Annotated in this window: 52 protein-coding genes, 3 tRNA genes and 1 pseudogene (1 of these 56 running past the window's edge); 29 read left to right on the forward strand and 27 right to left on the reverse strand. The window is 41.4% G+C overall.

Annotation, left to right across the window (positions count from 1 at the left end; genetic code table 11):
• Positions 1 to 129: 129 nt before the first annotated feature.
• The 7 genes and pseudogenes from FTU80_RS13440 to FTU80_RS13470 form a co-directional block, all read left to right on the forward strand.
• Positions 130 to 585 (forward strand): annotated as a pseudogene (locus tag FTU80_RS13440) (UDP-N-acetyl glucosamine 2-epimerase); the annotation flags it as partial.
• Between the two features lie 97 nt (positions 586 to 682).
• Positions 683 to 1,753: a non-hydrolyzing UDP-N-acetylglucosamine 2-epimerase gene (wecB, locus tag FTU80_RS13445; RefSeq protein WP_180085600.1), complete on the forward strand. Its 1,071-nt coding sequence runs from the start codon at positions 683 to 685 to the stop codon at positions 1,751 to 1,753.
• Positions 1,754 to 1,759: 6 nt separating this feature from the next.
• A complete protein-coding gene (locus FTU80_RS13450; protein ID WP_180085602.1) occupies positions 1,760 to 2,992 on the forward strand; it encodes a glycosyltransferase family 4 protein in 1,233 nt (410 codons plus the stop codon).
• A 28-nt stretch (positions 2,993 to 3,020) separates the two neighbouring features.
• Positions 3,021 to 3,965, forward strand: coding sequence for an NAD-dependent epimerase/dehydratase family protein (locus tag FTU80_RS13455; RefSeq protein ID WP_180085605.1), 945 nt, complete (start codon positions 3,021 to 3,023; stop codon positions 3,963 to 3,965).
• A gap of 7 nt (positions 3,966 to 3,972) precedes the next feature.
• Entirely contained in the window at positions 3,973 to 4,986 is a 1,014-nt protein-coding gene (locus FTU80_RS13460; protein WP_180085607.1) for a glycosyltransferase family 4 protein, read from the forward strand.
• Positions 4,979 to 5,503 carry an acetyltransferase gene (locus FTU80_RS13465; RefSeq protein WP_180085609.1) on the forward strand — a complete coding sequence of 175 codons (525 nt, stop codon included), beginning with the start codon at positions 4,979 to 4,981 and terminating at the stop codon, positions 5,501 to 5,503. Before FTU80_RS13460 ends, FTU80_RS13465 begins: the two co-directional genes overlap by 8 nt.
• 26 nt (positions 5,504 to 5,529) lie before the next feature.
• Positions 5,530 to 7,404, forward strand: a complete 1,875-nt coding sequence (locus tag FTU80_RS13470; protein WP_180085611.1) for a nucleoside-diphosphate sugar epimerase/dehydratase — start codon at positions 5,530 to 5,532, stop codon at positions 7,402 to 7,404.
• A 69-nt stretch (positions 7,405 to 7,473) separates the two neighbouring features.
• On the opposite strand, the gene glmS is transcribed toward FTU80_RS13470, so the two are convergent.
• The 8 genes from glmS to FTU80_RS13510 all read right to left on the reverse strand — a co-directional run bounded on the left by glmS (position 7,474) and on the right by FTU80_RS13510 (position 15,091).
• Positions 7,474 to 9,312, reverse strand: a complete 1,839-nt coding sequence (gene glmS, locus FTU80_RS13475) for a glutamine--fructose-6-phosphate transaminase (isomerizing) (protein ID WP_180085613.1) — start codon at positions 9,310 to 9,312, stop codon at positions 7,474 to 7,476.
• A gap of 12 nt (positions 9,313 to 9,324) precedes the next feature.
• Entirely contained in the window at positions 9,325 to 10,689 is a 1,365-nt protein-coding gene (gene glmU, locus FTU80_RS13480; RefSeq protein WP_180085615.1) for a bifunctional UDP-N-acetylglucosamine diphosphorylase/glucosamine-1-phosphate N-acetyltransferase GlmU, read from the reverse strand.
• 21 nt (positions 10,690 to 10,710) lie between these two features.
• The gene (locus tag FTU80_RS13485) at positions 10,711 to 11,187 is read right to left on the reverse strand and encodes a phosphatidylglycerophosphatase A (protein ID WP_180085705.1); all 477 of its coding nucleotides are present in this window, start codon (positions 11,185 to 11,187) and stop codon (positions 10,711 to 10,713) included.
• Between the two features lie 22 nt (positions 11,188 to 11,209).
• Positions 11,210 to 12,127, reverse strand: a complete 918-nt coding sequence (gene thiL, locus FTU80_RS13490; protein WP_180024788.1) for a thiamine-phosphate kinase — start codon at positions 12,125 to 12,127, stop codon at positions 11,210 to 11,212.
• Positions 12,128 to 12,147: 20 nt separating this feature from the next.
• Positions 12,148 to 12,597, reverse strand: a complete 450-nt coding sequence (nusB, locus tag FTU80_RS13495; protein WP_180085617.1) for a transcription antitermination factor NusB — start codon at positions 12,595 to 12,597, stop codon at positions 12,148 to 12,150.
• 4 nt (positions 12,598 to 12,601) lie between these two features.
• Entirely contained in the window at positions 12,602 to 13,072 is a 471-nt protein-coding gene (gene ribE / locus FTU80_RS13500) for a 6,7-dimethyl-8-ribityllumazine synthase (RefSeq protein WP_111885509.1), read from the reverse strand.
• A gap of 11 nt (positions 13,073 to 13,083) precedes the next feature.
• Positions 13,084 to 14,205: a bifunctional 3,4-dihydroxy-2-butanone-4-phosphate synthase/GTP cyclohydrolase II gene (gene ribBA / locus FTU80_RS13505; protein ID WP_180085619.1), complete on the reverse strand. Its 1,122-nt coding sequence runs from the start codon at positions 14,203 to 14,205 to the stop codon at positions 13,084 to 13,086.
• Between the two features lie 307 nt (positions 14,206 to 14,512).
• Complete coding sequence (locus tag FTU80_RS13510; RefSeq protein WP_180085621.1) at positions 14,513 to 15,091, reverse strand: TetR/AcrR family transcriptional regulator; 579 nt, start codon at positions 15,089 to 15,091, stop codon at positions 14,513 to 14,515.
• 130 nt (positions 15,092 to 15,221) lie between these two features.
• Here FTU80_RS13510 and FTU80_RS13515 point away from each other — a divergent pair, with 130 nt between their 5' ends.
• Positions 15,222 to 15,971, forward strand: coding sequence for an SDR family oxidoreductase (locus FTU80_RS13515; protein WP_180085623.1), 750 nt, complete (start codon positions 15,222 to 15,224; stop codon positions 15,969 to 15,971).
• A 49-nt stretch (positions 15,972 to 16,020) separates the two neighbouring features.
• A complete protein-coding gene (locus tag FTU80_RS13520) occupies positions 16,021 to 16,614 on the forward strand; it encodes a 2-hydroxychromene-2-carboxylate isomerase (protein WP_180085625.1) in 594 nt (197 codons plus the stop codon).
• A gap of 88 nt (positions 16,615 to 16,702) precedes the next feature.
• Here FTU80_RS13520 and FTU80_RS13525 read toward each other — a convergent pair whose 3' ends face one another.
• Positions 16,703 to 18,214: an aldehyde dehydrogenase family protein gene (locus tag FTU80_RS13525; RefSeq protein WP_168378853.1), complete on the reverse strand. Its 1,512-nt coding sequence runs from the start codon at positions 18,212 to 18,214 to the stop codon at positions 16,703 to 16,705.
• 221 nt (positions 18,215 to 18,435) lie between these two features.
• On the opposite strand from FTU80_RS13525, the gene FTU80_RS13530 reads away from it, so the two are divergent.
• Positions 18,436 to 19,617 carry a transcriptional regulator gene (locus FTU80_RS13530; protein ID WP_180085626.1) on the forward strand — a complete coding sequence of 394 codons (1,182 nt, stop codon included), beginning with the start codon at positions 18,436 to 18,438 and terminating at the stop codon, positions 19,615 to 19,617.
• Between the two features lie 21 nt (positions 19,618 to 19,638).
• Here FTU80_RS13530 and FTU80_RS13535 read toward each other — a convergent pair whose 3' ends face one another.
• Positions 19,639 to 20,601 carry an alpha/beta hydrolase gene (locus FTU80_RS13535; protein WP_180085628.1) on the reverse strand — a complete coding sequence of 321 codons (963 nt, stop codon included), beginning with the start codon at positions 20,599 to 20,601 and terminating at the stop codon, positions 19,639 to 19,641.
• A 246-nt stretch (positions 20,602 to 20,847) separates the two neighbouring features.
• A complete protein-coding gene (locus tag FTU80_RS13540) occupies positions 20,848 to 22,059 on the reverse strand; it encodes an iron-containing alcohol dehydrogenase (protein WP_180085630.1) in 1,212 nt (403 codons plus the stop codon).
• A 399-nt stretch (positions 22,060 to 22,458) separates the two neighbouring features.
• On the opposite strand from FTU80_RS13540, the gene FTU80_RS13545 reads away from it, so the two are divergent.
• Positions 22,459 to 24,159, forward strand: coding sequence for an NAD-dependent malic enzyme (locus tag FTU80_RS13545; protein ID WP_078194067.1), 1,701 nt, complete (start codon positions 22,459 to 22,461; stop codon positions 24,157 to 24,159).
• A gap of 144 nt (positions 24,160 to 24,303) precedes the next feature.
• Here the strand turns inward: FTU80_RS13545 and FTU80_RS13550 are convergent, their stop codons facing one another.
• The 9 genes from FTU80_RS13550 to FTU80_RS13590 all read right to left on the reverse strand — a co-directional run bounded on the left by FTU80_RS13550 (position 24,304) and on the right by FTU80_RS13590 (position 31,532).
• Positions 24,304 to 24,963 carry a methionine ABC transporter permease gene (locus FTU80_RS13550; protein ID WP_078191524.1) on the reverse strand — a complete coding sequence of 220 codons (660 nt, stop codon included), beginning with the start codon at positions 24,961 to 24,963 and terminating at the stop codon, positions 24,304 to 24,306.
• On the reverse strand, positions 24,944 to 26,014 hold the full coding sequence (locus FTU80_RS13555; protein WP_180085632.1) for a methionine ABC transporter ATP-binding protein: 1,071 nt from the start codon (positions 26,012 to 26,014) through the stop codon (positions 24,944 to 24,946). The genes FTU80_RS13550 and FTU80_RS13555 overlap by 20 nt, the downstream gene beginning before the upstream one ends.
• 10 nt (positions 26,015 to 26,024) lie before the next feature.
• Complete coding sequence (locus FTU80_RS13560; RefSeq protein WP_078191522.1) at positions 26,025 to 26,855, reverse strand: MetQ/NlpA family ABC transporter substrate-binding protein; 831 nt, start codon at positions 26,853 to 26,855, stop codon at positions 26,025 to 26,027.
• A gap of 64 nt (positions 26,856 to 26,919) precedes the next feature.
• Positions 26,920 to 28,356: an LLM class flavin-dependent oxidoreductase gene (locus tag FTU80_RS13565; protein ID WP_180085634.1), complete on the reverse strand. Its 1,437-nt coding sequence runs from the start codon at positions 28,354 to 28,356 to the stop codon at positions 26,920 to 26,922.
• On the reverse strand, positions 28,356 to 29,579 hold the full coding sequence (locus FTU80_RS13570) for an SfnB family sulfur acquisition oxidoreductase (protein WP_180085636.1): 1,224 nt from the start codon (positions 29,577 to 29,579) through the stop codon (positions 28,356 to 28,358). Before FTU80_RS13570 ends, FTU80_RS13565 begins: the two co-directional genes overlap by 1 nt.
• Positions 29,580 to 29,590: 11 nt before the next feature.
• The gene (locus FTU80_RS13575) at positions 29,591 to 30,817 is read right to left on the reverse strand and encodes an SfnB family sulfur acquisition oxidoreductase (RefSeq protein WP_218949056.1); all 1,227 of its coding nucleotides are present in this window, start codon (positions 30,815 to 30,817) and stop codon (positions 29,591 to 29,593) included.
• A 398-nt stretch (positions 30,818 to 31,215) separates the two neighbouring features.
• Positions 31,216 to 31,291 (reverse strand) — tRNA-Gly (locus FTU80_RS13580).
• Between the two features lie 46 nt (positions 31,292 to 31,337).
• Positions 31,338 to 31,413: transfer RNA gene (locus FTU80_RS13585), tRNA-Gly, on the reverse strand.
• 46 nt (positions 31,414 to 31,459) lie between these two features.
• Positions 31,460 to 31,532, reverse strand: a tRNA-Gly gene (locus tag FTU80_RS13590).
• A 241-nt stretch (positions 31,533 to 31,773) separates the two neighbouring features.
• Here FTU80_RS13590 and FTU80_RS13595 point away from each other — a divergent pair.
• From FTU80_RS13595 to FTU80_RS13615, 5 genes are all read left to right on the forward strand, one after another.
• Positions 31,774 to 32,085, forward strand: coding sequence for a BolA family transcriptional regulator (locus FTU80_RS13595; protein ID WP_180085640.1), 312 nt, complete (start codon positions 31,774 to 31,776; stop codon positions 32,083 to 32,085).
• An 8-nt stretch (positions 32,086 to 32,093) separates the two neighbouring features.
• A complete protein-coding gene (locus tag FTU80_RS13600) occupies positions 32,094 to 32,486 on the forward strand; it encodes a SirB2 family protein (RefSeq protein ID WP_180085642.1) in 393 nt (130 codons plus the stop codon).
• Between the two features lie 63 nt (positions 32,487 to 32,549).
• Positions 32,550 to 33,386, forward strand: coding sequence for a ParA family protein (locus FTU80_RS13605; protein ID WP_180085644.1), 837 nt, complete (start codon positions 32,550 to 32,552; stop codon positions 33,384 to 33,386).
• A 13-nt stretch (positions 33,387 to 33,399) separates the two neighbouring features.
• The gene (locus FTU80_RS13610) at positions 33,400 to 33,804 is read left to right on the forward strand and encodes a hypothetical protein (RefSeq protein WP_078191516.1); all 405 of its coding nucleotides are present in this window, start codon (positions 33,400 to 33,402) and stop codon (positions 33,802 to 33,804) included.
• Between the two features lie 307 nt (positions 33,805 to 34,111).
• A complete protein-coding gene (locus FTU80_RS13615) occupies positions 34,112 to 34,705 on the forward strand; it encodes a LysE family translocator (protein WP_180035118.1) in 594 nt (197 codons plus the stop codon).
• A 19-nt stretch (positions 34,706 to 34,724) separates the two neighbouring features.
• Here FTU80_RS13615 and FTU80_RS13620 read toward each other — a convergent pair whose 3' ends face one another.
• Positions 34,725 to 35,351, reverse strand: a complete 627-nt coding sequence (locus tag FTU80_RS13620) for a DedA family protein (RefSeq protein ID WP_078191514.1) — start codon at positions 35,349 to 35,351, stop codon at positions 34,725 to 34,727.
• Between the two features lie 194 nt (positions 35,352 to 35,545).
• On the opposite strand from FTU80_RS13620, the gene FTU80_RS13625 reads away from it, so the two are divergent.
• Entirely contained in the window at positions 35,546 to 35,968 is a 423-nt protein-coding gene (locus tag FTU80_RS13625) for a DoxX family protein (RefSeq protein WP_180085646.1), read from the forward strand.
• Positions 35,969 to 36,180: 212 nt separating this feature from the next.
• On the forward strand, positions 36,181 to 37,749 hold the full coding sequence (gene guaA, locus FTU80_RS13630; protein ID WP_180085648.1) for a glutamine-hydrolyzing GMP synthase: 1,569 nt from the start codon (positions 36,181 to 36,183) through the stop codon (positions 37,747 to 37,749).
• A gap of 50 nt (positions 37,750 to 37,799) precedes the next feature.
• Here guaA and FTU80_RS13635 read toward each other — a convergent pair whose 3' ends face one another.
• The 3 genes from FTU80_RS13635 to FTU80_RS13645 all read right to left on the reverse strand — a co-directional run bounded on the left by FTU80_RS13635 (position 37,800) and on the right by FTU80_RS13645 (position 43,006).
• Complete coding sequence (locus FTU80_RS13635) at positions 37,800 to 40,235, reverse strand: AAA family ATPase (RefSeq protein WP_180085650.1); 2,436 nt, start codon at positions 40,233 to 40,235, stop codon at positions 37,800 to 37,802.
• A 116-nt stretch (positions 40,236 to 40,351) separates the two neighbouring features.
• The gene (locus FTU80_RS13640) at positions 40,352 to 41,686 is read right to left on the reverse strand and encodes a GGDEF domain-containing protein (RefSeq protein ID WP_180085707.1); all 1,335 of its coding nucleotides are present in this window, start codon (positions 41,684 to 41,686) and stop codon (positions 40,352 to 40,354) included.
• A gap of 144 nt (positions 41,687 to 41,830) precedes the next feature.
• Positions 41,831 to 43,006 (reverse strand): diguanylate cyclase, encoded by a 1,176-nt coding sequence (locus FTU80_RS13645; RefSeq protein ID WP_180085652.1) that lies wholly within the window; start codon positions 43,004 to 43,006, stop codon positions 41,831 to 41,833.
• 395 nt (positions 43,007 to 43,401) lie between these two features.
• Between FTU80_RS13645 and FTU80_RS13650 the strand changes: the two genes are divergently transcribed.
• The 3 genes from FTU80_RS13650 to FTU80_RS13660 all read left to right on the forward strand — a co-directional run bounded on the left by FTU80_RS13650 (position 43,402) and on the right by FTU80_RS13660 (position 45,645).
• Complete coding sequence (locus FTU80_RS13650; RefSeq protein WP_078194052.1) at positions 43,402 to 44,349, forward strand: pirin family protein; 948 nt, start codon at positions 43,402 to 43,404, stop codon at positions 44,347 to 44,349.
• Between the two features lie 68 nt (positions 44,350 to 44,417).
• On the forward strand, positions 44,418 to 44,816 hold the full coding sequence (locus FTU80_RS13655) for an OsmC family protein (protein ID WP_111885787.1): 399 nt from the start codon (positions 44,418 to 44,420) through the stop codon (positions 44,814 to 44,816).
• A gap of 151 nt (positions 44,817 to 44,967) precedes the next feature.
• A complete protein-coding gene (locus FTU80_RS13660) occupies positions 44,968 to 45,645 on the forward strand; it encodes a glutathione S-transferase family protein (protein ID WP_180035124.1) in 678 nt (225 codons plus the stop codon).
• On the opposite strand, the gene phoR is transcribed toward FTU80_RS13660, so the two are convergent.
• The 3 genes from phoR to FTU80_RS13675 form a co-directional block, all read right to left on the reverse strand.
• Positions 45,642 to 47,000, reverse strand: a complete 1,359-nt coding sequence (phoR, locus tag FTU80_RS13665; RefSeq protein ID WP_078191505.1) for a phosphate regulon sensor histidine kinase PhoR — start codon at positions 46,998 to 47,000, stop codon at positions 45,642 to 45,644. The two genes, FTU80_RS13660 and phoR, sit on opposite strands and share 4 nt — an antisense overlap.
• A 23-nt stretch (positions 47,001 to 47,023) precedes the next feature.
• The gene (gene phoB / locus FTU80_RS13670; RefSeq protein WP_078194048.1) at positions 47,024 to 47,734 is read right to left on the reverse strand and encodes a phosphate regulon transcriptional regulator PhoB; all 711 of its coding nucleotides are present in this window, start codon (positions 47,732 to 47,734) and stop codon (positions 47,024 to 47,026) included.
• 229 nt (positions 47,735 to 47,963) lie between these two features.
• Positions 47,964 to 48,647, reverse strand: coding sequence for a TetR/AcrR family transcriptional regulator (locus FTU80_RS13675; protein WP_078191503.1), 684 nt, complete (start codon positions 48,645 to 48,647; stop codon positions 47,964 to 47,966).
• A gap of 224 nt (positions 48,648 to 48,871) precedes the next feature.
• On the opposite strand from FTU80_RS13675, the gene FTU80_RS13680 reads away from it, so the two are divergent.
• The 8 genes from FTU80_RS13680 to FTU80_RS13715 all read left to right on the forward strand — a co-directional run.
• Positions 48,872 to 49,702, forward strand: a complete 831-nt coding sequence (locus FTU80_RS13680; RefSeq protein WP_180085654.1) for an SDR family oxidoreductase — start codon at positions 48,872 to 48,874, stop codon at positions 49,700 to 49,702.
• Between the two features lie 880 nt (positions 49,703 to 50,582).
• Positions 50,583 to 52,064 carry a carbohydrate porin gene (locus FTU80_RS13685; RefSeq protein WP_180085656.1) on the forward strand — a complete coding sequence of 494 codons (1,482 nt, stop codon included), beginning with the start codon at positions 50,583 to 50,585 and terminating at the stop codon, positions 52,062 to 52,064.
• A 33-nt stretch (positions 52,065 to 52,097) separates the two neighbouring features.
• On the forward strand, positions 52,098 to 53,153 hold the full coding sequence (locus tag FTU80_RS13690) for an ABC transporter substrate-binding protein (RefSeq protein WP_180049473.1): 1,056 nt from the start codon (positions 52,098 to 52,100) through the stop codon (positions 53,151 to 53,153).
• Between the two features lie 9 nt (positions 53,154 to 53,162).
• Positions 53,163 to 54,416, forward strand: a complete 1,254-nt coding sequence (locus FTU80_RS13695; RefSeq protein ID WP_180085658.1) for an MFS transporter — start codon at positions 53,163 to 53,165, stop codon at positions 54,414 to 54,416.
• Positions 54,413 to 55,261 (forward strand): ABC transporter permease, encoded by an 849-nt coding sequence (locus FTU80_RS13700; protein ID WP_180085660.1) that lies wholly within the window; start codon positions 54,413 to 54,415, stop codon positions 55,259 to 55,261. Before FTU80_RS13695 ends, FTU80_RS13700 begins: the two co-directional genes overlap by 4 nt.
• Entirely contained in the window at positions 55,258 to 56,052 is a 795-nt protein-coding gene (locus FTU80_RS13705) for an ABC transporter permease (RefSeq protein ID WP_180085662.1), read from the forward strand. The genes FTU80_RS13700 and FTU80_RS13705 overlap by 4 nt, the downstream gene beginning before the upstream one ends.
• Positions 56,053 to 56,064: 12 nt before the next feature.
• Positions 56,065 to 57,120 carry an ABC transporter substrate-binding protein gene (locus FTU80_RS13710; protein WP_180010787.1) on the forward strand — a complete coding sequence of 352 codons (1,056 nt, stop codon included), beginning with the start codon at positions 56,065 to 56,067 and terminating at the stop codon, positions 57,118 to 57,120.
• Between the two features lie 2 nt (positions 57,121 to 57,122).
• Positions 57,123 to 57,671 carry the 5' portion of an ABC transporter ATP-binding protein gene (locus tag FTU80_RS13715; protein WP_180010785.1) on the forward strand. Its footprint extends 285 nt past the window's final position, so 549 of the gene's 834 nt are visible here — the first part of the coding sequence; it begins with the start codon at positions 57,123 to 57,125; its stop codon lies beyond the right edge, outside the window.

The raw sequence follows: 57,671 nt of genomic DNA on the forward strand, positions 1-57,671 counted from the left end.
CGCGACTCATAAGTGCTCGGTTATATGCGGGCCAATTGGTTGTGCGGTAGATTTTGTGTGCAGGCTTCTTCATTTGAAAATTATATCGCTGAAAAAGCCTTTACAGATAGGTTTGTGCAACAAAGCCGTTCAGCATTAGTTAAAGTAGCGAAGAAATATCCTAATGTTCAAATTGTCTATCCAGTTCATTTAAATCCCAATGTACAGAAACCTGTAAATGAGTTGTTATCAGGGATTGAGAATATTTTTCTTATTCCTCCTCAAGATTATTTACCATTTATTTATTTAATGAATCGTAGTTATTTAATTCTAACGGATTCTGGTGGAGTTCAGGAAGAGGCTCCTTCTTTAGGTAAACCAGTACTTGTGATGCGTGACACGACTGAAAGACCAGAAGCAGTAGAAGCTGGTACAGTACGGTTGGTAGGTACAGATGTTGAGAGAATTGTAACTTATGTAGGTGAGTTACTAGAGGATCATCAAATTTATACTAAAATGGCAGAGGCACATAATCCTTATGGTGATGGTACTGCGTGTCAGAAAATAATTGATTTTTTAGAAAAAAATAGTTTTGCAAAAAAATAAATGTAGATATTTGTTTTTATTGAATTTAAGCTGATTTTTAGAGATGAAGTTTTTAATTTTTTTCAAATTGAAAATATATTGTGGTGAGATATAAGATATGAAAATCTTAACAGTTATTGGTGCGCGACCACAGTTTATTAAAGCGAGTGTTGTTTCAGCTGCAATCCAGAAAAGCTCAGGATTACAGGAAAAAATTATTCATACTGGCCAACATTTTGATGCCAATATGTCAGATATCTTTTTTAATCAATTAGGTATTCCTAAGCCAGATTATCAGCTAGATATTAATAGCGGTAGCCACGGTTCTATGACTGGTCGTATGCTAGAAGCGATTGAAAAAATTTGCTTAGAGTCAAAACCTGACCGTTTGATGGTATATGGTGATACGAATTCAACATTAGCAGGCGCATTAGCAGCATCTAAATTACATATTCCTGTTGCGCATATTGAAGCAGGTTTACGTAGTTTTAATATGCGTATGCCAGAGGAAATTAACCGAATTTTGACGGATCAAGTCAGTGATATTTTATTCTGCCCAACTGAAACTGCTGTTAAAAACTTGAAAAATGAAGGTTTTGAGTCTAAACCAGTTCAGGTTTTAAATGTGGGCGATGTTATGCAAGATTCATCAATGTTTTTTGCTGAGCGTGCAGTAAAAGGTGAAGCACTTAAAGCTGTACCTGAAAGTAATTTTATTGTTGCTACATTGCATCGCGCAGAAAATACCGATGATCCTGTACGCTTAAAAGCAATTGTGGATGCACTGAATTACATTCATAAAAATATTTTACCAGTTGTACTGCCTTTACATCCACGTACACAAAAAGTTGTGAAATCTTTAGGTTTAAAGCTTGAGATGTTAGTTTTGGAGCCTGTGGGTTATTTAGAGATGATCTGGTTGTTAAAGCATTGTAATGCTGTAGTTTCGGATAGTGGCGGTGTGCAAAAAGAAGCATTTTTCTTTAAAAAGCCATGTATTACCATGCGTGATCAAACCGAATGGGTCGAGTTAATTGAAAATGGTGTGAATGTGCTTGCGGGTGCAAATACTCAAAAAATTATTGATTTCACACAAGCCATGTTAAATAAAAATATTGAAGATCCTTCGAATTTATATGGTGGCGGTAAAGCATCGCAAAATATTGCCAATGTATTAGCGAGTATTTAAAGACTTATGAGCCAACAAAAAACAATTTGGATGATTAACCAGTACGCATCAACCCCAGAAACAGGTTTTATCGGTAGACATTATTATCTAGCTGAAGAATTATCAAAGTTAGGTTATCGTGTGTATGTTATTGCTGCATCTTATGCACATAGTCAAAGCAATCCAGTTACATTTGAAGGTGACTACCGTATTGATAAATTTAATGAAAATTTTAAGTTTGTTTGGCTCAAAGTTCCAGAGTATGAAAAATCTACAAGTAAACGTCGAGTGCTTAATTGGTTCGAATTTGCTTATAAAATTACAAAGCTAAATAAGATCATTCCTCATAAACCCGATGTCATTCTTTACTCATCATTAAGTCTAGTTGGTTTTTTAGGAGCGGAAAGACTAGCACTTAAAAACAAAGTACCACTATTTTTTGAAGTGCGTGATATTTGGCCTTTAAGCTTGATAGAAATAGGGAATGTTTCACCATCACATCCATTTGTGCGCTTTTTACAATGGGTTGAAGACAGAGCTTATAGAAAGTCAGATAAGGTGATTTCTAATTTAAAAAATTCTGTAGCACACATGGTATCGAGAGGATTAGATCCAAAGAAATTTCATTGGATTCCAAATGGGATTTCACGTAGTGAAGTCACACAAAGTGAAAATTTGAGTGAAGCTATATTACAAAAAATTCCAACTGATAAATTTATTATTGGTTACACGGGCAGTATTGGTATTGCCAATTGCCTACAAAACTTATTAGATGCTGCATCTACGTTAAATGATGATCCAAAATTTCTTTTTACTATTGTGGGTAAAGGTGAATATAAAGCTGTCTTGCAGCAGCGTATTCAGGATGAGGGTTTAACGAATGTAATCATTTTAGATCCTATTCCCAAAACACAAATTCAAACTATGCTGAATTTATTCGATGTTTGCTATATTGGTTTAAAAGACGACCCTCTATTTAAGTATGGTGTTTCTCCGAATAAGTTATTTGATTATTTTTATGCGGCTAAGCCGATCATTTATGCTATTGATTCAGGTGATTATAAGCCTGTATCAGATGCTGGGGCAGGTGTCGAAATTAGGCCTGAAGACTCCCAAGAATTGGTAAATGCTATTCAGTATTTAGCGTCATTGAGCCATGAACAACGTCAGCAAATAGGTGTTAATGGGCGACAATATGTAGACGAATGGCATGACTATGGTTCCTTAGCTAAAAAATTAGAACATGTAATGTTTAATTAAAATATTAAAATATAGTGAGCCAAGCGATATGAATATTCTAGTGACAGGAGTTTCAGGTTTTGTTGGTCAAGAATTGATACAGCACTTATATCAAATGGAAAATTTCAGCTTAACGGTATTGTCTAGACGTATTGTAAACACTTTGCCTCAGGAGATTAAACAACTGATTGGTGAAGACATATTTTCATTACAATGGTCTGATGAAATTGACGTTGTGATTCATTTGGCAGGACGTGCTCATATCCTAAATGAACAAACGACTGATCCATTGACTGAATTCCGTAAAGTCAATGTAGAAGGGACTTTACAACTTGCTCGTCAGGCTTTAGACAAAAAAGTAAAACGCTTTATTTTTATGAGTTCTATAGGTGTAAATGGTTCAGTAACAACACAAGAACCATTTACAGAAGATACTTCACCACAACCCCATGCAGATTATGCTGTCTCCAAGTTAGAGGCAGAACAAGAGCTGCAGAAACTATTTGCTGGATCAGAAACAGAGCTAGTCATTATTCGGCCACCCTTGGTTTATGCAGCCCATGCACCAGGTAACTTTGCTCGACTGCTTAAATTGGTTGCAACCAATCTGCCTTTACCTTTTGCTGGTACAAAAAATAAACGTAGCTTTGTCGCACTTGAAAACTTAGTCGATTTTATTCAAACCTGTATTGAACATCCGAACGCAGCCAATCAGACATTTTTAGTGGCAGATCAAACCAGTATTTCTACACGTGAGCTGGTGCAATATTTAAAGCAGGGTATGGGAAAACCTGCACGTTTTATTTATCTACCACAGCCTATAATGAAGTTAGGCGCAGCATGTATTGGTAAATCAAAACTCTATGAACAACTATTTGAGTCACTAGAAGTAGATACCTCCAAAGCTCAAAATTTATTGGGTTGGAAAGCACCCATAAGCACACAGCAGGCTATGTTAAAAGCTGGCCAAGATTATCTAAAGATGAAAGAGTAATTGATCCATGTCGATCATCATAATGAGTATAGTTTTTTTCTCACTGACGTTATTGCTAACAGGATATATGCGTCATTACGCCTTAAAGAAAAATATCATCGATAATCCGAATGAGCGTAGCTCACACAGTGTACCTACACCACGTGGGGGAGGCGTTGCAGTGGTCTGTAGCTATTTATTAGCTTTAGCTGTTCTCATGTATAGCCAGCAACTCGCCCTACATGCAGGTATGACCCTGATGGGATCTGGTTTTGTCATCGCATTGCTGGGTTTTCTGGATGATCATGGGCATATTAATGCGATGGTACGTCTGGCTATACATTTTCTGGTAGCGATTGGTGTCGTAATCGGCTTGGGCGGCTTTAGCGAAGTGTCCATTTTCAATGGTCTACAGCTGGGTTTTATTGGCAATATTATTGCAGTCCTGTTTCTAGTTTGGCTGCTAAACCTATATAACTTCATGGATGGTATTAACGGCATTGCCAGTTTTGAAGCCATTACGACTACAGTGAGCATGGCTGTACTTTATTTCTTACTTCATGTCTCTGTAAATTCAGATATTCTCTGGTTATTGGCAGCATGTGTATTCGGTTTTCTGTTGTGGAACTTTCCCAAAGCTAAAATTTTTATGGGCGATGCCTGTAGTGGATTCTTGGGCTTGATACTGGGAATTCTGGCTTTAATTGCCTTAAAAGAAAATCTGGTTCTATTTTGTGCATGGATCATTTGTTTAGGTGTATTTGTGGTCGATGCCACTTTTACACTGCTACGACGCATGTTAACAGGTTATAAGATGTATGATGCACATCGCAGTCATGCGTATCAGATTGCCTCTAGAAAACTTAATGGCCATACTTCAGTAACTTTAGCTGTTGTTTTAGTTAATTTGTTATGGTTGTTCCCGATTGCTTATTTCACTGCAACTCAAAATGTAAGCTACCCAGAAGTTGGTATTTTGATTGCTTATTTGCCGCTGATATTACTGGCTATAAAATTAAAAGCAGGAAATTCGGATGCCTAAAAAAAAGCTACTGATTTTAGGTGCTGGAGGTTTCGGTCAAGCTGTAGCAGAAGTTGCGACTTTATTAGAGAAGTGGTCAGATATTGATTTTGTGGATGACCGTTGGCCTGAGTTGACTCATGTAAAAACATATTCAGTTATTTCAAACTTAAAAAATTTAGATTTAATTGATCTGGAAAACTATGAGGCTATTGTCGCTGTTGGTAATAATCAATTACGTTATCAATGGTATACAAGATTAGAACAATTAAATGTTTCGCTTACAACTATTATCCATCCTTCAGTGATTAAAAGTATAACCTCTATAATTGATCTAGGAGTAATAATTATGGCGGGGTGTATTCTCGGCACCGCTACCCGGATAGAAAAGGGTGTTATTTTAAATATTGGCACACTATTAGATCATGATGTCATTATAAAATCATATTCGCATCTTAGTGTGGGAGTTGGCGTTGCAGCTGGACAGACTATTAAAGAGTTTTCCTTTTTAGATGTTGGAACAAAAGTAGGTCATTAAATTGGCTGGTAATCGAAAATATGTTTATGAAAGCAATAATAGTTGCACTGGCAACATGCCCACGATCAATCAAGCAGGGAATCTTAATTCTTTTAGATTTTTTAGTATTTCCAGTTCTCATTTGGTTTTGTTATGCGTTACGTGAATTTAATTTAGGTGCTGAAGTTGTTCCTAATATCGCATACGGCTCACTTTGGGTAAGTACTCTTGCTGTAGCTATGTCACTCATTTGTGGACTTTATCATTTTATTGTTCGTACATTTAACGAAGTTTTTTTTACGCGTTTAGCAATTGCTACAGGATTAACAATCTTAGGTTTATATGCTTTAGCGTATTGTAGTCATGCATTTATACCCACTTCAATTCCGTTGATGTTTGGTTTTTTAATGTTTGCTTGGGTGTGGTTTAGTCGTAGCGCAATTCGTTTTATCGTGAGAGCGAGTTTACAAACGAATATGCCCAAAAGAAAAATTGTGATTTATGGTGCAGGTTACGCAGGTCAACAAATTGCGGCGATGCTAAATCGTTCTGATGAGCATTTTCCATTATTTTTTATCGATGATGATGAGTCACTTACAGGGCAAATTATTGGTGGTTTAAAGGTTTATAATGCTGAACAAGCACTTAAGCATCTTGATCAAGAAAAAGTAGATGAAATCTTAATTGCATTACCCTCTGTAGGACGTACACGTAAAAGTGAAATTGTGAAGTTCTTAGAGCCAGCGCATATTAAAATTACTGAAATTCCTGGCTTAACTAAGCTTGTAGATGGTGATATCCATGTTTCCGATATTCGTGAAGTTGATATTATTGATTTATTAGGTCGAGATCCAGTACCACCAATTCCTGAGCTGCTCGCTAAAAATATTCATAATAAAGTGGTCATGGTGACTGGAGCAGGAGGTTCAATTGGGTCGGAGTTGTGTCGGCAAATTATTAAAAACCACCCGCAAAAATTAGTAATATTTGAACTCACTGAGTTTGCACTATATAGCATTGATAAAGAGCTGCGTACGAAGTCTAATGTGGAAATTATTCCAATTTTAGGAACAGTATTAGATGAAGCTAAACTTGAGCGAGTCATTGAACAATACCACGTGCAAACTGTTTATCATGCAGCAGCTTATAAACATGTCCCCTTAGTTGAATGTAATCCTTTAGCAGGATTAAAAAATAACTCTGTGGGTACAGCTTTTAGTGTAAATGCAGCTGTTAAAAAAGGCGTGGAAACCTTTGTATTGATTTCAACTGATAAAGCAGTCCGCCCAACCAATGTGATGGGTGCTTCGAAGCGAATGGCAGAGCTATATTGCCAAGCCATGGCTGAGGCGCAAAATCAAACACAAATTAGTATTGTGCGTTTTGGTAATGTTCTAGGTTCTTCAGGTTCGGTCGTACCTTTATTTAAACAGCAAATTGCCAAAGGTGGCCCGATTACCGTTACACATCCTGATGTCACGCGTTACTTCATGACAATACCCGAAGCATCACAATTGGTTATTCAGGCTGGAGCTCTCGGCACAGGTGGTGATGTATTTTTGTTAGATATGGGAGATCCTGTTCGAATTCAGGATTTAGCACGTCAAATGATCGCTTTAAGCGGTTTAAAAGTTCGTGAAGACGGAACGGATATCGGTGATATAGCAATTCATTATTCTGGATTACGGCCTGGTGAGAAATTGTATGAAGAGTTATTGATTGATCAGGAAGATACTCAAGTGACGGATCATAGTCGTATTCTTCGCTCATTTGAAAAGCATTATCCGCTTGAGGAATTACTGCCTATTTTTGAGCGAATTTATAACTTAACTGCAATTGAAGCCGATGTTAATTGGGCATTGGAGCAATTGGAGTTCTATGTTGATGGTTATATCCGTGGCAAAGAAATAAAAGTGAACTAATATCATTATTCTTTGAAAAATAAAACTGAATAAAAAGGGCGCTTAAGCGCCCTTTTTAATACCCTTAAATTATTCCACCGTCACAGACTTCGCCAAGTTACGTGGCTGATCGACATCTGTTCCACGCAGCACTGCAACATGATATGAGAGCAGTTGTACTGGAATGCTATACACAATTGGTGCCAAGATTTCATTCACACTTGGCACATAAACCACGTGTTGACGATCTTTCGCTTTGATCCCGCTATTTTCATCAGCGAAAACAAATAACTCACCACCACGTGCTTGCACTTCTTCCATGTTCGATTTGAGTTTGTCCAACATGTCATCTTGTGGAGCTAGAATCACCACAGGCATATCATTATCAACCAGTGCCAATGGACCATGTTTTAATTCACCAGCCGCATAGCCTTCTGCGTGGATATATGAAATCTCTTTAAGTTTCAAAGCACCTTCAAGAGCGATAGGGAACTCAGTTCCACGACCCAAGAATAGACAGTGATTTTTTTCAACAAACAGCTCAGATAAACGCAAAATTTCTGCATTGTTTTGCAGCGTATCTAAAATCACTTTCGGTGTATGCCAAAGCGCTGCAATAATTTCAGAGATACGGTCATTTGAAATGCTTTGCTTAATTTGACCAATTTTCAATACCAATAGCATCAATGCCGCAAGCTGTGTGGTAAAGGCTTTAGTCGACGCAACACCAATTTCAGGGCCTGCGAGTGTTAACAAACTGTAGTTGGTTTCACGTACCATTGACGAAGTTGCGACGTTGCAAATGGTCATGGTGGTGATATTCAAGCTTTTCGCTGCTGCACGTTTTTGCGTATCACGCAGTGCAGCTAAAGTATCGGCTGTTTCACCTGATTGAGAAATACAAACATACAGTGTGTTATTCACAATCACAGGCGAGCGGTAACGGAATTCACTGGCAATTTCGACTTGGCAAGGCACGTCAATCAGTTGTTCAAACCAATATTTGGCAATCATGCCGGCATGGTAGCTGGTACCACAAGCGATGATTTGCACTTGTTGAATTTGGCTGAAATCTTGAGCTGCATTGGCAAGGAAATCATCACGAAGTGCATTACCATTTAAGGCTTGAGAAATCGTTTGCTTAATCGCTTCAGGCTGCTCATAAATTTCTTTGAGCATATAGTGTTTATATTCACCTTTTGAAGCATTGCTTACAGTCGCGTCAAGCTCTTTGATTGGACGATTTACCAATTTACCATCGACGAATACTTCAATGGTATTACGTGTTAAACGTGCAATATCACCTTCTTCAAGGTAGATAAAACGGTTGGTAATCGGTAAAAGTGCCAATTGATCCGAACTAATAAAGTTTTCACCAATACCGACACCAATCACGAGAGGTGAACCTTCACGCACCGTGATTAATTCATCAGGATGGTCTGTATGTACGATACCCAGTGCATAAGCACCTTTGAGTTGAGGCACCACACTTTTAACCGCTTCTAAAAGACTCGGAGTGGTTTTTAAAGCGTCATTGACTAAATGCGCGACAACTTCTGTATCGGTTTGTGATGTAAAAACATAACCAAGCGCTTCAAGATCATCTTTAAGCTCTTGATAGTTTTCAATAATACCGTTATGAACAACAGCCACATTGCCTGAAATATGCGGATGGGCATTATTTTCAGTCGGTTTACCATGGGTTGCCCAGCGCGTATGTGCAATACCGACCGAACCTGCGATATCTGCTTCTTCAACGGCTTGTTCAAGATTTGCAACTTTACCTACGCGACGTTCACGTAGAACATGGCCTTTATTAATCAGCGCTAAACCTGCAGAGTCATAGCCACGATATTCAAGACGCTTTAAGCCTTCAATTAAAATATTGGTAATACTACGTTCTGCAACGCCACCGACAATACCGCACATAATTTAATCCTCTTATTTCTTCAATTTTTGGGGACGTTGATAGTTTTCTTTGGCAAATTGCTTCGAACGTTCTACCGCAAGGCTATTGTCTGCCACGTCACGTGTAATGGTTGAGCCAGCACCCACTGTTGCACCATGACCAATGGTGACAGGAGCGACTAATGAGCTATTTGAGCCGATAAAGGCTGAGTCACCGATAATGGTTTTAAATTTATTTGCGCCATCATAGTTGCAGGTAATGGTGCCTGCACCAATGTTTGAACCAGCACCGACATCTGCATCACCTAAATAGGTAAAGTGGTTGGCTTTTGAGCCGACGCCAATGCTTGAATTTTTAACTTCAACAAAGTTTCCAATATGCACTTCATTGGCTAATTTTGCGCCTGGGCGTAAACGTGCAAATGGACCGATTTGAGCTTCTTCACCAACAATGGCGCTGTCAAAAACGCTATATGGTTGAACTTTAGTGCCTGCTGCAATCTTGGTGTTTTTAATCACACAACCTGCACCAATTTCAACGTTATCACCGAGTTCAACATCACCCTCAATAATTACGTTGATATCGATACGGACATCTTGACCGACAGTCAGTGTGCCACGTAAATCAAAACGAGCAGGATCAATCAGGTGAACGCCTTGTTGCATCAGTTGTTTTGCTTGGAAACTTTGAAATTCACGTTCAAGGGCTGCCAATTGTACGCGGTCATTGACACCTTCCACTTCGAAAGCGCGTTCTGGTTCAACAGATGCCACTTCGAGACCGTCAGCAATTGCCATTGCCACGATATCGGTCAGGTAATATTCACCTTGTGCATTATTATTGCTTAATTTTGGCAGCCATTCATGCAATTTGGCATTGCTCACTGCATAAATACCGGTATTAAATTCTTTGATCTTACGTTGTTCTTCAGAAGCATCTTTGTGTTCAACAATGGCTTGAATCTTGCCATTTTCTCGAACAATACGCCCGTAACCTGTCGCATCATTAACCGTTAAAGTTACTAAGCCAATACCTGTTTGAGCAGATGCATCTAATAGTTTTTGTAATGTTGATTCAGTGATACAAGGCACATCACCTGAGAGAATCAAAGAAATCCCGGTTTTTGCTAGGACAGGCAGAGTCACTTTGACTGCATGGCCTGTACCCAATTGTTCTGCTTGTTCAACCCATTTGACATTTTCATGTGCAAACGCGTTTTGAACCAATTCGCCGCCATGCCCATAAATGGTAATTATTTCTTCTGCATTTAGTTTTTTCGCAGTGTTGATGACATGGCCAAGTAGGGGTTGTCCTGCGAGTGGTTGTAATACTTTGGGTAAACGAGAACGCATACGTGTCCCTTTACCTGCAGCAAGAATAATAACGCTAGTAGACATGTTTAATCCTAGGTGTTTCTATTACATAGACAAAATATAAAAATAAATACAGATGCAAAGCGCGGCCCAAAGACCTGCAATAATGTCGTCGAACATGATGCCAAAGCCACCACCGACTTGACGGTCAATGACACGAATAGGCCACGGTTTCCAGACATCAAATAAACGGAATAAAGCAAAACCAATCAATGCCCAAGTCCAGTTCATTTGCCCAAGATATAAAATCGGGAGGAAGGTAATGGACTGACCGGCAAATTCATCCCATACGATGCGGCCATCATCATGAACACCCATGACTTTGGCGGTTTGACCGCAAATATAGATCCCAATAATCGACATGATGAACATGACTATAATGGAGTTGAAAAAGCCGATTGCAAGCCAACCTGGAATAAACAACAAAGCAAAAGCAGAGCCAAAGGTGCCCGGTGCTTTGGGTGCAAGACCCGAGCCAAATCCCACGCCACAAAAGGCGATGACTCGGTTAAACCAAGACATGGATTTAAAGTTAATGGCTGGCTTATGCAAAATGCTGGTATCCCTTAAATTTTATGACTTGGTCCACACCGTGGTTGTTATAACGGATTCCCAAATTTGGGGTGATTTGACCGATTTTACTAATGTTTACATCTAATTTTAGTTGCAGAAGTTTTTGATAATTCTGCGGACTTATTGTAAAGCATAACTCATAGTCATCTCCACCCGCGAGGGCGTATTGCCACTGCTTTTCTTGTTGTAATTGTTTTACATCGTGATCGATAGGAAGTTGATCTAATTCAATTTCTGCACCGACGTGTGAAGCAGCGAGGATATGTCCTAAATCTTGTGCGAGCCCATCAGAGACATCAATCATACTGTTGGCTAAGCCTTTGAGCTGTTGGCCCAATAAGCAACGTGGTGTGGGATAATCTAAACGGCGTTGTAAGCGATGACCTAAATGGTTTAAGCCAAATGCAGCATCACCGACTTGTCCGCTGACGCAGATATAATCACCGACTTGGGCACCTGAACGTGGGACAGCTTGTCCTGATTCTACCCAGCCTAATGCTGTGACAGAAATCGTCAGATGTGGACTTTGAGTGGTATCCCCACCGATTAAACTCACACCAAATTGATCGCAACAATCATATAAACCCTGACTAAAGCCTTTGAGCCAGTCATGATCAATTTGGGGTAGGCTTAATGCCAGTAAAATACTATGCGGTTTGGCGCCCATTGCAGCAATGTCAGAAAGGTTGACGGCAACAGATTTCCAGCCAATGGCATGTGGGTTGGTGTCGAGAGGAAAATGACGTCCAGCAACGAGAGTATCGGCACAGATGACCAATTGTTGCTGTGGAGGAGGGGTGAGCAAGGCTGAGTCATCACCGACCCCTAAATCGACAGCACTACTGCTGTGACGATTAAAATAGGTATCAATGATAGAGAACTCAGCCATACAACGTACTACTTAATAAATTAATTAGCTTGTTGCTTTTCTGCTGCACGCAATGTAGTCGCTAAACGATCCAATACACCATTGATGTACTTATGGCTGTCTGCACCGCCAAAATGTTTAGCTAACTCGATCGCTTCATCGAGTACGACACGGTAAGGAATCTCAAGGTGTTCTTTGAGTTCATACGCGCCTAAACGAAGGGTTGCAAGTTCAACGCCATCTAAGGCTTCAATTTCGCGATCGAGTACAGGGATTAAAAGCGCATCCAATGCTTCATGATTGGCAACAACCTCGGTCAATAACTCGTGGTAATAGCCGAGGTCGACCTTGTGCATGGCATTATCCACACGTGTACGTGCTTCAATCTCATGGACAGGATTGCGGCTCATTTGCCATTCATAAATTCCTTGTACAGCAAAGCGACGTGCTTTACGTTTTGCTGCATAAGTTGCTTGAAGTGTTTGCGACATAGCGTTAAATAGCCTTTAACAAGTTAACCATTTCAATAGCAGTTAAGGCAGCTTCACTACCTTTATTGCCTGCTTTTGTACCTGAGCGTTCAATCGCTTGTTCAATACTATCCGTAGTCAATACACCATTAATTACTGGTAAGCCAGTGTCTAGACCAACAACGCCTAAACCTTTGGCACATTCGCCAGCAACAAAATCGAAGTGAGGCGTGCTACCACGAATCACTGCGCCAAGCGCGATGATGGCATCGAAACGATCTGAAGCTGCAAGTTTCTTTGCAACCACTGGAAGTTCCCAAGCACCCGGTGCATGAACAATAGTGATATTATCCTCTGATACGCCATGACGTTTCAATGTATCAACGGCACCTTCTAGCAAATGTTCAACAACAAAGCTATTAAAACGACCAACTAAAATCGCATAACGGTCTTCGTTCGCGAGATGTAACATACCTTCAATACGGCGAACTGCCATAGCAACCTCGATTATTTCTCTGATGTTTGATTTGCGGTGATGTATTCCACCACTTCTAAGTTAAAACCTGATAGTGCATTAAAGCGTAATGGCGAGCTAAGAAGCTTCATTTTTTCCACGCCTAAATCACGTAAAATTTGTGCGCCGACACCAATGGTTTGGTACTGCTGTGACAGTGCTGCATTGGATTTAACATTTTTCGGTGCAGTTAAATTTTCTAAAGCAGGGCCTAAGTCCTGTAAATGACGCTGACCAATCCACACTAAAACACCACGATCGCTGGATGCGATTTCTTTGAGTGCTTTATCGAGATTCCACGCCGGAGCGCCATCTTGTTTATTCAGTTTTAGTAAGTCGCGAACGGGATTGAAACCGTGTACGCGTACAGTGGTTACACCTTGTTTTGGTTCGCCTTTAACCAGTGCCAAATGAATGTCTGGATTACCAATTTCACGGTAACGGAACAATTCAAACGTACCATATTCAGTATCTAAAGTTTGTTGATCAATGCGCTCAACGGTTTGCTCATTGGTCATGCGGTAGTGAATCAGATCTGCAATGGTCCCCATTTTTAAGCCATGCTTTTCAGCAAAGACTTCAAGATCAGGGCGACGTGCCATGGTGCCGTCTTCATTGATGATTTCACAAATCACCGAAGCTGGCTCAAGACCTGCTAAACGCGATAAATCACAACCGGCTTCAGTATGACCGGCACGGTGAAGGACGCCACCAGGCTGTGCCATCAGCGGGAAAATATGGCCTGGCTGTACGATGTCAGTTGGTTTAGCATGTGCAGCTACCGCTGTTTGAATGGTGTGCGCACGTTCAGCAGGTGAGATGCCTGTTGAAATGCCATTTGCTGCTTCAATCGACAATGTGAAGTTTGTACCGTGCTGCGCACCATTGGCATCAACCATGAGTGGTAAATTTAACTGTTGGCAACGCTCTTTGCTGAGCGTTAAGCACACAAGACCACGCGCATGCGTAATCATGAAGTTGATATCTTCAGGGCGTACGTGGGTCGCAGCGATAACAAGGTCGCCTTCATTTTCACGATCTTCATCATCCATCAGGATGACCATTTTTCCTGCACGAATATCAGCTACGAGCTCTTCAACAGTATTGAGCGGCATCAATCTTCACCTTTTTTTGTCTCGAATGACATTTACTTGCATTGATTGTTGCATAGTCTAACGTTTTTTTGCGTTCTTTGCCTATGCTTATCATTTTCCTTTAATGGCTCATTGTTATACACAGTCGTCAGAACCTTGAAAAGAGGACTTTATTTGAATTGTGCCATTTATGCTGAATCTTTAAACACTTGAAAAGCATAAAAATGGGTAAGCTTATACAGATTTTAAATAATTCAAATGAAAGAGATGAACAGTTTGTCGGAAAACTGTCGGTCTTTAACTCCATGAACTGTCACATAAAAATCAATCACGTTGATGCAGCCACATGGCTCTCTAAATATTGCCGAATCATCATCTTATTGGCGTTTAAAATAGTTTTTTGCAAATGTGGATCATGCATTGCCCGTGCAATTAAAACCGCACCGACCAATTGGGACATCATGGCCCAAGCTTTTTCTTCACTCGCCAAATGTGCGCTAAATAAAGCATGACCGCGCAGTAATTCCTTTTCATAGGCCTGTTTAATCGTGTCATCTGCACGAGCTACTTCGGTCGCAAGTGTCGGCAAAACACAGCCTTGTTCAGGATGTTCAAGGTGGGAAGGGGTTAAGTAACGGTCTAATTCAAAATTAATCCAGTCGGCTGCATTGTGATGCGGGTTGCTTTGCCACATGTTAAAGCTTTGCTGCAATTCATATTCAACCAATGCTTTGAGTAAATCCTGTTTTGACGAAAAATGTGAATAGAATGCGCCACTAGTTACACCTGCAGCTTTCATTAAGCCGTCAACACCTGTTGCAGCAAAGCCATTTTTTTTCGCAATTTGTCCCGTAATGTTGAGTAGTTCTTGTCGTTTTTGTTGTTTGTATGCGGGTTTGTAACGCATCTGCAACCCCCTTGAAAATAATATTGACGATAAATTAACCATAACATAGTATTCGTTATAGTAACGATCGTTATTCAATAAAATTGATCGCACATGGAATATAAAAACTATCCAGCACGAGGGGATTGTTATGGAAAATAATCATATATCTAAGCCTGTCAAAGGTGTGGCATTGATCATTGGTGCAGGAGATGCCACCGGCGGTGAAATAGCCAAACGTTTTGCCCGGGAGGGTTATATTGCTTGTATGACACGACGAAATGCAGACAAATTAAAGCCTTTAATTGCTGAAATTCAAACACAGGGAGGGACTGCTTTTGGCTTTGGTTCGGATGCTCGAAAAGAAGAGCAAGTGATTGAACTCATCGAGCACATTGAATCAAACATTGGCCCGATTGATGTCATGGTTTTTAATATCGGTGCCAATGTGCCATGTAGTATTTTGGAAGAAACAGCACGTAAATATTTCAAAATATGGGAGATGGCATGTTTCTCGGCTTTTTTAACTGGTCGGGAAGTGGCAAAACGCATGGTGACACGTGAACGAGGCACGATTATTTTTACGGGGGCGACGGCAGGGATTCGTGGTGCCACTGGTTTTGCAGCATTTGCAGGGGCAAAACATGCGCTGCGGGCATTGGCACAAAGTATGGCACGGGAACTAGGTCCACGTAATATTCATGTTGCGCATGTGGTGGTTGATGGTGCAATTGATACCGATTTTATCAAAGATACATTCCCTGATCTTTATGCTAAAAAAGAGCAAGATGGTATTTTAAATCCAGTACATATTGCGGAAAATTATTGGCATCTCTCACAGCAACCACGGGATGCATGGACGCATGAATTAGATCTGCGACCATGGATGGAACATTGGTAAGCACTGATTTAAAAATATTAGGAAAATAAGCAAAAAAAGGACGAAAAAAATGAAAGTCATTGAATTTTATTTTGATGTCGGCAGCCCATATAGCTATATCGGTTTTCATCGCATTCAACAGATTGCGCAGCAGTATCAAGCCGAGCTGATTTGGAAGCCGATGCTACTCGGTGGAGTGTTTAAAGCCACAGGCAATAGTAGCCCAATGGCGGTACCTGCGAAGGCACGTTATTCCATGATTGATCTTCAACGTTGGGGAAAGTTATGGCAGATACTCGTAGAGATGAATCCGTATTTTCCGATCAATACTTTGCAGTTGATGCGTTTGATAACCGCAGTCCAATTATTTCAGCCTGAAGTATTTCTCAATGTACTGACGGGTATTTTTAACGCAATGTTTGGTCAGCCACGCAATTTAAATGATCTCACCACCTTCATGCAACTCATGCAAGAACTGGGGCTAGGTGCAGAACAAGTGAAACAGTGGTTGGATGATGAAAAAGTCAAATCTGAGCTGAAAGTGGTGACCGAAGAAGCTATTGAACGGGGTGTGTTTGGGGCGCCAAGTTGGTTTGTGAATGATGAGCTGTATTGGGGTGTAGATCATCTACATTTTGTAGAGGATGCTTTACAAGGACAGTAACGCTTGGTGATACATGTATGGAGCATTTAAAAAAATTGAAAAAAGCGAACCTCGATTCGCTTTTTTATGATCTAACTCAAATCAAGACTTAGAAGAAGCCCATCGGCTTGGTGTCATAGCTCACCAAGAGGTTTTTGGTTTGTTGATAATGATCAAGCATCATTTTGTGATTTTCACGGCCGATCCCTGATTTTTTGTAGCCGCCGAATGCAGCGTGTGCAGGATAGATGTGATAACAGTTGGTCCATACACGGCCCGCCTGAATGGCACGACCCGCACGATATGAAGTATGTGCTGAACGCGACCAAACCCCTGCACCTAGACCATAAATCGTGTCATTGGCAATTTTAATGGCATCATCAAAGTCTTTAAAGGTTGCTACTGAAAGCACAGGGCCGAAGATTTCTTCTTGGAAAATCTTCATGTCATTGGTGCCTTTGAAAATGGTTGGTTCAATATAGAAACCTGTACCGACTTCATTGCGTGGATCACCACCAGTAATGAGCTGTGCACCTTCATTTTTACCTGTAGCGATACAGCCTAAAATTTTGTCTTGCTGCTCTTGCGATGCCTGTGCACCAATCATGGTATCGGTATCGAGTGGATGACCCGTCTTAATACGTTTCACACGTTCTACTGCCATTTCCAAGAATCGATCTGCAATGCTTTCTTGTACCAATGCACGTGATGGACATGTGCAAATTTCACCTTGGTTGAGCGCAAACATGGCAAAACCTTCGAGTGTTTTATCTAAGAACTCATCGTCTTTGTCCATGATGTCTTCAAAGAAGATATTTGGTGATTTTCCACCAAGTTCTAAAGTCACAGGAATGATATTTTCAGTCGCATATTGCATGATCATTTGTCCCACAGCGGTTGAACCGGTGAAAGCAATTTTGGCAATACGTGGATTAGTCGCCAATGGACGACCAACTTCTACACCATAACCATTCACAATATTCAGCACGCCCGGTGGGAGTAAGTCTTGAATGAGTTCAGCCAAGACCAAGATGCTGACAGGCGTTTGCTCCGCAGGTTTCAACACGATGCAGTTACCTGCAGCCAATGCTGGAGCTAGTTTCCAAGCCGCCATCAAGATTGGGAAATTCCACGGAATAATTTGACCGACCACACCAAGTGGTTCATGGAAATGGTACGCAATAGTATTTTCATCAATTTCAGAAATACCGCCTTCTTGGGCACGGATACAGCCTGCAAAATAACGGAAGTGATCGATACACAGTGGAATATCAGCGGCTAAGGTTTCACGAATCGGTTTACCGTTGTCCCAGGTTTCTGCGACCGCGAGGAGCTCTAGGTTTTCTTCAAGTCGATCGGCAATTTTTAATAAAATATTTGAGCGTGTGGTTGGGGAAGAGGCGTTCCATTGGGCTTTGGCTTTATGCGCTGCATCCAAAGCCAATTCAATATCTTCAGCAGAAGAACGTGGCACTTTGGTAAAAACTTTACCGTCTACAGGGGAGATATTTTCAAAGTATTCACCTTTCACTGGCGCGACCCATTGGCCACCAATCAGGTTTTCATACTGAGCTTTAAACTGAACTTTTGAACCGGGTTGATTAGGATCGACATAACGCATATGAATTTTCCTTTGCTTGTTTATTATGATCTTGTTGGGCTGCCCATCTGTGGCAATCTACAGCTTTGGTATAAGGTACTTTTGTACATTATTTGATTAGCATAGCCTGTATAAGGTTGGAAAAAGGTTGGAGACAAGAAGGTTTACAATATTTTTTTCAGCCCTTAAAACAAAAGCCGTTAAAACGGATTTTCAGTCATGAATTGTTGTGAGAATAATGAATGATGATGCAGCAGGATTTATTAGAAAAACGACAGAATATTGAACGGTTAAGGCAGCGAACTAGTCTGTCTAAGCAGCAAAATTCGCAGCTCAATGAAAGTATTGCGAGTTCTTGGCAACGCTCTGCACAGGCGGAAATTCCGGAAAACCGGAGTGCTGCGCCTTTGGTAAATTTAAGCCCTCAAAGTCAACAACAGTCGGCATTGCATCATGCGTTGCAACATTGTGCTGAAGATTTAAAACACATTGCCGAACAGTCGTCGATGGTACTTGCCGTGGGCGATGTAGGTAGCACGATTATTTGGAGTGCGTCGAGTCGGCAAATGCAAAGTGCTGCGGAAAGTGTGCATTTTATTGCAGGTGGGCAATGGCGCGAAGAATTGGTCGGCACCAATGCATTAGCGTTGTCTTTAAAAACCCAACAGTCGAGTTGTGTGTTTTCAAATGAACATTACATGCCATCAGTACATGAATGGGTCTGCTATGCAGCACCGATTATCGATCCACATACGCAGCAAATTTTGGGCGTGGTTGATTTATCCACCGTGTGGAAAAACCACAATAGTTTAGGGCTACTTGCGGCTGAACGCTGCGCTTCGATTATTCAATCGGCTTTACTCGATTTTCAAAAACAGCATTTGTATATTCGGGCCTTTGCTGTGCCGCAAGTGTTATTTAATGGCAAAGTGATGGTGCTGACCCCGCGGCAAATAGAAATTTTGACCATCTTGGCGCTATGTCCGCAAGGCATGACCTTAGATACTTTGCATCAAGCCTTATATGGTGAACGTAAGGTGAGTGTTGGGACTTTAAAAGCGGAAATGTCGCAGCTACGCGATATTTTGGGTGGCATGTTAGGCTCAAGACCCTATCGCTTATTGGCACAAGTCGAAGCCGATTTTTTGCAAGCCGAGCAAGCTTTAGATGCAGGTTATCTCGATTCGGCCTTAAAACTGTGTTCAGGGGTTTTCTTGGCTAAAACCGAAAGTCCTTTTTTAGGGGCATGGCGTGATTGTCTTGAGTCACGATTAAGCCAAGCGATTTTTAATGCCAAGGAAACAGATGTTCTGCTCAAGCATGTCGCGCGTTTTCCTGAAGCCATTGATGCGGTTGAACGCCTGATTGAGCTGATGCCGAGATCGCATCCCGTACATCAGACCTTGTTGAAATTAAAACAGTAAGTTGCAATGTAATTCAGGCTATTAAAGACCTTTATTGGCCAGCCATTCAAAGAGCTGGGTATAGACTTGTTCTCGCGCGGTTTTTTCCGAAAGTACTAAATCATGCAAGCCATTGTGAATGCTTTGAATGGTGACATCGCCTTGAATTTTCTTGGCATATTTTTGGATATCTTTTACACCCAAAATCACATCGCTGGTCTGCGCTGCTTTACCCCATTTTTTGGGATTTTTAGTTTGATGTGAATGCATCACTAATACCGGTACATCTAGGCTGACACCTCGGTGGATCTCCTTTTGAGCCTCATAAATTGTCCGTACAAAACTTAAATACACCATTGGATAGCGGGTCTTTTTCCAGTCTAAATTGAAGTCCCATTCACCCTTGAGTTCACGGTGTAAGCTGGCGGTGTACCATTTATTTAGTTCACTTGGGAATTTTAGATTTGGAAAAGTCTTTGCCAATTTACTCAGCTGTGGAATACCCAGTGCGCGTTTCACTGGATTCATGTTGAAATCATAAAATGGGCTGTTAACCCAAAGGGCTTGAATTAAAGGATGATTTGGATGATGGGCTGCATACAAAGTGGTGGTTAAGCCACCGGTAGAATGACCACAGAGCAGCAAGGCATCATGACCTTCATCAGCAATGATCTTTAGGGCTTGATCTATTTCGGCATCGTATTCAGACAGTGCATGCACATTATAGTATTTTTGATGCGGGCGGATTGAGCGACCATATTTTCTTAAATCTAAGGCATAAAAGTCGAAACCGTGCTGATTGAAGCGTTCCGCCATTTCGGTTTGGAAAAAATAATCGATAAAACCATGGATATAGAGCACCGCTTTGGAGGTAGGAGCCGTGGCTTTTTTGCGAACCAGTGTGGCAACCACTGGACCTTCATAATCATCCGGGAAGGTCAGCGTGGCTTGTTCATAGCCTGCGCCCAAAATGTCAGGCTGATACTGAATATGTGAATGGCTCATTATTATACTCATCAATATTATTGGACATTATGCTTTATCCTTGATGAGCCATAAGCTTTTGTCAAATGAATAATCGATGCTGTTATGCGGACTAAAAAAGAGTGACCTCAGTATGAAAGCGACCAATCTATAGTCGCTTTCCTGAAATAAAAGGTGAAATGGATTCAGTTGAGCCTACATCACCAGACTCAAAGGATAATGTAGGCACTTAGGTCACTTAAACATGAAGACCTTTAAGGGCTTAACTTAAACGGCCGCTTTGAAGTCGACCACAGAGGTATTGGCTTTAAGCGCTGCCTTGAAAATATCAACCACTTGAGCATGAGTCGCTTTACGTGGGTTGGTGAGCATACAGGCATCTTTTTGTGCATTTTCAGACATGATGCTGAGGTCTTGTTCTTTCACACCGAGTTCAGAAAGGCTCGATGGAATGCCAATCGAAGCAGAGAGTTCACGGATTGCTGCAATCGCTGCATAAGCCGCTTCAGTCACCGTTAAACCATCGGTTGGCACACCCATGAGCTGTGCGATACGTGCATAGCGGTCAGGGCAGGCGATCAGGTTAAATTCGCAAACGTGTGGTAGCAGCACGGCATTACATACGCCATGTGGCAAGTTGTAGAAGCCACCCAGTTGGTGTGCCATTGCGTGAACATAACCTAAAGATGCATTGTTAAATGCCATCCCTGCTAAGTACTGTGCATAGCTCATCGCATCACGTGCTTCTAGGTTTTCGCCATTGGCTACGGCAGGGCTAAGCCATTCACTGATCATTGAAATGGCTTTTTCTGCACAAGCATCGGTAATAGGATTGGCTGCTGTAGAAACATAAGCTTCGACCGCATGCGTTAACGCATCCATACCGGTTGCTGCAGTGAGCGCCGCAGGTTTCGCAATCATCAGCTTCGGGTCATCAATGGCGATAAGAGGGGTACAACGCCAATCGACAATCGCCATTTTAACGTGGGTGTCGGTATTGGTAATAATACAGAAACGGGTCATTTCTGATGCCGTACCTGCGGTGGTATTAATCGCAATGAGTGGAGTCATTGGGACTGTACTTTTATCGATGCCTTCATAGTCACGAATATGGCCACCGCCCGCAGTCACTAAGCCAATGCCTTTGGCACAGTCATGAGAAGAGCCGCCACCGAGAGAGACAATAAAGTCACAGCCATTGTCATTGTAGGCATCTACACCGCTATGCACGTTGATGTCAGTTGGGTTGGGTTCTGCGCCCGGGAAGATATGACTTTCCACGCCAGCTTCAGTTAAATATGAGGCAATCGTATCTGCCACACCAAATTTGTAAAGACCGGCATCGGTCACGATAAGCGCTTTCTTTGCGCCAAGATTTTGCGCCTTTGCACCAATTTCTTTAGCACAGCCGGGGCCAAAAAGTGAAACACAAGGGATGTAAAAACCGTTTGTTTGATCTGCAATATTTTTAAAAGCCATGGTGCGATTCCTTCTACCATTCATTGTCATTTGTTATGGGTGATACTCACCTAAACTAAGTATTGCGAGGGATGTTTTAAATTCACACCTACCAAAGACCTACCAAAATTAAGGCTTTGTTTTGAATTTATTTAATTGATTGAAATTTAATCATTAATTATTTTTGTTATTTTCTAAGATTCGCTAAAAGTCGTATACATTTAAGCCAAAATAGGCGTTGCGATGATTGGATGTATGATGAGTTATCAGATTATAAAATCTAACTAAAACTACTATCAATTTACTAAATGCCCCAAAGCGCTCGAATCAGGATAGGCTATAACAAATAACGAGATAGTCACTTTTGTGCATTTCGCTTTTTGCAGTGCGAAACAAAAGATTAATTAAACGAGTTAAATAATGCCTAGTGAAAATTTGAAAACGAAACGTCCTTTATATATTCCTTATGCCGGAAATACACTTTTAGAACTCCCACTTTTAAATAAAGGCTCTGCGTTTAATGAAGATGAACGTAAGAGCTTTAATTTGCACGGTTTAATTCCACACGTCACAGAAAGCATTGAAGAGCAAAGTCAGCGTTCTTATCAGCAATATTGTGCATTTAATAGTGATATCAATAAGCATATTTACCTGCGTAATATTCAAGACACCAACGAGACGCTGTTCTATCACTTAATTGAAAACCACCTCAGTGAGATGATGCCGATCATCTATACACCAACAGTGGGTGAAGCTTGTCAGCGCTTCTCTGACATTTACCGTCGTCATCGTGGGATTTTTATTTCATATCCTGACCGTGATCATATTGACCAAATTATTCATAACGTGAATAAAAAGAACGTGAAAGTGATCGTTATTACGGATGGTGAACGTATTCTTGGACTTGGTGACCAAGGCATTGGCGGGATGGGGATTCCGATTGGTAAGTTGTCACTGTACACCGCATGTGGTGGGATCAGTCCAGCTTATACATTGCCGATTACTTTAGATGTCGGAACCAATAACCAACAGCTGTTGAATGACCCGATTTATATGGGATGGAGTCAGCCTCGTATCAGCGGTGAAGAATATTATCAATTTGTCGATGACGTGATTAAAGCCATTCAACAACGTTGGCCAAAAGCGCTGATTCAATTTGAAGACTTTGCACAAAAAAATGCGATGCCTTTATTGGAAAAATATCGCGATAAAATTTGCTGCTTCAATGACGATATTCAAGGAACAGCAGCGGTGTCTGTCGGAAGTTTAATTGCGGCATCACGTGCAGCAGGCAAGCAGCTCAAAGATCAAATCGTCACATTCTTAGGTGCAGGTTCAGCAGGTTGCGGGATTGCAGAGCAGATCATCAAGCAAATGGTGGCGGAAGGTTTAACCGATGCTCAAGCGCGTGCGCGGGTGTTTATGGTCGATCGCTTTGGTTTAATTACTGAAAATCAGCCGAATCTTTTAGATTTCCAACGCAAACTTGCGCAAGCACCGGATAACGTTGCTCATTGGGCAAATGCAGATTCAGTCATTTCGCTATTGGATGTAGTTACACATGCTAAACCGACTGTATTGATTGGCGTTTCGGGACAACCGGGACTGTTTAGCCAAGAGGTCATTGAAACGATGGCTGCGAATTGTGAACAGCCTATTGTGTTACCACTGTCTAATCCAACATCACGTGTCGAAGCGGTGCCTGCAGATATTATCGAGTGGACCAAAGGTAAGGCCCTGATTGCGACTGGCAGTCCATTTGCACCAGTGAATTATCATGGCAAGATTCATCAGATTTCACAGTGTAATAACTCCTATATTTTCCCGGGGATTGGTCTCGGTGTGATTGCATCTGGGGCGAAACGTGTGACGGAAAATATGCTGATGGCATCTAGTACGGCGTTGGCAGACTGTTCACCAAAATTGGCAGATCCAAATGCCGATTTATTGCCAAGTTTGGATTATTTACAGGATATTTCGAAGAAAATCGCATTGAAAGTGGCATTAGCTGCGATTGCTGATGGTGTTGCGCCAAATGTCAGCATTGAAGTACTAGAACAGGCCATTGAAGAGAATTTCTGGAAACCTGAATATCGTGATTATGTCCGTGTGACTTATTAATTTGGTCTAAAGATGCTGATTGAACAGAATCGATTTTGCATCTAATCGAAAAATACCCTAATCCAGATTAGGGTATTTTTTTATGTATAGAGGCATATTTTTTTAAGAAATACGAAAAATTATCGAGCGGGGTGTTTTAAATCTTTAAATTTTGCGTTTATCCAATTGGTTGGAAATGTGATCTCCACAGGCTTGAACCAGCATCACGATCGCGACCAAGACCACTATCACTGCCAGCATGATTTGCATATCAAAGCGTTGATAACCGTAACGGTAAGCAATATCCCCCAAACCACCTGCACCGATAGCCCCTGCAATGGCAGAAGAATTAATCATGGTCACCAAGGTCACAGTAAAGCCCGCGACGATGCCAGGAAGCGCTTCAGGGAGCAGCACATGCCAAATGATTTGTTTGCGATTACAGCCGATGGCTTGAGCGGCCTCAATCAGACCTTGATCGACTTCACGTAAACTCACTTCTGCAATGCGTGCAAAAAAAGGCGTGGCCGCAAGGGTTAAAGGCACGACGGCAGCCCAAACGCCATAACTGGTGCCCACAATAAAGCGCGTGAGCGGAATGAGCGCCACCATTAAAATAAGAAAAGGCACCGAACGGGTAATATTGACCAACCAACCTAGGGTGTGGTTTAGGCTTTTTGAAGGATAAATCCCGTGTTCAGCACTACACACCAATACGACTGCTAAAGGCAGGCCGATCAGAAAGGCCACAAAAGCTGAAACGCCGACCATCAGTAAAGTATCAATAGTTCCACTAATCAGTAAATCAATGAGTTGATCGTGCATAGCCAAGTACCTCAATCTGTGCGATATGGTGTTTAAGTTGTTCAGATAAGGCGTTGATCTCTAAATGGCTGTGGTCCACAGCAACAATCCACGAGCCAATTAAATGCCCTTGAATACTATCGATATGACTTTGATACAGATGTACTGGCGCCTGAAATTGATCAAAAATAAACTTTAAGTCAGGCGACTGTTGTAGTGTCGATTCATATCGTAATTTTAAAATGATTTGATCATTTGAATCTGACGGTTGTGGCTGAATGTCGCTTGGTAAATCAAGTTGTTCAAGGTTGAGTAACTCTTGTGTGATCTGCTGTTGAGGCGTAGAAAACACTTTCCAAACCTGTCCTGCTTCTACAATTTCGCCTTGATCGATCACTACAACCTGATCGCAAATCTCGCGAATGACCTGCATTTCATGGGTAATCAACACAATGGTAATACCGAGCTTTTGATTAATTTCTTTAAGCAAAGACAGCACAACAGAGGTACTTTCTGGATCGAGTGCAGAAGTCGCTTCATCACAGAGTAAAATTTCTGGATGATGAACTAACGCTCGTGCAATCCCGACACGTTGTTTTTGCCCACCGGAAAGCTGAGAAGGGTAGTGTTCTGCTTTATTTTCAAGACCTACCAACTTCAGCACTTCATTCACTCGCTGAGCGATATCGGCTTGACTGAAATTGGCGATTTTAAGTGGCAGCGCGATATTGTCATACACGGTTTTGGCAGACATCAAATTAAAATGCTGAAAAATCATCCCAATACGCTGACGCAGAGCAATCAACTCTGTGTGATTTAGGCGAGATAATTCCTGTTGATGGATGTGAATACTGCCATCACTGATTTGTTCTAAGCCATTCAGCGTTCGAATCAGCGAAGATTTACCCGCGCCGCTTTTCCCAATAATGCCGAATATTTTGCCTTGTGGAATATTCAGATTGATATCTTTTAAGGCATGCACCTGCTGTCCTTGCACATCATAAAATTTATTTAAATTTTTGATTTGGATATGCGGGACGGCAAATTCAACCGATGAACCGAAACTCACCATGAGCGACTCCTTATTTCCAACCAGGGAACCACAGTTTTGCACCAAAATCTGCGTCCAATGCCTGTTTAACTTTAGGTGAGTTTTGATAAATATCGACAAATTTACGCAGTTTATCGTCACGATCGACATAGTCATCACGTACGGCAAATAAGATGGCAAAACGCTTGTCAGTATTGGAGTCAAACAGTAAGGCATTTTCAGGATCGGCAGTTTTTGCTAGACGTAAATAATGTGGATAGCCAAAAGCCAGATCGACATCATCAATCGCACGTGCCGTTTGAGGGCCTTCCACCTCAATAAATTGAAGCTGTTTAGGATTCGCTGCAATGTCATTTAAAGTCGATAAAAAGTTATCTGGCTGTTTCAGTTCAATGAGCTTGGCTTGCTGTAACAGTTGTAAGGCACGGCCCTGATTGACCGGATCATTCGGAATCACCACTTTGGCTTTATGGGGTAAATCAGCAAAGTTTTTATACTTTTTTGAATACAGTCCGACATGGGTTGCAGCACCGACATCAAAGGCTTTGATTTTAAAATCCGTTTCTTTTTTTGCATTGTCTAAAAACGGCTGATGTTGAAAAAAGTTTGCATCAATATCACCATGATTTAAGGTGATATTCGGGGTATTCCAGTCCGAAAATTCCACCAATTTCACGTTCAGTCCTTGCTGCTTGGCTTCATCTGCAGCGACTTGTAAGGGTTTAGCAAAAGATGGGCTAATCCCAATCACCAATTCACTTTGATGACTTTTCTTTTGTTGATTCCAAATAACTAAGCCAATCACCAAGATGGCTACGATCACACCAATCAGTGTGAATTTAGATTTTGCTGTTTGTGCCATGGCACACCTCTATATTTCGAAATAATTAAATTTTTTGTCTAAAATATTGTTTTTTAATTGCAGCTTATGCTGTCTCAACGTTTTTAAGTGCTGCCTGAGATGATGTGTCGGAAGTGCGACATCGGTAGCGATGAGCGGGATGTGTCATTGCTAAATGGTCACCTTGTTGAAACAGTTTTTGCCTTAAACTGCCAGTGTCATACGCAGTTTTATAGCGACCACGTTGCTGTAATTCAGGAATGACCAAACGGATAAAATCTTGATGTGACTCAGGTGCAACGGTGCGAGTCAGATTAAATCCATCGATGCCAGTTTCATCCAAATAATCAATCAACTGTTCTGCAACGTTGGCGCCACTCCCAACAAAGAGCGGATAACGCCCACCTAGAACGTGCTGAGCACGCAAATCTTGGCGAGTGATTTTTTGCTCTTTAAATTTTTGATTGACCGATGCGATGCTATTGGTCTGCTGATATGGAATGGCTTCATCTTCTGCAAAGTTGGCGAGGTTCATACCAATCGAGCTGGAAAAGTGTGCTAGTCCCGCTTCAGGGTTGGCATAGCGAATGTATTCAGCCAATTTCTCTTGGGCGAGTTCATCGGTCTCTGCGGTCACCACCGTAATGCCAACAAAGAGTTTGATGGCTTGTGGGTCACGACCATGCGCTGCGGTTTGGCTGCGAATTTTTTGTACCTGATTTTTAACTTTTTCTGCGCTGTCTGCACCGATAAACATGCCTTCTGCATGTTGCGTAGCAAAAGCTAAACCACGTGGTGAAGCACCGGCCTGATACAACACAGGGGTGCGCTGTATTGAAGGGGAAACTTGAAATACCCCTTGGCTTTGATAGAACTTGCCTTGGTGTTGAATGGCATGTACTTTTTTGGGGTCGCTAAAGATGCGATGAGCTTTATCTTTTTGAACCGCATCATTTTCCCAAGAACCTTCCCAAAACTTATAGCAAAGCTGCAAAAACTCTTCAGCTTGTTCATAGCGTAGGTCATGATCTTTCAAGCCTTTTTGTCCAATCAAGCGTTCTGCACTATCTAAATATCCAGTCACGATATTCCAGCCGATTCGACCTTGGGTCAGGTGGTCTAGGCTGGCAAATCGACGTGCAAATTGATAAGGCGTTTCATAGCTCAAATTGACTGTTACACCAAAACCTAAGTTTTCAGTGACCGCAGCCATTGCAGAAATCAGGGTGCTGGGGTCATGGCTCGGCAGTTGGATCGATTCTTTAAGTGTGAGATCGATATTGCCTTCATAAACATCATAGACCCCTGTGATATCCGCTATAAATAGCCCATCAAACAGCCCTTTCTCCAAGGTTTTGGCAAGATCGGTCCAATAGCTCAGTTCATTAAAGCGGTGTGACTCATCGCGTGGATGGGTCCATAAGCCATGATTGATATGGCCGACACAGTTCATGTCGAAGGCATTCAGTAAAATTTTCTTGGCAGAATGTGATTGGGTATCTGCCGTCGTGATTGGGCTCATTACAAGGTCCCTCGACGTGGGGGCAATACGCCATTTAGGAGGTAATTGGCAATGAAGAAATATTTCCAACGCCCTGCATCATGCAAGGTGTGGACACGTGCATTACGCCAAAATCGATCTAGGCCATCTTCACGCTGACTTCCACGGCTGCCTGCAAGCTCAATCAATTTTGATGCCGCTTTCAGTGCGGTTTCAGTACTATGCGCACGCACTTTCGCTACATCTAATGAGGCTTTTGCGATGTTTTCGGCATTGGGCTGTGGGTGAGCAGCATCGATGGCACGAGCGGCTTGTTTCAGCAAGACCTCACTGGCGCGAACATCTGCGGCAATGCGACCGAGTTCGTATTTGGTTAAAGGATCTTCGCTTGCAAGATCAAGACCTGAATCAATCCATGGTCGAGCTTGGTGTACGCGGCTCAAACTTTCTTCAAAGGCTGCGCGGGCTATACCGACTTCAATCGCAGCATGCATAATTTGCGCAAATGGCCCAACCAATGTCGGCTCCGTAAATGCCCGATCAAAGGGAATGACATCTATGGCAGGAACTGCAACTTGGTGAAATTTTACAGAGCCGCTACCCGTGGTGCGCTGTCCAAACCCTGTCCAATCATCGATCAGCTCTAAACCTGTACTTTCACGTGCAATAAAGGCTAAATATTCACGACCATCTTGGTCTTTGACCAATGTGGGAATACGATGGGCAAATAAACTGCCGGTGCAATAAAACTTTTCACCATTCACCACAAAACCATTGTCATGAGGGCGAATCGACGTTTGTTTTTGCGCAGCGGTCTTGGTTTTAAACTCGGCTAAGGCATTGCCAAAACGAGCGCCAGCAAGCACTTCGGCATAAAGCTTTTGCTTTTGTTCAGTTGTGCCGGTGTTTCGTAATACTTCCAATGCATAAAAATGGTTTTGTGGAATTTGCCCAATTGAGCCATCTACACCACTCATAAGCGCAATCACTTGCGCCACGGTATAACTTGAAACTTCAGCACCGCCAAATGCCTTGGGAACCGTGATTGCCCAGAGACCCGATTGACTATAGGCCTCGATTTCATCAAACGGCAGTATGCGTTCGGCATCACGTTGCACGGCATTTTTTCTAAATTTTTCAGCTAATTGTTTTGCAATTTCAAGTGCTTCTGCATCGGACTGAATAATATGCGCAGGTGTTGTTGATGCGGCCTGTAGCGAATTTATATTTGGAAATGAGGTCATCAGAATTCTCCTTAAATCCACGCATGGCGTGCAGGTAATTTATGATTTAAGTAATAGTCGCCTAAGGTATGCAGCTTCCAGCGCACAGGATCATGTAAGGTGTGTACTCGGGCATTGCGCCAGTGTTGATCAAGGTTATGGGCACTCAAACTTGCACGGCTGCCGCCTAACTCAAGGAGTTTTTCAGAGATCTGTAAGGCTGCATCATTGGCATAGATTTTAGCTTCAGCGACACGAATCGAAGCTAGAGCGGCTTGTTGTTCACTCACCTGATCAAGCTGATCTAATTCATCGAGATAATCTGCGGCTTCATCTAAAAGTAAAATCGCAGCATCCAATAAAACGGCAGATTTACCCACTTCTTGTAGGGTGTAGGGCTCAAAACTGGCTTTCTCAACTTGTGCATCCACAATCGGACGGGCTTTTTGTACCGCAGAAAGGGTGTCTGCAAAGGCAGCTTCTGCAATCCCGACATCGATCGCGACTTGCATCAATTGTGAAAAGGCACCGCGATACGTTGGCCCTGCAGAAAGCTTACGTTCATCAAAAATTAATAGGGGGTCTACTGCCACATGGTTTAGTTTGACGGTGCCACTAGACGTTGTGCGCTGACCAAAACCATTCCAGTTATCAATCACTTCTACGCCTGTAGCGTGTCGATCAATGATGGTCAGGACAACATGACCTTCAGGGTGAACGGCTTTAATCGCCAACCAATCTGCAAAACTACTGCCGGTTGAATAGAACTTTTCACCATTAACAACATATGTTCCATTTTCAATGCGCAGCGTTGTGTTTAAGGTTTTAGTGTCTTTGGTGTTGCGCTCTGGCCCACCATTAGCTAAACGTTTTCCCTGTAAAATTTCATTAAAAATAAAGGCTTTTTGCTCATCCGTTCCCATGAGGTCAATCATATACAGCAAGGCAATTTGGTTTTGTGGAATTTGGCCCACGCTAGAATCTGCTTTATTGATAATGCGAAAAACCTGCGCCAGTGTCTTGTTGGACACGTAGGCACCGCCAAATTGCTTGGGTATACGAATGCCACCTAAACCTTTTTGACTGAATAAGTCGATTTCTGCAAAAGGCAGCAGGCGGTTCTGATCACGTTCATTTCGACCTTCCAAAGCAAAATCTGCAACATGATACGCTGCATGGATTGCTTCTAAGTCATTTTCAATAACATGAATATTTTCAGAGATTAAATGAGACATAATGACACCTTTAATAGATATCAAAACGCTACTCGTAAATGCGGGATTCTTTAAATGATGGATTATTCTTAACTTAGCAGAATGTCTTTTTAGCATTTAATCTGCATAAAAAATATGCAAATTAGATAAAATAAGTGTTTGATTTAAAACAATAGATGTAGGAAAAACAACAAGAGGATTGATGATGAAAATCTGGTGTTAGCAACTTTGTAGATATTCAACTTTAAAAATAATATATCTAAGACAGGGGCTTAGCTGTTTTTTTAATACTTTTTATTAATGGTGATCAATCAGCTTGAACTCCAATAGATGCTCAATATCATAGAGCTATGCAAAGATTAAAAAAGGGCTATAAATTGATTCAAATGTTTTTCAATCTGCAATAAAAAAGCCCCCATCTTTCGATGAGGGCTTTTTGAATTTGGAGCGGGAAAGGAGACTCGAACTCCCGACCCCAACCTTGGCAAGGTTATGCTCTACCAACTGAGCTATTCCCGCGGAGTCTATCCTGTTTTTTTACTAAAAAACTGAATCGAAAAAAATTTGGAGCGGGAAAGGAGACTCGAACTCCCGACCCCAACCTTGGCAAGGTTATGCTCTACCAACTGAGCTATTCCCGCGGAGTCTATCCAATTTTTTAAATAAAAAACCGAATGAAAAAATTTGAGCGGGAAAGGAGACTCGAACTCCCGACCCCAACCTTGGCAAGGTTATGCTCTACCAACTGAGCTATTCCCGCATAGCCACGTATAATACATTAAGGATTTTTCAGGTCAATAACTTTATGAAAATCTGTGCATCGTTTGCATAAAATAAAAACAATTTGTTTGAAAATTGGAAGATTTTTGCAGGTCGAAGGCTTCCATTTTGGTGAAATCATGCAATTCAGATGGTTTCAGCAACTTTGCGACACAAGAACTTGAACAAATACAGGCTATACTAAGACCAGTTGAACCTTTTTTGAATTTGGGAGAGCCGTTTTGAGTTTAGAACAGCAATTAATTGAGCGTCTACAGACATTAGCGCCTACACATCTTGAAGTGGTGAATGAGTCCGCAGGTCATGGTGGTTATTTCCCAGGTAAAGAGTCGCATTTTAAAGCGGTGATTGTGAGTGAGGCTTTTGCAGGCTTACGTTTGGTGCAACGTCATCAAAAAGTCTATGCCGCAGCAGGTGATTTACTTAGTCCGGGGCAAATTCATGCCTTGGCCATTCATGCTTTTTTACCTGAAGAATGGAAAGATCAAGACACCACTAGCCCTGAATGTGCGCATGCACCTAAGTCATCTTAAGGTAAACCATGGAAACGCAATTAATCATTAAAATCATTCATATGTGTGGCGTGGCTTTAGGCTGTGCTGCCATTTTCATTCGTGCTTTTACGCTGTTTAAAGGGACGCAGGGCAATTTACCGAATCCATCAGGTCGTAAGTTTTTTGTTGCATTGCAACATGGCTCAATGACATTAATTGCCGTGACGGGAATTATCTTATTGTTTATGAAGAACTTTGATGTGCAGCCATGGTTCTATGCCAAAGTTGTGTTGTTTTTGGCGCTGCTGTCTTCTTTATCTAAAGCGTATAAGAAAGATGACAGTGTATTATTGGTTCAGCGCCGTGCGGGCTTATTTATTGCAGCTGTTGCACTTATTTTCATCATTACATTGGTTATAATCAAACCAGTTTTTGGATAAATGGCTTATCCACATGGCCGATTTCAAGGCTTGAGTAGAAAAACAAAGATTAGAGGGTTTTGAATGTGTACGCGTGTGGTATTTAACCAAAAAGGTGGTGTGGGGAAATCGAGTATTACGGTCAATTTAGCTGCGATAAGCGCGCACCAAGGTTTAAAAACTTTGGTGATTGACCTCGACCCTCAAGCCAATTCAAGTCAATATTTGTTGGGGGATGATGCGACCTACTCAGCAGATAAGCCCGCACTTGAACCCAATATTGAAAATTATTTTGAAGAAGTCTTGGGGACGCAACAAAGTAAAGGTTTGTTGGGAAATGCCATTGGTTCGATTTTAAAAAATCGTACTAAAGGTCTAGAAAGCTATGTACATCAATCACCGTTTAAAAATTTAGATGTAATTCCTGCAAGCCCAAATTTGGGTGCGTTGGCACATGCCTTAGAATCTAAGCATAAAATTTACAAACTGCGTGATGCTTTGCAGCAGATGAGCGGTCAATATGATCGAGTGTTTATTGATACACCGCCGGCCTTTAACTTTTTTACTTTATCTGCGCTGATTGCGGCAGATCGCGTGCTGATCCCATTTGACTGCGATGTGTTTTCAAAACGTGCCTTACAGACCCTGATCGAAAATGTGTTAGAAACGCAGGATGATCATAATGATCATTTAGAAATTGAAGGCATTGTGGTCAATCAATTTCAGGCACAGGCGAAGTTACCGCGTGAAGTTGTACAACAACTCAAAGATGAAGGTCTTCCTGTCTTGGAGAGCATGTTACCGCCTTCGGTGCTGATGAAAGAATCTCATCATAAAAATCAACCTTTAATCCATTTGGCTGCAGATCATAAATTGACGCAAGCCTATCAATCATTGTTCAATGAAATTGAGCAAAAGTAGTATCGAGAAAAGTATGAATGCACTTAAATGTGGTCTAGTTGCTTTCACTGCTGTTGTATTGGGTGCATGTGCAAGTACGCCTAAACCAAGCTATGTTTCACCTACACAGTATCAGTCTTTGAGTTGCCAACAATTGCAAAGCGAATACAACCGAATCCACGACTATATTCAAAATGGTGTAGAAACACCGAAGCGCACAGGCGTTGGTGTCGGTGTTGGCCTCGGTGGTGGCTGGGGCAGCCGTGGAGGTTGGGGAATTGGTCCGAGTATTTCGGTCAATATGGGACAATCTTCAAATACCAAACGTACCGAACTTTCACGTGTTTTAGGTGAGCAAGAAGCGATTGTACAGGCAGCAAAATTTAAAGGTTGTCCGATTATCGTTCGCGCAAATTCGGCTACTGCAGCAAAATCATAAACGGATCATGAGCAGAGGCTTAGGCCTGTGCTATGAGAAAAGTGTAATAAAATTTGTCAGTAGGCGAGGCGTCTACTGGCATTTTTTTTGAGTCAAATAAACTGCACTATTTAGAGCCAATAAAATATTTAAATCTATGAAAAAATTAAATTAAATATTATTCGTAAATTTTAATGCCTCCTTCTGATCTTGAACATTCAGTGTGATCACTTTGACTTGTACAAGGATAAAACTGACCTAGCGCGTACTTGTTTTTTTAAATTCATTTCGGCTAAGGTGTGCGCTTTGAAACATTGTCTGGATATTTATGATTGAGAGTTGGCTTTTTGTATTTGCAATGATTGCGGTGATGATGACGCCGGGACCTAGCAATGCACTAATGGCAAGCTCTGCACATCAACAAGGCATTGCAAAGACGTGCATGCTGATTCCTGCAGAATTATTGGGCTATTTCTATGCCATTAATTTATGGGCGTTGATTATTCATTTAAGTGCTCCAGTGTGGCCGAATTTAATTCACTTGCTACATTTTCTCAGTATTGCCTATGTTTTATGGTTGGCTTTTCATTTGTGGAAATCGACGCATTTACATCAGTACAATCAAAAACATCCTTCAATTCAACCACGTGAATTATTCATTTCCTCGTTAAAAAATCCGAAAGCGTTGCTTTTTGCTGCAGGTATTTTCCCGATTGAAACTTGGGCTAGCCCATTAAATTTTATTTTGGTTTTCGCTGTATTTAGTGTGGTTTTGCTGCCGGTTGCGTTGTTTTGGATGTCATTTGGACGGACGATTTTGGCCGGTAAGACCCAAAAAATTAAGGCCGATCTTCTGTATAAAGGGTCGGCCCTGATGCTGATTTTATGTATGTTTCCCGTGGTTTTGCGCTTTTTTGCTTAAAGGCGTTCACCACATCGGTTTATTTCTTTAATTTTGCTCGAATAAAACCAATCACACCCGGTAAAACACTAATAATAATGATGCCAAAGATCAGATGGGTGAAGTTATCTTTCACGATTGGCATATTGCCAAATAAATAACCCAAAGTGATAAATGAGCCAACCCAGCAAATCGCACCAATCATGTTAAAGGTCAGGAAGTACTTGTAGTTCATGCTGCCTGCACCTGCGACAAAAGGCGCGAAGGTTCGTGCAAAAGGAATAAAGCGGGCAAAAATAATGGTTTTACCACCGTGTTTTTCAAAGAATTTTTGCGTATTCACCAAATGTTGACGGTTAATGAAGCGTGATTCAATTTCAAAGACACGTGGGCCAATATATTTACCAATATGGTAGTTCAGCGTGTCGCCCAAGACTGCCGCGATAAACAGTAAAATCACCAAAACCCATGGATCCATGGCACCTGTTGACGCAGCGAGCGCGCCTGCTGCAAACAGAAGACTGTCACCCGGTAAAAAGGGCATGACCACTAAACCGGTTTCAACAAAAATAATCAGGAACAGAATTGCATAAATCCATACGCCATAATTGGTAATGAACTCGAGTAAATGGTCATCAACATGTAGTATAAAATCAATCAGTTCCATGGGGCTTATATGCGTAAAATAGTGGTCTGATGCTATCAGTCTGGGGCAGCAAAGTCAGTATTAAAACGTAATTAATTATCAATAAAACCGTTCTATATATAGAATGATGAGTATTATAAAAGTATATTTAACGAGAATAAGAAACGACCTAATCTAAGCACATCTTTTGAACAGTATTAAAAATAGGTTTCAGTATGTTTAATCCAAATTTGATGGTGAAAAATCTGAGTCAACAGCCGCAAATCAATTCGGTAGTCAGTCTCGTTGCACGTATTTTGATGGCTTATATTTTTATTGTGGCAGGTTGGGGCAAAATTACCGCTTACACTGCAACCGCAGGTTATATGGAGTCAATGGGTGTACCGGCAGGGCTACTTCCGATCACCATTTTAGTTGAGTTGGGTGGTGGCTTAGCTTTATTGTTTGGTTTTCAAGCGCGTTTTGCAGCGCTAGGTCTAACCGTATTTAGTTTAATCACTGCATTTTTATTCCATGGCGGTGCAGAAGATGGTATTAACTTTATGAAAAATTTGGCGATGGCTGGCGGCTTATTATTTCTCATGTTACATGGTGCAGGTAAATTCAGTTTTGATCATTGGATTGAAAAATCAAAATAAAGTTGTCATGAGTCCGAGCATCCATCGAAGCGGCGTTCTGCCGCTTTTTTCATGTCTACCGCTGATTGAAAGCGGATGGGTAAAGTCCTGAAATGTGTTGTAAAAAACACCGTTTGGCTTGGGATTTTTGCCCCTGTCCGAATAGTGTGCGAAAGTCCAAGAAAAATGTTAGAATACGGCGCTTATATTCGTTGCCTGCATAGTTGTTTGCCATGACTACCAATACCCAAATTACTGAAGACCGTATCCTGATTTTGGATTTCGGTTCTCAATATAGTCAGCTTATTGCACGTCGTGTACGTGAAGCTGGTGTTTATTCAGAAATGTACGCATTTGATATGTCTGAAGAAGACATTCGTGCATTTAACCCAAACGGGATCATTCTTTCAGGTGGTCCAGAAAGTGTTCATGAAGAAGGTAGTCCGCGCGCACCACAAGTTGTATTTGAACTTGGTGTACCTGTTTTAGGTATTTGCTATGGTCTACAAACCATGTCAGAACAGCTTGGCGGTAAAGTTGAGCCAGGTACTGTGCATGAATTTGGTTATGCAGAAGTTGATATTAAAGTCCGTGATGCTTTAATTGGTGATCTTGAAGATACCAAAGACCAATTAAAAGTATGGATGAGTCATGGCGATAAAGTGACTCAAATTCCTGAAGGTTTCCAAGTCACTGCAAGCACACCAAGCTGCCCAGTGGCGATGGTTTCTGATGAAAAACGTCGTTTCTACGGTATCCAATTCCACCCAGAAGTAACTCATACTGCGAAAGGTGCTGAGTTATTGTCTAACTTCGTACATGGCGTATGTGGTTGCCGTAACTTGTGGAACTCAGAAAACATCATCGATCTTCGCGTAGAACAACTTCGTGAGCAAATTGGTGATCAAAAAGTTCTATTGGGTCTTTCAGGCGGCGTCGATTCATCGGTTGTAGCTGCACTTTTACACCGTGCGATTGGCGACCAATTGACTTGCGTATTTGTGGATAACGGTTTACTTCGTTTGAACGAAGGCGAACAAGTGATGGACATGTTTGCGAAAAACATGGGTATCCGCGTGATTCGTGCCGACGCTGAAAATCGCTTCTTAACAGCGCTTGCTGGTGAAGTTGATCCAGAGAAAAAACGTAAAATCATCGGTCGTGAATTCATTGAAGTGTTTGCTGAAGAAGCACGTAAGCTTGACGGTGTGAACTTCCTTGCTCAAGGTACCATTTACCCAGACGTAATTGAATCTGCGGCAAGCAAACAAGGTAAAGCACATGTGATTAAATCACATCACAACGTGGGTGGTTTACCAGAAGATTTAGCATTCGAATTGGTTGAGCCAATCCGTGATTTGTTCAAAGACGAAGTACGCCGTTTAGGTACAACTCTTGGTCTTCCATTTGAAATGCTTTACCGTCATCCATTCCCAGGCCCGGGTCTAGGTGTACGTATTCTTGGTGAAGTGAAAAAAGAATATGCTGACATCCTTCGTCTAGCAGATGACATCTTCATGCAAGAACTTCGCGCAAGCGGCTGGTATGACAAAACTGCACAAGCATTTGCCGTATTCCAACCTGTGAAATCTGTGGGTGTCGTAGGTGATGGCCGTCGTTATGCATGGGTAATCGCGCTTCGTGCTGTAGAAACTGTGGACTTTATGACTGCACGTTTTGCACACCTTCCTTATGATCTTGTAGACAAGATTTCTACACGTATCATGAACGAAATTGCAGAAGTTTCTCGTGTTGTTTATGACGTATCGTCTAAACCACCTGCTACGATTGAATGGGAGTAATTTTCTAGCGAAAATTACTTTTTTAAAAAGGACGCTTAGGCGTCCTTTTTTTATGAGGTTAGTTTTATGTAAAGTGGATCTAGAGTGGTTGATTCGATTCCAATGCTTTTTAAGAAACCTTCATATTGTCTTGGATTTAACGTAATAATTCTTTTTAAAATAGCAAAAGAAGCTTTATTCATCTCAGGTTGTTCTAAGGGGGTAAAGGATCTTTCGAATATTCCTGCTAAGTGCGAATATTCATTGTTAATTCTATCTGTAAAGGTAAATACTAAATGTTCGCCCCAAAGAGATTTGAGCTTTTCCGTATCGGTGTTAGAGAATCCATCTGGATAGTGAAAGTTAGAATATAGCTCCAAAAATTTTCTAGCATTATTGGGAAAGTTATAAAAAACATTATAGTTCTGATCATTAATGTTTTCTTCGCTTGCGCACAGATGTAGTTGATGAAATAGAAAGTTAAGTTCTGAAAAATAGTTTTTCATATAATTTGGCATTTGAACTATAGTAGAGGTATCAAAGTTTCTTTTAATAATAAAAAATTGTATGTTACCCCATTTTTTCCCATTAAGCCGTTTTAGGTATTTTAAAAATTCTAAATTATGAGTTGATATAAACAGTTGCCCAAATTTTTGATCAACGACAATTTTTTCTTCAATTAGAGAAAAGATAAAGAAAATATGATTGCTATCTAAACTACTTATAGGATCATCAATCCAAATAATTGGTTTCTTGCTTTGATCTAAATCATCTTGGACTTTTGCTAAGAAATAGCAAAAGGAAATTAGGCTTTGCTCACCTTCGCTCAAATTGTGAGCTTTAGTTTTAACTCCATTTTTAATCCGTTGTATTTCAAACTTTATAGATTGCCCATTTGTGCTGGCAGTTTCAATAGGCTCAAGACTCAAATGTTGATGACCAAAATCATGCTGTAGAATTTCATTAATACGTTTACAAGCTTCGCCTTCAGATTTTAACTTATCTTCTTCCGTATTAATTGCAGCAGTCATAGTATCTTTTTGAGCTTTAAGAGCTGCTAATTCAGTTTCTAATGGTCCAATCGCTTGGAAAGCTAGGTTTATATCTAAGTTTTGTTTGTTGAAATTAATATCATGTAAGAAATGAAAAACGTGGTTTAAACGTAAAGCATTTTTAGCTTCATTTTGTTTAGTTTTCAAGTCACTACTCAATTGGTTGCATTCATCTCTAATATTAGAAATTTGATTAAGAATAGTTGTGATTTCTATAGAATAATCTTGAGGGTTTATTGATTCTAATTCTATAAAAGGGTTCTCGTGTTTCTGCTCGAGTGCTGCTTTTAGTTGTTTAAGCGATGTTTTTTGCATACTACATGCAGATTGTAGACTCGAGTTTAATTCAGATAGTTTGGAGTGATATTGTTGATAATAGAGATTAAGATCTAAAGTGAATTTTAATATATCACTATCTAAATCATTATCTAAAAGTTGAATACCTTTTGAGATTCTGCTTTGAAGCAGTTGAAATTCTTGATTGAAATGTTGTTTAAGAGTTTGTCCTCTTTCTTCTGAAATTTCATTACTACAAAATGCACAAGTTTCCCGATTTTGGTGGAGTTGATGTCCTGTTTGTACCCATGAGTTTAGTGTAGGATTATTCGTTAATTCTTCAATTTTGCCACTTAGATTAACAACGGTCTTTAAAGTTTCATTTGTTGCTTGGGCAAGTGATGAGAAGTTTAAAGTGTATTTAGGGATTTCAGGTGGAGTAGTTAATTCATTTTGTTTTATTAAGGCTAATTTTTCTGTTTCTTGATCGGCAGTTAACGATTGGAAGCTAGTTTTTTGAACTTCAACGATATCATTTCTAAGTTTGGTTATAGAGTAATTAATATCACCAAAAGTAGAATGTTGGGTCTTGATCGAATCAGAGCTGCGAGTCGCTTTGTCCGTGAGTAACTTCTCTAAATAGATTTTCTTAGTACCGTGATCTTCACTAGCATCTTTTACCTCCTTCTCTTTATGTTGGATAGAAAGGTAGACACCAGATTTAGCATTTTCTTCATTTGAACCTAACTCATCTTTTAATTCTTGAATCCGATCTAGAATTTGCTGATTGTCACCACCTAAAGTTACAGAGAATGATTCAATGTTGTCATCTTCATTATGAATAAACTTTAAATGTGCTTTTACGAAATCGGAGTTATAGACATGAATAGGGTGGCTAAAATCTTGAAGGTTATTTTGAGTAATTTCAGTATTATCAGAAAGCTTAATTTTGAAATCAGGATTATCATATTTAGGCGGAAGTTGTTTCTTCTCAAGACTTCGAATTATTTTTGAAAGACTTGTTTTTCCAGAATAATTACGCCCATAAAGGATATTGATATCCTTAAAATCATATACTTCACTTTGATCCTTATTATTCTGATAAGTAAGACTTGTTGCCCAATCAAAATTTTTAAAAATAGAAAAATTATCAATTTTGGATATACGCTTAATTTTCATTTATTTCCCCGATAATCATAAAATTCAAATATTTATTGTTGTTAAAATATACTTATTGATTGTTAACTGTTCAATAAAAAAGGACGCCTCGGCGTCCTTTTTTATATCTCAACATTCTATTTATAAACAATTGACCAACTACTATCGCTTTCATTATTCGGTTCAGCTTTAGGCTTCACTTTATGGGTAAAGCTTTGCCAAGACTTCGTCGATTTACGTTCCGGTTTCATACTTGAATCATAGCGTTCTACACGGTTACGGCCATTTTCTTTCGCCTGATACAGCGCAATATCAGCTTGCTTAATCAGTTCAGTTAAATTTTGCTTATGTGATTTAAGCTGTGAAACACCAATGGAAACGGTAAATTGGATCGGGTGATTTGCGACATTCAGCAAAGATTGATTTTGAAGTGTTAAACGAATACGTTCCGCGATCAACATTGCATCCTGTATTTGCGTTTCAGATAGAAGCACAATAAATTCTTCACCACCAAAACGAGCCAAGACATCTTTTTGGCGCATTTCTTTGCGGGTGGTTTCAGCGATACATTGCAATACCTGATCACCAACATCATGTCCGTAATTATCATTAATATGTTTAAAATGATCGACATCAAACATCAATAAGCAAGTACTTGCAGGCGTTGGCCATTCATGGATGCGATGCTCAGCCAACTGAACAAACTGACGACGGTTATATAACTGGGTGAGCTCATCTGTATGCGCAAGATTTTTCAGCGTATGCATATTCCAGTCATCAAGCAGGGTACGTAAAAAATGACGACGTGCATTGAGCGTATTGTTCCAACTCATATGCAGGCTGATCATCCAAACAGGAATAGACACCACCACAAAAATCAGTGCTTCTTGCCATGATAAAAGCTGACTCACCGCAAAATACACCAATAGCGAAATAAGGCCCGAACAATACAAGGCGGGCTTAAATTGTGTTTGTACGCAGACATTGGCAATTAAAATAAAGATCGACGCACCATAGATATAGGACGAGACCATTGGGCTATTTGAAGCCAGTAGTAAGCCAATCCAAATCGCGGTGCTACAGACCGTCCCAATCGGTAAGATCATGTCGAGCACACGAATATCTTTTTTGTATTTAAACAGATAAAAGCTGACCAATAAGGCAGCAATAATCATGGCCACTCGAGAAAGACCTGACCAAAAGAACATGTCAGGGATAATAAAAATGTCAGCAAAGAAATAAAGAAGAAACGTAATCTGCGCCATGTAGTTCACTTGACGTAAATAAGGTAACTGATGGGCATACTGATGTTGTAGAAAATAGTTTCTAAACTGCGTAGGAATACGTGCAAAAGGATCTGCAATGGCTTGTTCAATCTCGGCACGATTGGCAAGATCACACTCAGAAAGTTTCAAAGTATGAGTATGATTTTTACGAACTTCCTGAGCAGACGAATTAGTCCGAGAACTCATTCGTACATCAACAGACATGTCCCTTCTCCATAAATGGCTTAGGACAAATTATGAACAAAAAACACACAAAAATATCTACCTGAAACTAGGGATTTTTCGAATGGATGATAAAAAATCGTCTGTTGAATGTTACAAAATATATTATTAACTTGCTGTTTTATAAGTTGAAATTTGATTGCGTCCTGCAGATTTTGCTTGGTAAAGTGCCTGATCGGCCATGCGAATTACACTTTGTAAATCTCGGTTTTTTTGACCAAATTCGGCAACACCAATTGAAACGGTAAATTTAAGTTTTTGTAGTGTATCAAGTTCTAAATAATCATCGGCTATTGCCCGTCGCAGACGTTCGGCAATATCTTGAGCCTGACGCAGGTGTGTCTGCGGTAAAAGGATAATAAATTCTTCACCACCGAAGCGGGCAATGATGTCTTGGCTACGTAAAGTATGTCGGCACGTTTCGGCAATTTGTTGTAAAACATGATCACCAATATAGTGCCCAAACTGATCATTAATATTTTTAAATTTGTCGACATCAAAAATCAGTAATGAAAGTGGCTGTAACGGTTTGGACTGATGATGAATATGATAATTGGCAAGTTGAATAAATTGACGGCGATTGTTTAAGCCGGTCAGCACGTCGGTATGCGCCATAATATTGAGCGCTTCACGGTTCAACTGATCGAGTTTACTGTGTAAAAATACAATTCTAGATTTTTGCGTTGAATTCCAACTGATATACAAACTAAATAACAACACGGGCGAATAGATCAAGATAAACAGTTGCAGTTGATGGATATTGCCAGAAATGGCGAAATATACCCCAATCAGTAAAATTAGACTGATACATAGAGAAATGAGCACAGCAGCCTTAAAGCGTATTTGCACACATAAATTGGCTAACACAATAAAAACCAAAGATGCATATAAATAGATCGGCACATCGGGGCTATTGGATAAATTGAGTAGGCTAAACCACAGCGCAGAAGCACCAACGATCGATAGGGGAAGCATCAAGTCAAAGAGTAAAATGCTCTTACTATATGTATAAATGCCCCATGTGATGCCCATCATCAGTAAGGTATAGGCAGTTTTTAAGCCTATCGCGAGCAAGCCCACATCGGGCAACATAAACCAATCCGCTATGGCATAAGAGAGATAGGCCAATTGTGCAACGATGTTGACTTGGAAAAAGAATTTAAAAAGTTGACGACGATGGTAGTGGAAAAATTCTTGACGAAATTGAGCAGGAACGCGAACAAAGGTTCCTTTCAAGGCATTTTGGATCAGTACACGTGATTCTTTCTTATACTCATTGATCATGCAAGATTACCGATGGTTGAGTATGGTTTGTATGTAAATTTATGTAACTTAAATAATCTATATCATTCTTATTTAAAATTAAACAAGTTATTTCAATGATTTGTGAATTATTTGGTATTGTTTGGTCAAAAGTGAGTGTTAATTTATGTTACTTAAATTTACATTTCACGTGATTTGAACAAGTAATTTCGCATTGGATATTGTCTAAATAAGCATCGAAAACTGTTATGCTGTATGTCATATTAGGCAACAAAAAAACGATTGTCCTATCTCTGTGATTCAGCGTATTAATGACAGCTGAAGAAGATGGAGTTAATGCAGATATAATGGAAAAAAATGCATAGCTCTCTAGCCGATAGTCCTTGCGTCGGCTTAGCCAAATTTAGGGTAAGAATATGACCAATACCAATTACACAGAAATATCTCATTCCGACGATTGTGAAAAATACGTCAATCAGTTCATTCAAGAATTTCCACTGCGCCGTGCTGAAATTGGTCAAGGCACAGTGATTAAACGAGCTTTACCAAGTCGTCATAAACGAATGATTGGTGCATGGTGTTTCCTTGATCATGCTGGTCCAGTGCATTTCCCTCAAGGTGATGGCTTAGATGTTGGGCCGCATCCACATATTGGTTTGCAAACGTTTACATGGATGATTGATGGCACCATGATGCATACCGACAGTTTGGGCACACATCAGTTAATTCAGCCCAAACAAGTCAATCTCATGACAGCGGGTTATGGTATTTCGCATACTGAGGTTGCTCCAGAGTCTGAAACACAAATGCATGCTGCGCAGCTTTGGATTGCATTGCCAGATGACAAAATCAATATGGCGCCCCAATTTGACCATTACCCAGAATTGCCTGTGGTGACGCAAGACGGGATTGAATTGACGGTATTGGTGGGTGAATTTTTACAGACTAAATCGCCGGTAAAAGTACATAGTGAATTATTGGGTGTCGATCTGCGTAGTTCGGAAAGTCAAAGTACCGTCCTGCCGCTCAATCCAAAATTTGAATATGGCTTTATGGCCCTCGAAGGGACTGCCAGTATTAATGGTCACGAGCTCAATGAAGACAATATGGTGGTACTTGAGCCGGGCTTAACCCAAGTCAAAATTGATCTGCATGCAGGTGGCCGTGTTTTATTATTAGGGGGGGAACCTTTTGAATCACCGATTCTGCTGTGGTGGAATTTTGTGGGGCGCACACAAGAAGAATTGAATATTGCCCGTGAGCAGTGGATTAATCAGGACGAACGCTTTGGCTCTATTCCAGACTATGATGGTCCACGACTAGAAGCACCTGCTTTCCCTGATAAAATGCGTCCATCACGTTAACTTAAAAATAAAAATGAACAGCCGTACCTGTGGTGAAAATGGTGCGGTATAACCATGAGGGAGTCATTATGGGTATCGTCGCAACGGCAACAGTAAACACCTTAGAAGCACCGTGGTCAGGTGAAATTCAGAGTGGAAAACATCAACTTATTACCGATAAGCCCGAATCATTTGGCGGCGGGGACTTAGGTTTAGCACCGTATGATTTACTGTGCGCATCCTTAATCTCATGCACAATGATTACCTTGCGCATGTATGCAGCACATAAACAAATCCAATTGGGTGAGTTTCGTGTCGAGGCAGACTTTTGTGCGAACCGTGAAGGAGCTGAATGGGTTGAGCGACGCCTGCATTTTCAAACATCCTTGGATGCAGAGTTAGAGCAAAAAATCTTGTCCATTTGTGAAAAAACCCCAGTGACAAAAACTTTATTGCGCAGTGTAGACATTAAAACCACTCTAGTTTAATTTAAATGCAGGTCGCTGCTGTACTGTGCAAAATTTAGTTTTGATACAGATCCAAGCAGTGATCTGATACTTTTTATGATTTAACTACTTCAAAATAATAATGGCATGCCAGAAATAAGAAAATTTTAGACTTCATATAGGAGATGAACCCATGCGGGTGCTACATCATCTAGAAAAATCTCGTTCATTTCGTATTTTATGGGCAATGCAGGAATTAGGACTGGATTATCAGGTTCAGTTTTATCTGCGCCAGCCAAATTTGTCTGCTCCCCCTGAGCTTAAAGCCATCCATCCTTTAGGGAAGTCGCCCATATTGCAGGATGATGGACTGGTCTTGGTAGAATCTGCAGCGATCTTGGAGTATTTACAAGAGAAGTATGATCGGCATGATTTTTTTGCAGCCAAGGCGGAACATTCAAAACAACAATATCGCTTTTGGATGCATTATGCCGAAGGTTCTCTAATGCCGTTGTTGGTGATGCAGTTGGTCATGAGCAATGTGCCACGCCATGTACCTTGGGTCATCAAACCCGTAGCTAATCGCATTTGTGATGGGGTCAAAAAAGGTTTTGTACGACCTCGCTTAAAAGAACATATCGAGTTTTTAGAAAACCATTTAGCGGAAAATGAATATTTTGCGGGACCGTTTAGCTTTGCGGATATTCAGATGACGTTTCCATTAGAAGCCGTTATGACCAGAACTCAAGGGCGATATCCACAAATTCAGGCTTTCTTACAACGGATGCAACAGCGTCCTGCATATCGCCGTGCCAAACAACAAGAACAACAGTTGGAAGCACAGCAAGACCGGCAGGATGATTCTGCTTAGCTCACATGATACAAGCGTTCTTTAGGGAAGACGACTTTAAACAGCGAACCGCGGTTTTCTTTGGACTCAATTTCAAGGTGTGCCTGATGTTGCATCAAAACGTGTTTCACGATGGCAAGACCTAAACCTGTTCCTCCCGTTTGGCGACTACGTGCGCTGTCCACACGGTAAAACCGTTCCGTTAAACGGGGTAAGTGTTTCGGGTCAATCCCGATACCCGTATCTTCAACGGTAAAATAACCATGCGTACCATCATCATGCCAACCAATGGTCACAGTACCGCCTTTGGGGGTGTATTTAATTGCATTGGTGATGAGGTTACTAAAGGCACTCGCCAATTCCATATCTGATCCGATCAGGTCACAGTGACTATCAATCTCGAGATTCAGTGTATGTCCATAATCCACATTGTAAGCATGTGCATCGTCATATAGTTGGTTCATTAGGCTGGGCATTTCAATGATTTGATTTTTAGCAACTTTTTTATCATTTTCCAGACGAGATAATAATAACAAGTCATTAACCAAAGCATTCATACGGCGGGTTTGAGACTGCATTTGATCGAATGCGCGTTTCCAGCGTGGATTTAAATCTTCCTGATCGGTAAAGGTTTCGATATAGCCACTTAAAACCGTAAGTGGTGTGCGTAGCTCATGTGAAATATTATCGACAAAGTCTTTACGCATTTGCTCAAGGTTATGCATGCGCGTGACGTCATAAGCCACCAGTAATCGACTTTCACGACCAAAACGGGTCAATTTCACTTGCACATAATGGTCTTCAAGTACCGATGATTTCATTTTTAAACCATCGGGGGCTAAATCGATATTGGTAAAGTATTCGATAAAACTAGGCTGTCTTAAAATACTTAAAATATTGCGCCCTTGATCGAGCTGTTGAATCCCCAACAACTTTTCTGCGGCAGGGTTCCACCATTCGATTTGGTGTAATTCATCAATCAATACCACAGCTTCAGCAAGCGCCACCAAGGAAGATTGAGCGCGGTCAATTAGGCCGACCATTTCAGCTTGTACGATGCGTTCTTGGCGCTGGGCACGGTATACATTAAAGAGCAAAGCCCCCCAAATGCCGTCTAAATTCGGCGGGACATCATAAGGACGGTTTGAAATCCATTCGTTGACCAAGTACAGCGAACGCATTTGCAATGCAAAGAACACTGCAAAGGCAATTAAGATGCAGATCCATAAGTACCCGATACCAAAGCCGATGAGTGCAGCAATGAGCAGGAAAAATGCCAGCAGTCTTAAATCCTGCTTGGCAAAAGTCCATAAACTGCTGTAACGGAATTTTTTATGTTCACTGGCAAGTTCAGGGACGGGATACGGTTCGTACATAGAAAATTAAAGACCTAAAATGACTAACCCATCACAGCGTCTGCACGGGTAGAGAAACGGTAACCTGTACCACGAACAGTTTGCACATAACGATCGGCTTGGAAAGGTTCAAGAACTTTACGCAAACGACGAATATGCACGTCAATGGTACGGTCCTCAATATACACGTTTCCACCCCAAACCTGATCTAATAATTGAGCACGGGTATAGGCACGTTCAGGATGAGTCATGAAGAAGGCCAGTAAACGATATTCAGTCGGTCCCATATCTAAAATGGTGTTACCAAAGCTGACACGTTGGCTGACTGGATCGAGGATTAAACCATTGGCATCAATGGTTTTTTCACCACCCAATGCATTTGAGCGACGCAGCACAGCTTTAATGCGTGACACCAACTCACGGGTGGAAAAGGGTTTGGTCATGTAGTCATCTGCACCCGCGTCCAGACCTTGGACTTTATGGTCTTCTTCGCCGCGCGCAGTGAGCATGATGACTGGAATTTCTGACAAATTTTCATCGCGTTTTAAACGACGACATAGGTCTACACCACTCACGCCGCCAGGCATCATCCAATCTAATAAAATCAGTGCAGGACGCTGATCCACAATCATTTGGTGCGCTTGTTTCGCATCTTCAGCTTGCTGACATTGAAAACCAGCCATATCCAGTGAAGTATGGATCATTTCCCGAATCGGGAGTTCGTCGTCGACGATTAAAATATAGTCATCTTTCACAGCGCAATACCCTATTTTATGTAAACGGTAGACCGTTTTATATTTATGACAGGCTTATTACAAAGATTAATTATGACAGTATCATTGCAAAAATGATCTTTCATTGGGGTTTAGAAAGAAATTGTGACAATTTAAATCCTGAAATATTCAACAACATGGGCTTTGCATCATGTTGTTGTCACAAAAAAATCATTCAAAAAATTGTAAAGATCAGTGTTGAGGCCAAAATTTATTTACTGGGTTTTTCAGAAAAAGCATCCAACAAGGCCAAAAAGACCACGCTACATGACGATAAAACCTCATCAATCGGCTGTTTATAACCACTCATGACCCAACGAATCGCGATTTGAGTGACATAACCATTGAGACCAGTTGCGACCATCGAAATTTCACGTTCTGAACGATCAATATTCGGCATCATGAGCATGACAAAGGCATGAATCATACGGTCAAAGCGCATCATGGTTTCATGAATCGTGGCTTGGTTATGTAGCTCTTGTACCAACATGGCATCGATGTAAATGATGCGCGCCATACGTGGATTATTTTTTAAAGTTAACAATAGGGCGGTTAAACCTGCTTCAATCATTTTTTTAGAATCGGTTGATGCTTGCATGATGGCTTGCATCACGTTTTGTTGCAGTTCATCGATTAATTTTAAAAAAATGGTTTGGAACAGTTGCTCACTTTTCTTAAATGATTCGTAAAAATAGCGTTCGGTCAGCTTGGCTTCCAAACAAATATCTTTCACGGTCACGGAAAAAAAGCCATGTGTACCATAGGCTTCTATACCGGCTTCAATCAGTTTTTCACGTCGCGCTTGCTTACGTTCACTGAGAGAAAGCCCTTTAAATTGACGTTCCTTCACATTTTTTGCCTGTTGTTGTTCTGTGTGATTTGTTGCATCTGTCATGAAAATATACGCTGAACTAAAGCAGAATTTTGTCTTATTTTAGCAATAATTTCAGTTTAAACCTATGTTTAAGCATTGGCGATTTCAACAGCTTAGCACGTCCTAAGATGACATTGACAATATGTATTGTCAAAACTATATTAAGTCGACGAACTGCACACATTGGCAAATGAGATCACGCTGTGATAAAGCCAAGCGGCAGCATAAAGGAATAAGGAATCACAATGAAAAATTTCAAAAATAAAGTGGCTGCCATTACAGGTGCAGGTTCAGGTATTGGTCAGCAATTGGCTGTGCTTTTGGCGAAACAAGGCTGTCATCTGTCTTTAAGCGATGTGAATGAGCAGGGTCTTGCGGCAACCGTAGACTTAGTGAAAGCCAGCAATGTACGTGTAACCACGCAAAAACTCGATGTGTCAGACCTTGCGGCAATGAAAGCATGGGCAGCACAGACTGTTAAAGATCATGGTTCAGTGAATATGATTTTTAACAATGCGGGTGTGGCATTGGGTACGACCGTTGAAGGGGCAAGCTATGAAGAGCTGGAGTGGATTGTCAACATTAACTTCTGGGGTGTGGTTTATGGCACCAAAGAATTTTTACCGTATATCAAGCAAAGTGGTGAAGGTCATATCATCAATATTTCCAGCTTGTTTGGCTTAACAGCACAGCCAACACAGTCGGCATATAATGCCACTAAATTTGCAGTACGTGGTTTTACCGAATCTTTACGCCAAGAATTGGATATTGAAAACTGTGGCGTGAGTGCGTTATGTGTACATCCGGGCGGTATTCGTACCAATATTGCCAATGCCGCAAAAATGAATGACAGCTTGAAAAGTTTAGGCATGAACCCACAAAAATCGGCGCAGTCGTTTAATAAATTCTTGCGTTGTCCACCTGAAGAAGCGGCTCGTCAAATCATTGCAGCAGTACAAAAAGATAAGCGTCGTTTATTGATTGGTAATGATGCAAAAGCGATTGATTTAATTCAACGTTTGCTACCGACGGGTTATCAAAAATTAACTGCCATGGCGACTAAATTTGGTCAATAAGCGGTAATTAAAATCAATTGAAAAGAGCCCACGTCAGTGGGTTTTTTTATGCTCTAGTAATATCAGAAGCGCAATTTGATCCAAATAAAAGAACGATACGCGGTAGTGTCATCCGCAATTGTTTGAGACAAGACGACTTTTAATCACAAATGTTTTTGCGATCCTTTGAATCATTTGATGGTATTGATCGAGTTTTGTCGGTGAGGTGTATTGCACCGCAAGATGGTTTCCTTGCGAAGCACGCTTCTCATTTTGTCGAATGAGAAACAACGTTTCGTAAGAGTACCTCCAGCCGAAGGCTAATCCCGTTATTCAATCCCTAGATGTAAGACTCCATCGAATAGATTTAAAAATCATTTTAAAAATCCGAAATTACTTTTACAGGCGTAACATCAGTTATTAAAAGCCCAAAGCGTATTTCTTATTTCATAAAATGAGATATAAAAATGGAAATAACTGATGATTTGAAATAAGCAACTGTTGAATAACCAACAGTTTTTTGGCGTTAAAACCAACAGAATTTATCAGATTTAAATAATAAAACTTTAAAAAATAAATACTTAAAATGTTGGCACAGTTGTTGCCATATTAGAGTGAACAAAACTCACCACTGTATGGAACATTTATGAGTACTTTTACGCATCGATATCTTTCTGCTTTTCGTGTCCTACAACAGGCATGTTGTTGTGCTATGACACTCGCGATGATGCGCGCTTAAATTCTAAAAGCTGTCTTCGAGTTTCGGTCGTGCATAAGTTGAATAAAACCTACGACCACTCAGATTAATTTTTAAAAAACCCACGCAGTACATTCACTTCATGCACCTTGCATGGGGTTGGGGGATTTTGCGCTTTGGGAAAAATGTTAGTGAAACCAAATCATGAAAAAAACCACATTAACCGTTGCGGTCGGACTGATTTTATCCGCAACCAGTCAGCTGAGTTTTGCATCCGATGAAGCACTTCAGCAAGAACTGAGCAGCTTAAAACAACAAATTGAGAGTTTGCAAAAACGCTTAAATGCCGTGGAATCTGGTGCGACGAAAAGCCAAGTCGTCGAAACGGCCGCTGTGACGACAGACGATACGAGCAACGCCGCTGATGTTGAAGGTGAAACGCAAGTTGCAGAAGTGACCACAGCAACATCCGAAGATATCGACGGCTTACGTGCAGATATTGAAAACTATAAGTACGATCAGTCACGTCAATATGAACGTCAAACTACAAAATCGACTCGTGATACAACCCTGTATGGCACAGTTCAACTACGTGCCAGTGCGCTCGATGAAACGGGTGTGTTGGGTGCAACCAAATCAACATTTGATATTGGGACTGCGCTGATCGGTGTACGCGGGAATTTATTCCGGGATTATAACGAAGGCAAAAACCTCGATTATCAATTGTCCTTTGGTTATGGCAAACGCAATGATGGCACCAATAACAGTAACTTTAACTTACTGGATGCCTTTGTTCGCTATAACGCTTTTGCCACCAATGCGGGCCCTGAAACTGCCAAACTGAACTTTACGCTCGGTCAGCAGTTATTGCCCTTTGGTCTAGATGTGCAGTCTCCTGAAGATTTGCGTCCGACCATTAGTACCGCTGCAGCTTCGACCTTTTTAGGACTGTTTAATCGTCAAAATGGATTTATCGTCCGTGGAGATGCCAAACCTTTTGTCGACTTTGCATCGAACTACCGTGCGCCGCTATTTGAGTATGCCTTAGGGGTAACCAATGGGAATGCCGGCAATAAGGCAGATGACAACAATGGTAAAGATTATATCGGTCGTGTGGCTTTTACCTTGCCAGTGGACTACGCCAGCATTTTCCGTGAGTTGAAGTTCGGTGCCTCTTATATCAAAGGCGAATCGAAAATTTCAGCCGGCGGAATCAGTGATGATGCTGCAAAACGTGATCGTTTGGGTTTCGATATTTATTATAACCACGCTCCATTTGGTGTGACCTATGAATATCTGCAAGGCAAGACCGATTATGTCGACACTGTAGCCCAAGACATCAAAGAAGCCAAAGCGGAAGGGCATACTTTTACCGCTTTTTACACCTTGGGCGATCAGTTCTACAACAGTATTAAATCCAATGCCAAATTTGATGATTTCTGGCCAAAGTCAGTCCAAGGTTATTACCGTTTTGACCGCTATAACCCGAATAAAAACAACGCAAGCTATCTCGATACCGCGAGCGGTCGTATTGGTGAATATGACATTCACTCTTTGGGTTTAAACCTATTTTTTGCGCAAACCACAAAATTCCAATTACAGCTGAATCACTATCTGTTTGATGTCGAAACGGCAAATCAAAAAGACACCAATGAGCTGCAAGCTCAGGTTCAGTACACCTTTTAATTCAAATATTTAAACCATTAAGGAACATTTAAAATGAAAATTATCTCTAAAAAAATCGCAGCCACATTCTTGGCACTTTCAGCACTTGGTTTAAGCGTTCAATTGCATGCTGCCAATCCCAAAGAAATTCGCATTTCAGTATCAGCTGCGGGTGAGGGGGGTAAACCCAAAGTGGGCGGTAGTTTTGTAGCTACAGCACATTTACGAGGTGTGCTCGAACAAGAATTTAAAAAAGATGGCATTAAGGTGAATTGGCTGTTCTTCCCCGGAGCAGGCCCTGCAACCAACGAAGCTTTAGCCAATGGCAAAGTGGACTTTGCATTGCATGGCGATTTGCCCTCATTGGTTGGACGTTCAACGGGATTAAAAACCAAAGTGTTGTTTTCGACAGGGCGTTTTGGTCCTACCTATGTGGTGGTGCCTGCCGGATCAAATGCTAAATCCTTTGCAGATCTAAAAGGCAAAAAATTCTCCGTCTTCAAAGGGACCAATGGTCAGATCGTCTTTAACCGTGTATTAGCAAAATACAATTTAACTGAGCGCGATTTACGAGTGATTTCGCAAGATGCCTATTCGGCACGTACTGCGTTAGCGACGGGAGATATTGATGCCACGATTACTTCGCCGTTTAGTTTGCAAGCACGTGGTGTGGCAAAAACTTTAGTTGAAATTAAAGATCCCAAAGTTGCACCGATTGCGCACTTTTGGGTGACAGAAAGTTTTGAAAAACAATATCCAGAGGTAGTGCAACGTGTCGTGACGACACTGATTAAACAGGCGCAGTGGAGTTCTCAAGAAGCCAACCGTAGTGCGCAATATAAACTCTGGGCTCAAAGTGGCATTCCGTTGGTGGATTATCAAAAAACGTGGGATGGCTGGAATTTAAAAGACCGTACTACACCGCTACTAGACGAGTTCCACCGTTCACAAATTGACAGTGCTTTAAAAATTGCCAAAGACGCTCGTTTAATCCGTCGTGATGTGGATACCAAAACATGGTATGAGCCGAAGTATCTAAATAATGCCTTGAAAGAGCTGAAGTTAGAGGGTTACTGGCGCCAATTTAATGCTCAAGGTCAACCGAAGTAAGTCGCAGCCATGAGTCGTCCGATTGAAAGCAATGTAATTGCCAGTCCATTAACCACCAAATTTATGAGCAGTTTTGTGCTGCTCACGATTTTGGCTGGACTGGGTGTGGGTGTCGCACGGGTATTAATTTCCTTGTATGCCGTGCATTTAGAAGCCACCGAATTGCAATTGGGGTTAATTTCAGCAGCGCAAAATTTTGGCATTTTGATCATGGCATTGCCGATTGGCGTGTTGGTACAGCGCTTTGGGTCTTTGAAAATATTCTGCATGGGCAGTGTGTTGGGCGCTGTGGTCTATAGCTTAACGCCACTGAAAGCTGGTGCATGGTATCTCTTTGCGGTGACAGTCTTGGTGAGTTTTGTCTTACCCATGCGCTTTGTTTCGATCAATACCGTTTTTTTGAGCAACTTAAAACGTCTAGGTCCAGCCCGTGCGGGTTGGTTTCGCGGTTCGCACATGATGGGATATTTCCTGATTGCGCCTGCGCTGAGCGTGTTGTTGATCGAGTATTTCGGCTATGGCGGAAGTTTTTATGTGGTGTCTTTGCTTTTTTTAGGCACCTTGCTGTTGGCTCCGTGGTGCTTTCAACGTAGCACTCCGCAAGCGACGAATCGCCCGCATTTTCAATGGCGGGATATTGTGGCGCCTTTGGCACTCATCAAAACCCATGCCTCATTACGGATTGTTTGCATATTGGAATTTTTGAGCAGCGTGGCAAATAACTACTTTGGCTTTTTCATTGTGGTGATTGCTATCCAAAGTTTTGCACTTTCAGAGCCAATGGCGGTGATGCTGTTGACCGTACAAGGCATCGTCTTTGTGGGATCGCTATTCAGCATGGGTGGTTTGGCTGAGTTGATGGGATATCAAAAGTTTTATTTGATTGGCCTAAGCCTGATGGCAACGGCATTACTGATTTTAGCCTTAACCAAAATCACGCTGTTGATGTGGCCTGCTTCGGTCATGTTTGGACTAGGGCTCGGTATGTTGCATATCGCCAATTTTATGTCTTTCGCCCGAGTCGGTGAGCAAACCGCGATGGCTAAGATTTCTCCAATTTTAGCCCTCGTCGGACCTTCGGGTGGACTGTTGGGTGGCTTGATAGGCGCCGTATTTGGCGCACAGGTTGGACTACAAAATTTATTTTTACCGATCGGGCTGGTGTTTATTGGTCTGATTATTTTGATCAGCAAAGATCAGGAATTTATTCAATTTTTAAAACCTGATGTCTCAGAACAGAGCGTAAAAGGACAAGAATTATGAGCCTTACGGATGTATCTGCACATTCGGTTCCCTTGCAAAGTGACCGAAGTGTGTTGGATTTTTTTAAGACCTATTTAAAACTAACTTTGCAAGTGGCGTGTGGACTCCTGATGCCAGTTTTGTTGTTCGGTCTATGGTATGTGGCAACACTTAAACAGTGGTTGCCTGAGCAGATTTTACCTGCACCGAGTCTAGTGTGGCAAAGCACAGTCGAATTATGGCAAAGCGGTGAATTGAGTTTTCATTTTGCCATCAGTGCCAAACGTATTTTATGGAGTGTCTTGCTTGGTGCCAGTGTCGGGATTTTGCTTGGTACTGTGTTGGGATTAGCAAAGCGTAGTCGGGACTTTATTTTTCCGACGGTGAATCTTGTTGCGCAATTTCCGATTGTTGGCTGGATTCCATTATTGATGATTTTCTTAGGCATCGATGAGGCTTTGAAGATTGTCGCTATTTCATTGGCTGTGTTACCACCGCTGTTGATTGCAACCTATAAGGGCATTACTCATGTGCCGAATAGTTTGATGGAAGTGGCAGAGGTTTACCAATACAGCAATTTGCAGAAACTCAAAGAAGTGATTTTCCCAGCTGCACTACCCAGTGTGATCAGTGGTTTACGTCAAGGCATTATGCAGGCGTGGTTGGCATTGGTTTTTGTCGAGTTATTAGCAAGTAGTGAAGGAATTGGTTATCTCATGGTGTGGGGACGTCAGCTAATGCAGATGGACTTGATCTTCATGGCGATCATTTTGATTGGTATTACGGGCTATGTCTTAGATACCTTGCTGGCTTGCTTAGAAAAAACGGCACGCTTTCACGCAACCCGAGTAGGAGGGAACTCATGAGCATTCTTTCATTACACGGGGCAGCGCGCCAAGTCTTAGTTAAAGCAGCAAAAGCACTCGTTCTACCTGTGACATTTATCGCACTGTGGGCTTTGGCTTCACAGCAAAACTGGGTCGATCCGAAGTTGATTCCTAGTCCATGGCTCGTGCTGCAAAAAGCTGTGATCGTGCTCCAACAACCGAGCTTTTTGACAGGTTTTGGCGAAAGTTTGGCACGTAATTTTATTGGCTATGGCATAGGTGCGATAGCGGGTGTGTTATTTGGCATCTTGATCGCGAGTTCACGCCTTTCGAATTGGTTATTTGCACCGAGCTTTCATGTATTGCGTCAAATTTCGCTGTTTGCATGGTTGCCACTAATTTCGACCTTTTTAGGTGAGGGACATGGCGCCAAAGTGCTGTTTATTACCTTATCGGTGTTTTATCCCGTGGCGCTACACACCTTTGAAGGTGTGAGCAGTATTTCGCATAAATATCGTGAAGTGGCCGAAGTCTACCAATTTCCCAAGATATACGCGTTTCGTAAATTGATATTACCCGGTGCTTCGGCGCAGATTTTTGTCGGTTTACAACTTGGGCTGATTTTCGCATGGCTTGCCACCATTGGCTCTGAATTTTTATTGGCGAACTATGGCAATGGTCTGGGCAATATCGTGATTCAAGGGCGTCAGGCTTTTGATGTCGAACTGATTATTTTTGGCATGTTGCTGATTGGTGCTGTAGGCGTGTTGCTCAATACGGTACTGACTTGGGTTGAACGTAAAGTTTTAGCTTGGCAGCAGGTTGGATAGGAGAACATAACAATGAAAAAAAAGACAATCCATAAAATTCCCCAACTCTGGCGTAGCCTATTTTTAGCTGCCTTGATCGGTGGCACAGCCTTGGTTGGTTGCAGCACACAGCAAGTGGATGAACCTCAGCAAGTGGCTTTAAAAGAACTACGCTATCAAAGCTATCCGGGACTGGTATCTTTGCCTGAGTTGGCACAAGACTTGGGCTATTTAGGCGACATTAAACTCAGTTATGTCGGCACAGTACAAGGTGGGCCACAAGATTTACTCACCTTGGTGGCAGGAGATGTTGATTTCGCTGGAGCCTTTAATGGCGCTGTGGTGAAAGTTATTGCCGCGGGTCTAGATGTGGTCCCCGTAGTGGCATCTTATGGCAGTGATGCTGAACAAAACGTGGGTTTCTACGTGCTAGAAAATAGTCCTATTCGTAGCCCACGAGACTTTATTGGCAAGAAAGTCGCAGTGAATGCCTACGGGGCGCATTATGACTTTGTGGTGAAAGACTATTTGGCCCGTCATGGCTTAACTGATGATGAAATCCGTCAGGTCGAACTGATTATGTTGCCACCGGTGAGCTCAGAACAAGCTCTACGGAATGGGCAAATTGATATTGCGGTGTTCTCAGGCATTTTGGAAAAACGGGCCTTAAAACATGGTGGTGTACGTAGCATCTTTAAAGATATTGATTTATACGGCCCCTTTACCGCAGGGAGTTTTTCGATGCGTGGAGAGTTTATTCAAGAACATCCTGAGTTGGCTCGTACTTTTGTCAGTGGCGTAGCCAAAGCACAGGAATGGTTACACAACACACCGAAAGAGCAAATCATTGCTCGTATGGAAAATATTATCGAAAAACGCCAACGCAATGAAAATACAGCACTTATTCCATATTACACAGGTACAGGTGTTCACGAAGTCGGTGGTGTGCAAAAAGATCAGGATTTTGCCCCATGGGTGAGTGCCTTAGAAAAAGAACACAAATTAAAACCGAATCAAATTGAGGTCAGTCGTATCTATAGCAATGAATTTAATCCCTATGCGAAAGACCAAAAATCAAAAGGAATATAACAATGACCAGTGCATTACATTTAGATCACGTGCGTAAGGTATTTTCTGCACAAAACCATGTCGGCAGTAAAAACTATAAGCCTGAATTTGTTGCCGTAGAAAATGTCACTTTGGATATTCAGCCGGGTGAATTTGTTTCAATCGTGGGGCCAAGTGGCTGCGGAAAATCTACATTATTAGACTTAATTGCGGGTTTAACCAAACCGTCGACAGGGCAGATTTTACTGAGTGGCAAGCAGATTACTCAACCGGGTTTAGACCGTGGCATTGTGTTCCAGCAATATGCGCTCTATCCATGGTTAACCGCACTGGAAAATATCGAATTTGGTCTAGAAGCCAAAGGCGTAGCAAAAAAAGAACGCCGTGAAAAAGCCGAATACTATTTGCAGCTTGTGGGTCTCAGTGGCTTTGAAAAGCATTATCCAAATGAACTTTCAGGTGGGATGAAGCAGCGGGTTGCGATTGCCCGAAGTTTGGCTTATGAACCAGAAATTTTATTAATGGATGAGCCTTTTGCGGCCTTAGATGCGCAAACCCGTGAAACCTTACAA

The organism is Acinetobacter sp. YH12145 (genome assembly GCF_013418335.1).
Classification (GTDB): Bacteria; Pseudomonadota; Gammaproteobacteria; order Pseudomonadales; family Moraxellaceae; genus Acinetobacter; species Acinetobacter amyesii.

Excerpts from the sequence above, each read along its gene's own strand:
- FTU80_RS13485 (WP_180085705.1), bottom strand. The coding sequence starts at position 11,187 with ATGTCTTGGTTTAACCGAGTCATCGCCTTTTGTGGCGTGGGATTTGGC.
- FTU80_RS13565 (WP_180085634.1), bottom strand. The coding sequence starts at position 28,356 with ATGAGCCCAATCACGACGGCAGATACCCAATCACATTCTGCCAAGAAA.
- FTU80_RS13600 (WP_180085642.1), top strand. The coding sequence starts at position 32,094 with ATGGAAACGCAATTAATCATTAAAATCATTCATATGTGTGGCGTGGCT.
- FTU80_RS13710 (WP_180010787.1), top strand. The coding sequence starts at position 56,065 with ATGAAAAAAAAGACAATCCATAAAATTCCCCAACTCTGGCGTAGCCTA.
- FTU80_RS13545 (WP_078194067.1), top strand. The coding sequence starts at position 22,459 with ATGCCTAGTGAAAATTTGAAAACGAAACGTCCTTTATATATTCCTTAT.
- FTU80_RS13645 (WP_180085652.1), bottom strand. The coding sequence starts at position 43,006 with ATGATCAATGAGTATAAGAAAGAATCACGTGTACTGATCCAAAATGCC.
- FTU80_RS13635 (WP_180085650.1), bottom strand. The coding sequence starts at position 40,235 with ATGAAAATTAAGCGTATATCCAAAATTGATAATTTTTCTATTTTTAAA.
- FTU80_RS13540 (WP_180085630.1), bottom strand. The coding sequence starts at position 22,059 with ATGGCTTTTAAAAATATTGCAGATCAAACAAACGGTTTTTACATCCCT.
- FTU80_RS13685 (WP_180085656.1), top strand. The coding sequence starts at position 50,583 with ATGAAAAAAACCACATTAACCGTTGCGGTCGGACTGATTTTATCCGCA.
- FTU80_RS13625 (WP_180085646.1), top strand. The coding sequence starts at position 35,546 with ATGTTTAATCCAAATTTGATGGTGAAAAATCTGAGTCAACAGCCGCAA.
- FTU80_RS13680 (WP_180085654.1), top strand. The coding sequence starts at position 48,872 with ATGAAAAATTTCAAAAATAAAGTGGCTGCCATTACAGGTGCAGGTTCA.
- FTU80_RS13530 (WP_180085626.1), top strand. The coding sequence starts at position 18,436 with ATGATGATGCAGCAGGATTTATTAGAAAAACGACAGAATATTGAACGG.
- phoR (WP_078191505.1), bottom strand. The coding sequence starts at position 47,000 with ATGTACGAACCGTATCCCGTCCCTGAACTTGCCAGTGAACATAAAAAA.
- FTU80_RS13700 (WP_180085660.1), top strand. The coding sequence starts at position 54,413 with ATGAGCCTTACGGATGTATCTGCACATTCGGTTCCCTTGCAAAGTGAC.
- glmS (WP_180085613.1), bottom strand. The coding sequence starts at position 9,312 with ATGTGCGGTATTGTCGGTGGCGTTGCAGAACGTAGTATTACCAATATT.
- nusB (WP_180085617.1), bottom strand. The coding sequence starts at position 12,597 with ATGTCGCAAACACTTCAAGCAACTTATGCAGCAAAACGTAAAGCACGT.
- FTU80_RS13610 (WP_078191516.1), top strand. The coding sequence starts at position 33,400 with ATGAATGCACTTAAATGTGGTCTAGTTGCTTTCACTGCTGTTGTATTG.
- FTU80_RS13520 (WP_180085625.1), top strand. The coding sequence starts at position 16,021 with ATGAAAGTCATTGAATTTTATTTTGATGTCGGCAGCCCATATAGCTAT.
- FTU80_RS13655 (WP_111885787.1), top strand. The coding sequence starts at position 44,418 with ATGGGTATCGTCGCAACGGCAACAGTAAACACCTTAGAAGCACCGTGG.
- FTU80_RS13705 (WP_180085662.1), top strand. The coding sequence starts at position 55,258 with ATGAGCATTCTTTCATTACACGGGGCAGCGCGCCAAGTCTTAGTTAAA.
- FTU80_RS13560 (WP_078191522.1), bottom strand. The coding sequence starts at position 26,855 with ATGGCACAAACAGCAAAATCTAAATTCACACTGATTGGTGTGATCGTA.
- FTU80_RS13675 (WP_078191503.1), bottom strand. The coding sequence starts at position 48,647 with ATGACAGATGCAACAAATCACACAGAACAACAACAGGCAAAAAATGTG.
- FTU80_RS13605 (WP_180085644.1), top strand. The coding sequence starts at position 32,550 with ATGTGTACGCGTGTGGTATTTAACCAAAAAGGTGGTGTGGGGAAATCG.
- FTU80_RS13465 (WP_180085609.1), top strand. The coding sequence starts at position 4,979 with ATGCCTAAAAAAAAGCTACTGATTTTAGGTGCTGGAGGTTTCGGTCAA.
- glmU (WP_180085615.1), bottom strand. The coding sequence starts at position 10,689 with ATGTCTACTAGCGTTATTATTCTTGCTGCAGGTAAAGGGACACGTATG.
- ribBA (WP_180085619.1), bottom strand. The coding sequence starts at position 14,205 with ATGCCGCTCAATACTGTTGAAGAGCTCGTAGCTGATATTCGTGCAGGA.
- FTU80_RS13550 (WP_078191524.1), bottom strand. The coding sequence starts at position 24,963 with ATGCACGATCAACTCATTGATTTACTGATTAGTGGAACTATTGATACT.
- FTU80_RS13570 (WP_180085636.1), bottom strand. The coding sequence starts at position 29,579 with ATGACCTCATTTCCAAATATAAATTCGCTACAGGCCGCATCAACAACA.
- FTU80_RS13690 (WP_180049473.1), top strand. The coding sequence starts at position 52,098 with ATGAAAATTATCTCTAAAAAAATCGCAGCCACATTCTTGGCACTTTCA.
- thiL (WP_180024788.1), bottom strand. The coding sequence starts at position 12,127 with ATGGCTGAGTTCTCTATCATTGATACCTATTTTAATCGTCACAGCAGT.
- FTU80_RS13650 (WP_078194052.1), top strand. The coding sequence starts at position 43,402 with ATGACCAATACCAATTACACAGAAATATCTCATTCCGACGATTGTGAA.
- FTU80_RS13510 (WP_180085621.1), bottom strand. The coding sequence starts at position 15,091 with ATGCGTTACAAACCCGCATACAAACAACAAAAACGACAAGAACTACTC.
- FTU80_RS13460 (WP_180085607.1), top strand. The coding sequence starts at position 3,973 with ATGTCGATCATCATAATGAGTATAGTTTTTTTCTCACTGACGTTATTG.
- guaA (WP_180085648.1), top strand. The coding sequence starts at position 36,181 with ATGACTACCAATACCCAAATTACTGAAGACCGTATCCTGATTTTGGAT.
- FTU80_RS13640 (WP_180085707.1), bottom strand. The coding sequence starts at position 41,686 with ATGAGTTCTCGGACTAATTCGTCTGCTCAGGAAGTTCGTAAAAATCAT.
- FTU80_RS13535 (WP_180085628.1), bottom strand. The coding sequence starts at position 20,601 with ATGAGCCATTCACATATTCAGTATCAGCCTGACATTTTGGGCGCAGGC.
- FTU80_RS13620 (WP_078191514.1), bottom strand. The coding sequence starts at position 35,351 with ATGGAACTGATTGATTTTATACTACATGTTGATGACCATTTACTCGAG.
- wecB (WP_180085600.1), top strand. The coding sequence starts at position 683 with ATGAAAATCTTAACAGTTATTGGTGCGCGACCACAGTTTATTAAAGCG.
- FTU80_RS13615 (WP_180035118.1), top strand. The coding sequence starts at position 34,112 with ATGATTGAGAGTTGGCTTTTTGTATTTGCAATGATTGCGGTGATGATG.
- FTU80_RS13450 (WP_180085602.1), top strand. The coding sequence starts at position 1,760 with ATGAGCCAACAAAAAACAATTTGGATGATTAACCAGTACGCATCAACC.
- FTU80_RS13660 (WP_180035124.1), top strand. The coding sequence starts at position 44,968 with ATGCGGGTGCTACATCATCTAGAAAAATCTCGTTCATTTCGTATTTTA.
- FTU80_RS13695 (WP_180085658.1), top strand. The coding sequence starts at position 53,163 with ATGAGTCGTCCGATTGAAAGCAATGTAATTGCCAGTCCATTAACCACC.
- ribE (WP_111885509.1), bottom strand. The coding sequence starts at position 13,072 with ATGGCAGTTCGCCGTATTGAAGGTATGTTACATCTCGCGAACGAAGAC.
- FTU80_RS13525 (WP_168378853.1), bottom strand. The coding sequence starts at position 18,214 with ATGCGTTATGTCGATCCTAATCAACCCGGTTCAAAAGTTCAGTTTAAA.
- FTU80_RS13470 (WP_180085611.1), top strand. The coding sequence starts at position 5,530 with ATGAAAGCAATAATAGTTGCACTGGCAACATGCCCACGATCAATCAAG.
- FTU80_RS13515 (WP_180085623.1), top strand. The coding sequence starts at position 15,222 with ATGGAAAATAATCATATATCTAAGCCTGTCAAAGGTGTGGCATTGATC.
- FTU80_RS13455 (WP_180085605.1), top strand. The coding sequence starts at position 3,021 with ATGAATATTCTAGTGACAGGAGTTTCAGGTTTTGTTGGTCAAGAATTG.
- FTU80_RS13555 (WP_180085632.1), bottom strand. The coding sequence starts at position 26,014 with ATGGTGAGTTTCGGTTCATCGGTTGAATTTGCCGTCCCGCATATCCAA.